Source organism: Citrobacter cronae, assembly GCF_016893685.1.
In the GTDB taxonomy this organism is placed as follows: Bacteria; Pseudomonadota; Gammaproteobacteria; order Enterobacterales; family Enterobacteriaceae; genus Citrobacter; species Citrobacter werkmanii.
On the sequence record NZ_CP069763.1, the window covers coordinates 3009642 to 3067312 of the forward strand.

Below are 57671 nucleotides of genomic sequence, written 5' to 3' on the forward strand. Positions count from 1 at the left end.
ATGCAACATGCGAAAAAAAAGCCCGTACTTGCGTACGAGCTCTTCTTAAAATATGGCGGTGAGGGGGGGATTCGAACCCCCGATACGTTGCCGTATACACACTTTCCAGGCGTGCTCCTTCAGCCACTCGGACACCTCACCATATTGTATTGCTGCCTGACCGCTTGGGGGGCAACGGGGCGCTACTATAGGGAGTTGCGCTAAAACGGTCAAGCAGAATTTACAGGTTCACTGTTGTTTGGTTACGCAGTGTACATATTCCTCCGCCCGGACTGGCGCGGAGGATATAATTAACGCTGAGAGTCCAGTTTTTCGCCGTTGGTCACGACTTCCTGGGCTTTGCTGTAGCTTTCTATCAGCAACTGATACGCCGGGAAGACTTTGGTATACACTTCAGCCCATTCAGCGGCGTCTTCACGGTTCCATGTCCCCTGAATTTCAGAAGCGACGGCAGCGGTATCCATCGGCACGACGCCAGCCTGAACCACGCGTGCCAGGGTAATTTCCTGCGCCATTTTGCTGTAGGTGCCGGAGGCGTCGATTACGGCGAAGACCTTATAACCTTCAGCCACTGCGCTGATGGCCGGGAAAGCCATGCAGACGCTGGTGATCGTACCGGCGATAATCAGCGTCTTACGACCTGTTGCTTTTACCGCTTTAACGAAGTCTTCGTTATCCCAGGCGTTGATTTCGCCTTTACGCGCCACGTATTGGGCGTGGGGCGCATTGGCATGGATCTCAGGGATCAGCGGGCCATTAGGTCCCTGCGGTACAGACGCCGTGGTAATCACCGGCATTTTCGCCAGGGTGGCCATTTTAGCCAGCGCAGCAGCACGCGCACGCAGCTCTGGCATTGGCATATCGCCGACGGTCTGGAAAAGCCCGCTCTGATGGTCGATAAGCAGCATGACGGAATCATTCACATCGATGACCGGACGTGAACCATTAAAGTTTGCAGGACTGGACATATTCTTCTCCTTCGATTCAGATTTGGCCAAAACGGCCGGAGTTAAAATCGCGTACGGCTTCAGCGATTTCTTGTTTCGTGTTCATGACAAACGGGCCGTAACCTACAATTGGCTCGTTCAACGGTTCACCAGACAGCAGCAGCACGATGGCATCGCTGGTGGCTTCAATGTGCAGCGTTTTCCCCTGCTGGCTTAGCACCACCAGTTGCGCTTCGCTGGCTGGCGTGGCGCCGTTTACGGTGATATTGCCTTTCAATACCACCAGCGCGGTGCTCCATCCTTCAGGCTGAGACAACGCGAGCTGATGATTACGTTGCAGTCGCATATCCCAGACGTTCAGCGGCGAAAAGGTATGTGCAGGCCCTTTGGTTTCCTCGTAGCTACCCGCAATAACGCGAACGCTTCCTGCTTCATCAGGCAGAGCAACCGTTGGGATAACATCGCTGGTGATGCTCTGATAACCCGGCGTGGCCATTTTGTCTTTTGCCGGCAGGTTGACCCACAGCTGTACCATTTCCAGTTCGCCGCCCCGACGGGTAAATTCCGGTGAATGGAACTCTTCGTGCAAAATTCCTGCACCTGCGGTCATCCACTGCACGTCGCCGGGACCGATAATGCCGCCGCGACCGGTTGAATCACGATGTTCAACTTCACCGCTGTAAACGATGGTCACCGTTTCAAAACCACGGTGAGGGTGTTCGCCGACGCCGCGCTTTTCGTTACCCGGTGTGAACGTATGCGGACCGGCGTAATCCAGCAGCAGGAATGGACTTAACTGCTCTGCATGAGACTGGTAAGAGAACATTGAGCGAACCGGAAATCCATCGCCAACCCAGTGCGGGCGAGGTGCGGTGTAGACGCCTGTTACTTGTTTCATTTGTGTCTCCTCAGTGGCGTTATCTTGATGTGAATAAGCTTATATTCATGACAGCGAATTGAGTAGTCGCTAAAATGGTCTTCACTGTCTCATTAATAGGACAATAAAATGACAAAGCCGGATCTCAATGATTTTGCCTGGTTTGTACATGTCGTAGAGGAAGGTGGATTCGCCGCGGCGGGGCGTGCGCTTGATGAACCGAAATCAAAACTGAGCCGACGTATTGCGCAACTTGAAGAGAGGTTGGGGGTTCGACTTATTCAGCGAACCACCCGGCAGTTTAACGTGACTGAAGTCGGACAAACCTTTTACGAGCACTGTAAGGCGATGCTGGTGGAAGCGCAGGCGGCGCAGGATGCCATTGCGGCTTTACAGGTTGAGCCGCGTGGCGTTGTGAAGCTGACTTGTCCGGTCACCTTGTTGCATGTGCATATTGGGCCAATGCTTGCCCGATTTATGGCGCGTTATCCCGATGTATCCGTGCAGCTTGAGGCGACGAACCGTCGCGTTGATGTTATCGGTGAAGGTCTGGACGTGGCGATTCGCGTCAGACCTCGTCCATTTGAGGATAGCGACCTGGTGATGCGGGTACTTGCAGACAGGGGACACCGGTTATATGCCAGCCCGCGATTAATTGAACAAATGGGCGCGGTTAACTCCCCGGCGGAATTGACCCGTTGGCCGGGCCTGAGTCTGGCATCGGGTAAACATGTGCATCGCTGGGAGCTATTCGGCCCACAGGGCGCACGGGCGGAGGTGCATTTCACGCCGCGAATGATCACCACTGATATGCTGGCGTTACGTGAAGCCGCGATTGCCGGCGTGGGGGTTGTACAACTTCCGCAACTGATGGTGAAAGAGCAATTAGCGGCGGGTGAACTGGTGGCATTGCTCGACGGTTGGGAGCCCAAGCGGGAAATTATTCACGCAGTCTTTCCGTCTCGTCGGGGATTACTGCCCTCGGTACGCGCCCTGGTGGATTTCTTAACAGAAGAATATGCGCGGATGATTGAGGATTAAATACAGATCCTCAGCCTATAAAAAAGGCCGGTTAAACCGACCTTTTATTATCTGGACGCCATCATGGTGGCGTGAAAACAATCAGCGACTACGGAAGACAATGCGGCCTTTGCTCAGGTCGTACGGGGTCAGCTCAACAGTCACTTTGTCGCCCGTCAGGATGCGGATATAGTTTTTGCGCATTTTACCGGAGATGTGTGCAGTAACCACGTGACCGTTTTCTAACTCTACGCGGAACATGGTATTAGGTAACGTATCGAGAACGGTACCCTGCATTTCAATATTGTCTTCTTTGGCCATCTAATCCTCTGGGGTATCACTACCGTAATTTGAACCGGCAAGATAATGCCGAAGTTCTTTTAATAAGTAAAGATTTGTGCGTTTAAAACACAGCAAATCGGGTTTGGCGCATTACTCTGACCACCCACGGCAAAGCTGCACGTAAAGCGCAACGTATAAGGGAACGAGGAGATAAACGATAGGCGTTGCCTGGCGCGAACTGTTCCTTAACGGCGGCGGGGTAATGGGCTAAACCAACTCTGCGGCACAATTATAACACCCCGACAAAAAATGTGCCGAAAACATTCACCCCTGAGGCGAAAATAACGTCCTTGGTATCCAGAAATGGCTCGGTAGCCGCTGCTGACGCAGTCTGCTCAGCTGCTCAAGGTACTCCCGTCGCGGGGTTTCGATGGCGCCCAGGGATGCTGTGTGGCTATTTAACACCTGGCAGTCGATTAATTTTCCGCCCTGACGGATAAATTCCGCGCAAAAAACAAGTAGTGCGGTCTTGGACGCATTTTCCTGACGACTGAACATTGATTCGCCACAAAACAGCGTACCTTGCGCTACGCCATACATGCCGCCGACTAATTCATTTTGTCGCCATACTTCAATTGAGTGCGCATGTCCCAGTTCGTGCAGCCGATGGTAAGCGTCCACCACATCGTGTGTGATCCAGGTGCCTTCTTCCCGATCGTTCGCACAGCCTTCAATCACCTGACCGAACGCGTAGTTGAGCGTCACACGATAAGGCGAATTTTTATGAAAGCGTTTCATGCTGCGACTGAGGTGAAAGTTCTCAGGCCAAAGAATGGCGCGCGGATCGGGTGACCACCAGAGAATAGGGTCACCGGGAGAAAACCACGGGAAAATACCGCGCTGGTAGGCCATCAACAGGCGGGCAGGGCTAAGATCGCCTCCCAGCGCCAGTAAACCGTTAGGCTCGCGTAAAGCGCCTTCCGGTGATGGGAAGGCTATAGAATGGCGGGACAGTTGCACCAGGCGCATGACAGTGAAACTCCACTACGCGAGTTTGATCGTTCAATAATAGCTTACAGACGTTGCTTAAACTGGTAATAACGCCCCTGCCTGGCTAACAGATCTGCGTGATTACCTTGCTCAATAATTTGTCCGTTGTCCATCACTATTATTTGATCGAAACGCGACAATCCGCGCAGACGATGTGTGACCATCAGCACTGTTTTATCCCGCATCACATCGCCAATTAATTCAAGCATTTGGCTTTCTGTTGTGGCATCAAGCCCTTCGGTAGGCTCATCCAGCAGCATCAGCGGGGCATCATGCAGCAAGGCGCGGGCGATAGCCAGACGGCGGAGCTCGCCGCCGGAAAGCTGACGACCGCCTTCGCCCAACCAGGCGTTGAGCCCATCGTCTTCAAGCAGTTTTTCCAGACCGACGCGGCGCAGGATCGCGGATAATGCTTCATCGCCGGCGTGCGGAGCTGCCAGCAGCAGGTTATCGCGAAGCGTAGCGCTAAACAGATGTACGCGCTGTGGCACGACGCTGATGATGTGGCGCAACGTGGCTTCATTCAGGGCTGAAAGCGGTCGATCGTTAATCAGGATTTCGCCACTCTGCGGATCCCATGCGCGGGTCAGCAATTGCAGCAACGTTGACTTTCCGCAGCCGGTGCGACCTAAAATAGCGATGTGCTCACCGGGTTTTGCCAGTAAAGAAAGGGTGTCGAGTGCTTTTTGCGTCTGCCCCGGATAGCTGAATGAGACCTCACGCAGGGTAAGAGTGAGCTGCTCAGAAACCGGAGATTCGGTATCCGGGAAGGTGACTTCTGGCTGCTGTTCGGTCAGTTCGGTGATGCGTAATGCAGAGGCGATAACCTGGCCGAGATGCTGAAACGCGCCGGTGACAGGCGCTAATGCCTCAAACGCAGCCAGCGCACAGAAGACAAACAGCGCGATTAGCGCGCCTGGCTGGGTATTTCCGCCCACGTCGCCTGAGGCCATCCATAACATCATAATCACCGCCAGCGCGCCGATTAACAGCATGATCGCCTGCGACAGTGCCGTTAATTCGGACTGACGTCGCTGCGCTTCATGCCACTGCAATTCGGTGGCTTCCATTTGAGCCCGGTAGCGTTCACTGGCGCCGAAGATAGTTAATTCAGCCTGGCCCTGCAGCCAGGAGGTTAATTGCTGACGATATTGCCCACGCAAATGCGTCAGGTTTTGCCCGGTACTTTTGCCGGCCTGATAAAAAAGTGGGGGCAGAATGAATAAGGTCAGCAGCATAATACCGCCGAGGGTGACAGCCAGCGTGAAATCGAGAACGCTCAGTCCCAGCGTGACCACCATGATGACGACAAACGCCCCCACCAGCGGAGACAGAACGCGTAAATAAAGATGATCGAGCGTGTCGACATCAGCGACGACGCGGTTAAGTAATTCACCTTGTCTATAGCGGGACAGGCCAGCAGGGGAGAGCGGTAGCAGCTTGCTGAAGGTATAAATACGCAGGTGTTGCAGCACTCGGAACGTGGCGTCGTGACTGACCAGGCGCTCGAAATAACGGCCTGCGGTTCGGGTGATTGCCGCACCACGTACGCCCGCGGCGGGGAGCATATAGTTAAAACTGTAAATTCCAGTGACGCCCACCACCGCAGAAGCAGACAGGAACCAACCTGAGAGCGTCAGCAAGCCAATACTGGCCAGCAGCGTAACGATTGCCAGAACGATGCCCAGCGTTAACATCCATTTGTGACGTTTATACAGCGTCAGATAGGGTAGCAAAGCGCGCATTTAGATATCCTCCTGACGATGAGCCAGTAGTGTTGCAAAAGCACCGTCGGCAGCGCTAAGTTCAGCCCAGCTACCTTGTTCAACGATCTGACCATCCTGCATGACCCAGATAGCATCCCAGTCGGCAAGATCTTCAAGCTGGTGCGTCACCATCAGCGTGGTCTGGCGGCGCGATGCTGCGTTCAATGCCTGCATCACGCGTTGTTCACTGTGGGCATCAAGGCTGGCTGCGGGTTCGTCCAGCAGAAGCAACTGACACGGATTAAGTAACGCGCGCGCCACGGCCACGCGCTGCGCTTGACCAACAGAAAGTCGGGCTGCCTGATCGCCGACTGGCGTATCTACGCCCTGCGGCAGCAGCGGTAAAAACTCGCTCACCCAGGCGCTGTCGAGTGCGGCCTGAAGCTGTTCTTCACTGGCATCGGGCCGTGCCAGCAGTACGTTTTCTCGTAACGTGGCGGCAGGAAGCTGCGGGTTTTGCCCAACCCACGATAGCTGTTTGCGCCAGGAATCAGGCGACAGGTCGCGTAGTTCAAAACCGTTAATCCGCAGCGACCCTTGATAAGAAAGAAAGCCGGACAGAACATTCAGCAGCGAACTTTTTCCGGAGCCGCTACGACCCACTACCACCGCACGTTGGCCTGCTGCCAGGGTAAAGTTGAGCGGTCCCGCAAGCACTTTGCCTTCCGGTGAGGTGATGACCAGACCTGCAGCCTCAATTGAAACGGCATCTTTCGTCGCCAACTCAATCTCACCACGCTCAGGGTGCGCCAGCGGGGTTTCCATAAAGGTTTTCAGACTGTCTGCTGCTCCAACGGCTTGCGCTTTGGCGTGATAAAACGTCCCGAGATCGCGCAGGGGTTGGAAAAACTCTGGTGCCAGAATGAGCGCCAGGAAACCGGACGCCAGCGTGACGCCCATACCGTAGTGGCCGAAGTCGAGCTCGCCGAGGTAGGAAAAACCGAAGTAAACCGCGACCAGAGCGATAGACAACGACGTAAAGAACTCGAGGACCCCGGATGACAGGAATGCCAGGCGCAGGACTTCCATCGTGCGCTGGCGGAAATCCTGTGATGCTGCGCGAATACTTTCTGTTTCGGCTTCACCGCGGCCAAATATTCTCAGCGTTTCCATACCCCGGAGGCGATCGAGAAAATGACCGCTTAGTCGGGCAAGCGCCTGAAAGTTGCGGCGGTTAGCGTCGGCTGCGCCCATACCGACCATCGCCATAAACAGAGGGATTAGCGGGGCGGTTCCGAGCAGAATAAGAGCGGCTACCCAGTTTGACGGAAAAACGGCCGCCACAATCAACAGGGGAACGCATACGGCCAGCGCCATTTGCGGCAGATAACGCGCATAGTAGTCATGCATATCGTCAATCTGCTCGAGGATCAGGGTCGCCCAGCTCCCGGCTGGTTTACCCTGTATCCAGGCCGGACCCGCCTGTTGCAGGCGATCGAGAACCTGGCGACGAATCTCAAAGCGAATATGTTGCCCGGCGTGAAACCCGACGCGTTCGCGCAACCAGACGACCCATGCGCGCAGGATGAAAACCAAAATCAGCACGATGAAAGGGAGCAGAAGCGCTTCCCGGGGGATATTGCCCATGATCATATGGTCCAGAATTCGGGCCATGAGCCAGGCCTGAGCGACAATTAACAGGCCGCTCACGAATCCCAGCAGGCGTGAAATGTTCAGCCATCGTTGGGATATTACACTTTGCTGTTTTAACCAGCGGGTCAGCTCTTTTTGACGGGTTTTATTCATTGCACGCTTAGCAGGTGAGTTATTGGAATTTTTGGGCAGGACAATGTTACAACGAGGCAAAAATAAAGGCGACTTATAGTCGCCTTTTTTACTTTTGTTACTGATTTGTAAAACTTATTTGCAAGCGTCTGCCAGACCGTCGAGATAACGTTCTGCGTCAAGCGCAGCCATACAACCCGTGCCAGCAGAAGTGATCGCCTGGCGATAAATATGGTCCATCACGTCACCCGCTGCGAAGACGCCTGGAATGCTGGTTTGCGTCGCATTGCCGTGAATACCGGACTGAACTTTGATGTAGCCGTTTTCCAGTTCGAGCTGGCCGTCGAAAATGGCGGTATTCGGGCTGTGGCCGATGGCGACAAACAATCCCGCAACGTCAAGTGATTCAACGTTGTCAGTATTTTGCGTATCGCGCAGGCGCAGTCCGGTTACGCCCATTTGATCGCCAGTCACTTCTTCCAGCGTACGGTGCGTATGCAGCACGATGTTGCCGTTTTCCACTTTATCCATCAACCGCTTGATAAGAATTTTCTCAGCACGGAAGCTGTCGCGACGGTGAATCAAATGTACTTCAGACGCGATATTTGCCAGATACAACGCTTCTTCAACAGCGGTATTGCCACCGCCGATCACCGCAACTTTTTGGTTACGGTAGAAGAAACCGTCGCAGGTGGCGCAAGCGGAAACGCCGCGGCCTTTAAATGCTTCCTCTGAAGGCAAACCCAGGTAGCGTGCGGACGCGCCAGTGGCGATGATCAATGCGTCACAGGTGTATTCACCGCTGTCGCCGGTCAGACGGAAAGGGCGGTTTTGCAGATCAACTTTGCTGATGTGATCAAAAATGATTTCTGTCTCAAATTTGGTCGCATGTTCGTGCATACGTTCCATCAGCAATGGGCCAGTAAGATCGTGCGGATCGCCAGGCCAGTTTTCCACTTCTGTTGTTGTGGTCAGCTGACCTCCTTTTTCCATACCGGTAATCAGTACCGGTTGCAGGTTAGCGCGTGCAGCGTAGACCGCAGCGGTATATCCCGCAGGGCCTGAGCCCAGAATAAGAAGTTTACTGTGTTTGGTTGCGCCCATGAGATCCCCATAGTTGTTGGCAGGCAATGAGCAGGATTGTAGGGAATTTACAGGCGTAAAAAAAGAGTATGGCGATTTTGTTAACAATATGTGTAATAGTGGAAACCGATGAACGACAGATTGAGTCGTAATACTATAACGATTTCTACTTAAAATCGGTCAGTTATAAGGTGATAAAATGACGAATTTCCATCACTGCGACTGAATAACTGGCATGTTGTACTAAAAATCGATGTTTTGCTTTGACAATCCCCTGCTGTTTTGCGAAAACATTCAAGGAAGAAAAAAACTGTGTCATGTATGTGCTGCATAATCATGCATGTAGATACCATGTTTACCGTGTTAGCGAAATCTACGCATGGTGTGGACAGATGCCATTCGTGATGTCGATAGCCGCCGACAGGCAACGGTCTTCTCACCATAAACCCAGACATTGCAAGCCGTAAATCCCTCTGGGCTGCGGTTTATTTTGATGGGGAGCGACTCTGAACAGTGATGTTAGTAGAGTCAGGCAGGAGTAGGGAAGGAATACAGAGAGACAATAATAATGGTAGATAGTAAGAAGCGCCCTGGCAAAGATCTCGACCGTATTGATCGTAACATTCTTAATGAGCTGCAAAAGGATGGGCGTATTTCTAACGTCGAGCTTTCTAAACGTGTGGGACTTTCACCGACGCCCTGCCTTGAGCGTGTGCGTCGGTTGGAAAGGCAGGGTTTCATTCAGGGCTATACAGCGCTGTTAAACCCACATTATCTGGATGCATCACTTCTGGTTTTTGTTGAGATAACTCTGAATCGTGGCGCCCCGGATGTGTTTGAACAATTTAACTCTGCAGTACAAAAACTTGAAGAAATTCAAGAGTGTCATTTAGTTTCCGGTGATTTCGACTATTTGCTGAAAACACGCGTACCGGATATGTCAGCATACCGTAAGCTGCTGGGGGAAACCCTGCTGCGTCTGCCTGGCGTAAATGACACACGTACTTATGTAGTAATGGAAGAAGTCAAACAGAGCAATCGTCTGGTAATTAAGACGCGCTAACACGGAACAGGTGCAAAATCGACGCAGTTTGATTACACTCCTGTTAATCCATACAGCAACAGTGCCGGGGCAACCCGGTGCTGTTGTCCGTTTTAGCATCGGGCAGGAAAAGCCTGAAACCTGGAGAGCCGTTTTTGAGCCAGGAATACACTGAAGACAAAGACGTCACATTGACGAAGTTAAGCAGCGGGCGCCGACTTCTGGAAGCGCTACTGATCCTTATTGCCCTTTTTGCCGTCTGGTTGATGGCTGCCTTACTCAGCTTTAACCCTTCGGATCCCAGTTGGTCGCAAACCGCATGGCATGAACCTATCCATAACCTGGGAGGCATTCCCGGTGCATGGCTGGCGGACACGCTGTTCTTTATTTTTGGCGTCATGGCCTACACCATTCCGGTCATTATTGTCGGCGGCTGCTGGTTTGCCTGGCGACACCAGGCCAGCGACGAATACGTCGATTATTTTGCTGTTTCATTGCGCATTATTGGCGTTCTGGCCCTGATCCTCACCTCCTGCGGGCTGGCCGCAATTAACGCCGATGACATTTGGTATTTCGCCTCTGGCGGGGTGATTGGCAGCCTGCTCAGCACTACGCTGCAGCCATTACTGCACAGTAGCGGCGGTACGCTTACGCTTTTGTGCATCTGGGCTGCGGGATTAACGCTGTTTACCGGCTGGTCATGGGTGAGCATTGCGGAAAAACTGGGTGGCTGGTTACTTAATATCCTGACATTTGCCAGCAACCGTACCCGCCGCGACGATACCTGGGTCGATGACGAAGAATATGAAGATGAAGAAGAGTTTGTCGACGCCGCTGATGGTAAACCCCATGAATCGCGTCGGGCTCGAATTCTGCGCGGTGCGTTAGCGCGCCGTAAACGCCTGGCTCAGAAATTTACCAATCCGCTGGGCCGTCATACTGATGCTGCGCTGTTCTCCGGCAAACGCATGGATGATGAAGACGACATTGAATACAGCGCCCGTGGCGTGGTCGCCGATCCGAACGATGTGCTGTTTTCCGGTAATCGGGCAACATTGCCTGAATACGACGAACTCGATCCACTGCTGAACGGTCATTCGGTGACAGAGCCGGTAGCTGCCGCAGCAGCAGCCACAACGGCATCTCAGGCCTGGAGCGCGCCGGTTGATCCGCTGTTGCAAACGTCGCCAGTTACCAGCACCGTTATGGAACAATCGACGCCAGCCGTTGCCTGGCAATCCGCGCCTGGCCCGCAAACCGGTGATGCGGTGATTGCGCCTGCGCCTGAAGGTTATCCGCAGTCAGCCGAATATGCTCAGCCTGCGGTGCAGCAGACGTATGAGCCATGGCAACAGCCGGTTGCACAGGAGAATCCTCAGCCGGAATATTACGCACCGCAAACGTCTGAACCGGTGTATGCGCAACCCGCCGCGCCGCAGCCGCAGGAATTCACCTCGCAGCAAAACGGGCAGCCGGAACCGGTTTATCAGCCGGAGCCTGAGCCGCAACCGGTCTATCAGCAGGAGCCTGGCTTCCAACAACCTTCTGCGTTCCAGCAACCGATGGTTGAACAACCTTCTGTAGTGGAACCTGAGCCAGTTGTTGAGGAGACGAAACCCTCTCGTCCACCGCTCTACTATTTTGAAGAAGTCGAAGAGAAACGAGCGCGCGAGCGTGAGCAGTTGGCCGCCTGGTATCAGCCTATTCCAGAACCCGCTCAGGAGCCTGAGCGTGTTAAGCCGTCTATGCCATCTATGCCGACGGCTGCCTCCATTCCGCCCGTTGAGTCTGTTGCTGCCGTTGCGCCGCTGGCTGCCGGGGTGAAAAGCGCCGCTTCTGGGGCAAGTGCCGCTGCCGCAGCACCTGTGTTTAGCCTTGCGGGTAGCGGTGCGCCGCGTCCGCAGGTGAAAGAAGGAATTGGCCCGCAACTGCCGCGCCCGAATCGTGTGCGCGTGCCTACTCGTCGGGAGTTAGCATCGTATGGCATAAAACTGCCGTCACAGCGTATGGCTGAAGAGAAAGCTCGCGAAGAGCAGCTTGATACCAATGCGTACAGCGATGATGAAATTGATGCAATGCAGCAGGATGAGCTGGCACGTCAGTTTGCCCAGTCTCAGCAGCACCGTTATGGCGATGATTATCAGGACGATACCCATCAGACTGATGACGAAGATTTGGCCGCAGAAGCGGAACTGGCTCGCCAGTTTGCCTCGTCCCAGCAGCAGCGCTATTCCGGCGAACAGCCTGCCGGGGCCAATCCGTTCTCGCTTGATGACTTTGAATTTTCGCCAATGAAAACGCTGGTGGATGACGGTCCGCATGAGCCGCTGTTTACGCCAGGCGTGATGCCAGAGCCTGCGCCGCAGCACCAGGAACCAGTCGCACCGCAGCAGCATTATCAGCAGCCGGCACAGCCTGCCGCACCGCAGCAGCATTATCAGCAGCCGGCACAGCCTGTCGCWCCGCAGCAGCATTAYCAGCAGCCGGCACAGCCTGCCGCACCGCAGCAGCATTATCAGCAGCCGGCACAGCCTGTCGCTCCGCAGCAGCATTACCAGCAGCCGGCACAGCCTGTTACACCGCCGCCGCAGGATAGCCTGATCCATCCACTCTTGATGCGTAACGGCGACAGTCGTCCGGTTCAGCGTCCGAGTACGCCGCTGCCATCGTTAGATCTGCTCACGCCGCCGCCGAGTGAAGTTGAGCCGATTGATACTTTTGCACTGGAACAAATGGCGCGTCTGGTGGAAGCGCGTCTGGCGGACTTCCGTATTAAAGCTGATGTAGTGAACTACTCTCCAGGGCCGGTCATTACCCGTTTTGAACTAAACCTGGCACCAGGGGTTAAAGCGGCGCGCATTTCCAACCTGTCACGAGATCTGGCGCGTTCGTTGTCGACCGCTGCGGTCCGCGTGGTCGAGGTCATTCCTGGCAAACCGTATGTCGGACTGGAATTACCGAATAAAAAACGTCAAACCGTTTATCTGCGCGAAGTGTTAGATAACGCGAAATTCCGTGATAACTCGTCCCCGTTGACTGTGGTACTGGGTAAAGATATTGCGGGCGAACCGGTTGTTGCCGATCTGGCGAAAATGCCGCACCTGCTGGTGGCAGGGACTACCGGTTCCGGTAAGTCTGTTGGGGTGAACGCCATGATCCTCAGCATGTTGTATAAGGCGCAGCCAGAAGACGTTCGCTTTATCATGATTGACCCTAAAATGCTGGAGCTGTCGGTTTATGAAGGCATTCCGCATCTGCTGACTGAAGTTGTGACCGACATGAAAGATGCTGCCAACGCTTTGCGCTGGAGCGTCAATGAAATGGAACGTCGCTACAAACTGATGTCGGCGCTCGGCGTACGTAACCTTGCCGGTTATAACGAGAAAATCGCTGAAGCAGCTCGTATGGGACGTCCGATCCCGGACCCGTACTGGAAGCCGGGCGACAGCATGGACGTTCAGCATCCAGTGCTGGAAAAACTGCCGTATATCGTTGTTCTGGTGGATGAATTCGCCGATCTGATGATGACCGTAGGTAAGAAAGTGGAAGAACTGATTGCACGTCTGGCGCAAAAAGCGCGTGCGGCGGGGATCCACCTGGTGCTGGCAACCCAGCGACCATCCGTTGACGTCATTACCGGTCTGATTAAAGCGAATATCCCGACGCGTATTGCCTTTACCGTGTCCAGCAAAATTGACTCGCGTACTATCCTTGATCAGGGCGGCGCGGAATCGCTGCTGGGGATGGGCGATATGCTCTATTCGGCGCCGAACTCGACGATTCCTGTGCGTGTACACGGTGCCTTTGTTCGTGACGAAGAAGTTCATGCGGTGGTTCAGGACTGGAAAGCGCGCGGTCGTCCACAATATGTTGATGGCATTACCTCAGACAGCGAAAGCGAAGGTGGCGCTGGCGGCTTTGATGGTGGCGAAGAGTTAGATCCGTTGTTCGATCAGGCGGTGAACTTTGTTACCCAAAAACGCAAAGCTTCCATCTCCGGTGTTCAACGACAGTTCCGTATCGGCTACAACCGAGCGGCGCGCATCATCGAACAGATGGAAGCGCAGGGAATTGTCAGTGAGCAAGGGCATAATGGTAATCGTGAAGTGTTGGCTCCGCCGCCCTTCGATTGATTGCAAAGTTAAGTAATTCAGTATTATCTACTTTCCTCATGCTGTTTTTTGGCCTGAAATGGATAGCAGAGGGATCTCCCCGTTGGGAGTGACGTATTTTGAGGAATAACGATGAAAAGAATCGCAATCACCTGTGCATTACTGTCGAGCTTTGTAGTGAGCAGCGTCTGGGCTGATGCTGCCAGCGACCTGAAAAGCCGCCTGGATAAAGTCAGTAGCTTCCATGCCAGCTTTACGCAAAAGGTTACGGACGGTAGCGGTGCGGCAGTGCAGGAGGGGCAGGGTGATTTATGGGTTAAACGTCCTAATCTGTTTAACTGGCACATGACGCAGCCTGACGAGAGCATCCTGGTCTCCGATGGTAAAACGCTGTGGTTCTTTAACCCGTTTGTTGAACAAGCTACTGCAACCTGGCTGAAAGACGCCACCGGCAACACGCCGTTCATGTTGATTGCGCGTAACCAGGCCAGCGACTGGCAGCAGTACAACATTAAGCAAAACGGCGATGATTTCGTGCTGACGCCGAAAACCAGCAACGGAAACCTGAAACAGTTTACGATCAATGTTGGGCGTGACGGGACGATCCATCAGTTTAGCGCCGTTGAGCAAGACGATCAGCGCAGCAGCTATCAACTGAAATCGCAGCAGAATGGCGCGATTGAACCATCTAAATTCACCTTTACCCCGCCACAAGGTGTAACGGTTGACGATCAACGTAAGTAGAGGCGTGTGAGTGAGCAATCTGTCGCTCGACTTTTCTGATAATACCTTTCAGCCACTGGCCGCGCGTATGCGGCCAGAAAATTTAGCGCAGTATATCGGCCAGCAGCATCTGCTGGCTACGGGTAAGCCTTTGCCCCGCGCCATTGAGGCCGGGCACCTGCACTCTATGATTTTATGGGGACCGCCGGGAACGGGTAAAACCACCCTTGCTGAAGTTATTGCCCGTTACGCTAACGCCGATGTTGAACGAATTTCGGCGGTCACCTCTGGCGTAAAAGAAATTCGTGAAGCGATTGAGCGTGCGCGTCAGAACCGTAACGCTGGCCGACGCACAATACTGTTTGTGGACGAAGTCCATCGATTTAATAAAAGCCAGCAGGATGCGTTTTTACCGCATATTGAAGACGGTACAATTACGTTTATTGGCGCTACCACCGAAAACCCCTCGTTTGAATTGAATTCGGCGCTGCTGTCGCGGGCACGCGTTTATTTGCTGAAATCGTTAACCACCGATGATATTGAACAGGTGCTTGACCAGGCGATGTCTGACAAAGCGCGTGGCTACGGCGATCAGGATATTGTTCTGCCACAAGAGACGCGTCGGGCGATTGCTGAACTGGTTAATGGTGATGCGCGGCGGGCGCTGAATACGCTGGAAATGATGGCCGATATGGCCGAAGTTGATGATTCCGGCAAGCGCGTATTGAAAGCGGAATTGCTGACCGAAATTGCCGGTGAACGCAGCGCGCGCTTTGATAATAAAGGCGATCGCTTTTACGATCTCATCTCCGCCTTACACAAGTCGGTACGTGGTAGCGCGCCGGATGCGGCGCTCTACTGGTATGCGCGAATCATTTCCGCTGGTGGCGATCCGCTGTACGTTGCCCGTCGCTGCCTGGCGATTGCCTCTGAAGATGTGGGCAACGCAGATCCTCGCGCTATGCAGGTGGCGATTTCCGCGTGGGATTGTTTCACTCGCGTGGGACCCGCGGAAGGCGAGCGGGCAATCGCTCAGGCGATCGTCTATCTGGCCTGTGCGCCGAAGAGTAACGCGGTTTACACCGCCTTTAAAGCCGCGCTGGCCGACGCCCGTGAACGTCCGGATTACGACGTTCCCGTTCACCTGCGCAATGCGCCGACTAAGCTGATGAAAGAGATGGGCTACGGTCAGGAGTATCGTTACGCGCATGATGAACCAAATGCCTATGCCGCCGGAGAAGAGTACTTCCCCCAGGAAATGGCACAAACGCGCTATTATCGCCCCACAAACAGAGGTCTTGAAGGCAAGATTGGCGAAAAGCTCGCCTGGCTCGCCGGACAGGATCAAAATAGCCCTATAAAACGCTACCGTTAGTGTTATCGTTGCGGTAATGTTGTCTCTGTATCCCTGTGACCGCAGGCTGTGGTCACTTTTCCCATTTTAATTCGATAAGCACAGGATAAGCATGCTCGATCCCAATCTGCTGCGTAATGAGCCAGACGCAGTCGCAGAAAAACTGGCAAGCCGGGGCTTTAAGCTGGATGTAGATAAGCTGCGCGCTCTTGAAGAGCGTCGTAAAGTTCTGCAGGTACAAACTGAAAACCTGCAGGCAGAGCGTAACTCTCGATCGAAATCCATTGGCCAGGCAAAAGCGCGCGGGGAAGATATCGAGTCTTTACGTCTGGAAGTGAACAAACTGGGCGAAGAGCTGGATGCCGCGAAAGCTGAACTTGATACCTTACAGGCCGAGATCCGCGACATTGCGCTGACCATTCCTAACCTGCCAGCGGATGAAGTTCCGGTGGGTAAAGATGAAAATGACAACGTCGAAGTCAGCCGCTGGGGTACACCGCGTGAGTTTGATTTCGAAGTCCGCGATCATGTTACCCTGGGTGAAATGCACACGGGTCTTGATTTCGCCGCTGCGGTGAAGCTTACCGGCTCTCGTTTCGTGGTCATGAAAGGGCAGATCGCACGTATGCATCGTGCGCTGTCTCAGTTCATGCTGGATCTGCATACCGAACAGCATGGTTACAGCGAAAACTATGTTCCGTATCTGGTTAACCATGACACGCTGTACGGTACCGGGCAACTGCCGAAATTCGCTGGCGATCTGTTCCATACCCGTCCGTTGGACGAAGAAGCTGACAGCAGCAACTACGCGCTGATCCCAACGGCCGAAGTTCCGCTGACTAACCTGGTGCGTGACGAAATCATTGACGAAGATGTGCTGCCGATCAAAATGACCGCGCATACGCCGTGCTTCCGTTCTGAAGCAGGCTCTTACGGTCGTGATACCCGTGGTCTGATCCGTATGCACCAGTTCGATAAAGTTGAGATGGTGCAGATTGTTCGTCCGGAAGATTCAATGGACGCACTGGAAGAGATGACCGGCCACGCCGAGAAGGTTCTTCAACTGCTGGGTCTGCCGTACCGTAAGATCATTTTGTGCACAGGCGACATGGGCTTCGGCGCATGCAAAACCTACGATCTGGAAGTGTGGATCCCAGCGCAGAATACCTATCGCGAAATCTCATCCTGCTCCAACGTGTGGGATTTCCAGGCGCGTCGCATGCAAGCGCGTTGCCGCAGCAAATCCGACAAAAAGACCCGTCTGGTGCATACCCTGAACGGTTCCGGTCTGGCAGTTGGACGTACGCTGGTGGCGGTAATGGAAAACTATCAGCAGGCAGATGGCCGCATTCAGGTTCCGGAAGTATTACGTCCGTACATGAATGGCCTGGAATTCATCGGCTAACCTATCTTTCTATGCTAAAAAGCGCCTCAGGGCGCTTTTTTTATGCCCGTTTGACGTCGGACAATAACCCTTACCTACATAGGAGTAATACTGCCTTCGAATGAAAGTCAGTATCTACCAGTCTGTATAGTGATACTAGCGATATATAAAAATATATACAACGAGTATTTATTTTTTGTTTATTGTGAGCAGCAGAGTGAGCCCCTATGAAAACTAAGATCCCCGATGCCGTGCTGGCCGCTGAGGTTAGTCGCCGCGGTTTGGTAAAAACGACGGCGATAGGCGGGCTGGCGGTGGCCAGTAGCGCGTTTACCCTGCCATTTACCCGTATTGCAAACGCTGCAGAAGCCATTAATCCCACGCAGCGCAATGAGAAAGTCATCTGGAGCGCGTGTACGGTGAACTGCGGTAGCCGCTGTCCACTGCGGATGCATGTGGTAGACGGTGAAATAAAATATGTCGAAACCGACAACACAGGTGATGATAACTATGATGGCCTGCACCAGGTGCGTGCTTGTCTGCGTGGTCGCTCCATGCGTCGTCGCGTTTATAATCCCGACCGTCTTAAATACCCGATGAAACGTGTCGGTAAGCGCGGCGAAGGTAAATTTGAGCGCATCAGTTGGGATGAGGCGTACGAGATTATTGCCAGCAACATGCAGCGTCTGATTAAAGACTATGGTAACGAATCTATCTACCTGAACTACGGCACCGGCACGCTAGGTGGCACCCTGACACGCTCCTGGCCGCCGGGTAAAACCCTGGTGGCACGTCTGATGAACTGCTGTGGTGGGTACCTGAATCACTACGGGGACTACTCTTCGGCACAAATCGCTGCCGGGTTGAACTACACCTACGGCGGCTGGGCCGACGGTAACAGCCCGTCCGATATAGAAAACAGCAAGCTGGTGGTGCTGTTCGGTAATAACCCTGGTGAAACCCGTATGAGCGGGGGCGGGGTAACCTACTACCTTGAACAGGCGCGCCAGAAATCCAATGCCCGGATGATTATTATCGATCCCCGCTATACCGACACCGGCGCGGGGCGTGAAGATGAATGGATCCCGATCCGTCCTGGTACAGATGCGGCGCTGGTTAATGGTCTGGCGTATGTTCTGATCACCGAAAACCTGGTGGACCAGGCGTTCCTCGACAAATACTGCGTGGGTTACGACGAGAAAACCTTACCGGCCGACGCGCCGAAGAATGGCCACTATAAGGCGTATATTCTTGGGCAGGGGACAGACGGTATTGCCAAGACCCCGGAATGGGCGGCGCAGATTACCGGTATTCCCGCTGACCGTATCATCAAACTGGCGCGTGAAATTGGCAGCGCTAAACCGGCATACATCAGCCAGGGTTGGGGGCCGCAGCGTCATGCTAACGGTGAAATAGCGACCCGCGCTATTTCTATGCTGGCCATTCTGACCGGTAATGTTGGTATCAACGGCGGCAACAGCGGTGCGCGTGAGGGTTCATACAGTCTGCCGTTTGAGCGTATGCCTACGCTGGAAAACCCTGTTGAAACCAGCATCTCAATGTTTATGTGGACGGACGCTATTGAGCGTGGCCCGGAGATGACGGCGCTGCGTGACGGCGTTCGCGGCAAAGATAAGCTTGATGTTCCGATTAAAATGATCTGGAACTATGCTGGTAACTGCCTGATTAACCAGCACTCTGATATTAACCGTACGCACGAAATCCTGCAGGATGAGAAAAAGTGCGAGATGATCGTGGTCATCGACTGCCATATGACCTCCTCGGCGAAATATGCGGATATTTTGCTGCCAGACTGTACTGCTTCCGAACAGATGGACTTCGCGCTGGATGCGTCCTGCGGAAACATGTCCTATGTGATTTTCACCGATCAGGCGATCAAACCACGTTTCGAATGCAAGACTATCTACCAGATGACCAGCGAGCTGGCGAAACGCCTTGGCGTTGAGCAGCAGTTTACCGAAGGTCGTACTCAGGAAGAGTGGATGCGTCATCTGTATGAGCAGTCGCGTAAAGCCATTCCTGAACTGCCTGGGTTTGAAGAGTTTCGCAAACAAGGCATCTTTAAGCAGCGAGATCCTGAAGGGCACCACGTGGCGTACAAAGCGTTCCGTGAGGCTCCCAAAGCCAATCCGCTCACCACGCCGTCGGGTAAGATCGAAATTTATTCGCAGCAGCTTGCCGAGATCGCGGCAACCTGGGAACTGCCGGAAGGGGATGTGATCGATCCATTGCCGATTTATACCCCTGGCTTTGAAAGTTTAGACGATCCGCTGGTGGAGAAATTCCCGCTGCAACTGACCGGCTTCCACTACAAATCTCGCGTTCACTCGACCTATGGCAACGTAGATGTTCTGAAAGCATCCTGCCGCCAGGAAATGTGGATCAATCCGTTGGATGCGCAGCGACGTGGCATTAACAACGGCGACAAAGTACGCATCTTTAACGATCGTGGCGAGGTGCATATCGAAGCGAAAGTGACCCCGCGAATGATGCCCGGCGTGGTGGCATTAGGCGAAGGGGCCTGGTACGACCCGGACACGAAGCGTGTGGATCAGGGCGGCTGTATTAACGTCCTGACGACTCAGCGTCCTTCTCCTCTCGCGAAGGGGAATCCGTCACATACGAACCTTGTTCAGGTTGAAAAGGTGTAAGGAGTAACCGATGACAACCCAGTATGGATTTTTTATTGATTCCAGCCGTTGCACCGGTTGCAAAACCTGCGAACTGGCTTGCAAAGACTTCAAAAATTTAACCCCGGATGTCAGTTTCCGCCGCATTTACGAGTACGCGGGTGGCGACTGGCAAGAAGACAATGGCGTCTGGCATCAAAACGTCTTTGCCTATTACCTCTCTATTGCCTGTAACCACTGTGAAGACCCGGCCTGCACCAAGGTGTGTCCGAGCGGCGCGATGCACAAACGTGAAGATGGCTTTGTCGTCGTGGATGAAGATGTGTGCATTGGCTGTCGGTATTGCCACATGGCCTGTCCTTACGGTGCGCCCCAGTACAATGCTGAAAAAGGACATATGACCAAATGCGATGGCTGCCATGAGCGCGTCGCTGAAGGTAAGAAACCTATCTGCGTTGAGTCCTGCCCACTGCGTGCGCTGGATTTCGGTCCGATTGACGAACTGCGCAAAAAACACGGTACTCTGGCCGCGGTTGCGCCACTACCGGGCGCGCACTTCACCAAACCGAGCATTGTTATCAAACCTAACGCCAATAGCCGCCCGACCGGGGATACCACGGGTTATCTGGCCAATCCGAAGGAGGTGTAAGATGGGAAGTGGATGGCATGAATGGCCGCTGATGATCTTCACGGTCTTCGGACAGTGTGTGGTTGGTGGCTTTATCGTTCTGGCGTTGGCGTTAATGAAAGGGGACTTACGTCCTGAATCACAGCAGCGGGTAATCGCCTGCATGTTCGGGCTGTGGGTACTGATGGGTATTGGCTTTATTGCTTCTATGCTCCATCTGGGCTCGCCGATGCGTGCCTTTAACTCGCTCAATCGCGTAGGCGCTTCTGCGCTGAGCAATGAAATCGCCAGTGGTTCAGTGTTCTTTGCCATTGGCGGCATCGGCTGGCTGCTGGCGATGTTGAAAAAAATGCCGCCCGCACTACGCAATCTGTGGTTAGTTGTCACCATGGTGCTGGGCGTCGTTTTTGTCTGGATGATGGTACGTGTGTATAACACCATTGATACCGTGCCGACCTGGTACAGCGTCTGGACGCCGCTGGGTTTCTTCCTGACGCTGTTTATGGGCGGTCCGCTGTTGGGATATCTGCTATTGAGAATTGCCGGTATTGACGGTTGGGCGATGCGTCTGCTGCCTGCCATTTCGGTTCTTGCTCTGGTCATAAGCGCCATTATGTCTGTAATGCAGGGGGCCGAACTGGCGACGATCCACAGTTCGATTCAACAGGCGTCTGCGCTGGTTCCGGATTATGGCTCACTGATGGCCTGGCGGATCGTGGCACTGGCGTTAGCGTTGTGCTGCTGGATTGTACCGCAAGTCAAAGGTTACCAACCCGCAATACCACTGCTTTCCGTCGCGTTTATTCTGTTGATAGTCGGCGAGCTGATTGGTCGTGGCGTGTTCTATGGCCTGCATATGACTGTCGGTATGGCGGTTGCAAGCTAATTCATAATATGCCGGATGGCGGCTCGTGCCTTCTCCGGCCTACAGATCCGTAGGCCTTAACGCGCGCGCCATCAGGCATTATGTTACGCCAGGTTATTCCCCGGTTTTTTATTTCTGTTTCGTTAACGTATCGTAGCTGGTCATCAGATTGCGATAATCCGGAATGTGATTAGAGAACAACGTCGCCAGCCCTTCGATATCGTTACGCCAGTCACGGTGTAGTTCACACGCGACGCCGAACCATGTCATCAATTGCGCGCCAGCCTGCGACATCCGATCCCATGCTGAATGGCGGGTGATTTCGTTAAATGTACCTGAAGCATCAGTGACGACAAAAACGTCAAATCCTTCTTCTATCGCGGAGAGCGCAGGGAAGGCGACACAAACTTCCGTCACGACCCCAGCAATGATCAACTGCTTTTTACCAGTCGCTTTCACCGCCTTCACAAAATCTTCGTTATCCCACGCGTTGATGTTTCCCGGGCGAGCAATATAAGGCGCATCGGGGAATTGAGCTTTTAGTTCCGGTACCAGCGGTCCGTTCGGTCCTGTTTCAAAACTGGTGGTCAGAATAGTCGGGAGCTTGAAGTATTTTGCCAGATCACCCAGGGCAAGCACGTTATTCTTGAATTTATCGGGATCGATATCCCGAACCAGAGAGAGCAAGCCAGCCTGATGATCGACCAGCAATACAGCCGCATTATCTTTATCAAGTCTTACGTAAGGTTTCGTCATGATATTTCTCCTGTTCGGCATCGGTGCGGGAAATTTGATGAGTTTAAGTCTGGAGAAAGAACGGTATCCGGACTGGAAATATAAATAAGAACTGACTGTTCTATTTCGAAGACAATACCGCTCTGCATCTCGCATAGAGTTTAGTAAGAAATAAAAGTAAGGGGAGTCCATGAAATTTTTCGACTGAACGTAACGTGAGATTTTTGTTTTAGATCAATAAAAACAAGCAGATGTGTTTTTGTATTTTTTATCTATTCACATTAAGAATCAGTAATGCAAATCGATCGTCAGAAAAGCGCCTCAGCCCTTTGATTACGCCGATTGACAATGTTTTTGGCAGTGGCATGATGCGCATGAAATTTGAACTTCCTCACGGTTTTTATTCATGTCCATCTATACCCGTCCCGTCATGCTTCTGCTGTGCGGGCTGCTTCTGTTGACCCTGGCGATCGCCGTGTTAAACACGCTCGTCCCGCTTTGGCTCGCCCATGAAAATCTGCCAACCTGGCAGGTCGGTATGGTGAGCTCGTCCTACTTTACCGGTAATTTGGTAGGGACGTTGCTGACCGGGTATTTAATTAAACGCCTTGGATTTAACCGCAGCTATTACATCGCCTCGTTTATTTTTGCCGCGGGCTGTGTTGGGCTGGGGGTTATGGTTGGATTCTGGAGCTGGATGAGCTGGCGCTTTATTGCCGGCGTTGGCTGCGCCATGATTTGGGTGGTAGTGGAAAGTGCGCTGATGTGCAGCGGGACTTCGCGCAATCGCGGACGTTTGCTTGCCGCCTATATGATGATCTATTACGTGGGGACGTTCTTAGGACAATTGCTGGTCAGTAAGGTATCAACAGAATTGATGAACGTGCTGCCGTGGGTGACGGGAACCATCCTGGCTGGGGTTTTACCGCTGCTCTTTGCGCGCATCGCCAATCAGCAGGGTGATGAACAGCACTCAACCCCTATTGTATCGATGCTGAAGCTGCGACAGGCGCGTCTGGGCGTTAATGGCTGCATTATTTCCGGGATTGTGCTGGGCTCTTTGTACGGCCTGATGCCGCTGTATCTGAACCATCAGGGAGTAAGCAATGCCAGCATTGGTTTCTGGATGGCGGTTCTGGTTAGCGCCGGTATTCTGGGGCAATGGCCGATTGGCCGCCTGGCGGACAAGCTGGGACGCCTGCTGGTCTTACGCGTCCAGGTGTTTGTGGTGATCGTCGGAAGTATTGCTATGCTGAATCAGGCGGCGATGGCCCCCGCATTATTTATGTTGGGTGCGGCAGGTTTTACTCTCTATCCGGTCGCGATGGCCTGGGCCTGTGAAAAGGTGGAACATCATCAACTGGTGGCCATGAATCAGGCTTTGCTATTAAGCTATACCGTTGGCAGTCTGCTTGGCCCTTCGTTTACCGCAATGCTGATGCAGAATTACTCAGATAGCTTGCTGTTTATCATGATTGCCAGCGTATCGTTTATTTATCTACTGATGCTGCTGCGCAAGACGGGCCATACGCCCAATTCTATCGCGCATATTTGACCTGTTTTAACAGAATGCGAACAGGTGTACTTGTTGAGCTGGGATTGATTTTCCCGCTGCTGGCGAGAAGAGGGCGTTAAGAAGGCATGAGGTGGGTAACTGGTTTGTTACCCACCTTAAGACTTAATACATCACTTTATGGCCATACTGCTCAAGGATGCCTTTCACTCGCTCCATGGTCTCTTTCTTCGGCGGCTTCACACCATCGAGTTTGTACTCTTCGCCCATCGCTACCCATTTGTGTTTGCCCAGTTCGTGGTAAGGTAGCAGCTCGATTTTTTCAACGTTGCCCATATCGCGGGTAAATTCGCCCAGACGGTGCGCGGAGTCGTCATCGTCAGACCAGCCTGGCACTACCACGTAACGGATCCACACTTTAATGTCTTTGTTCGACAGGTAACGAGCAAATTCCAGCGTGCGATGGTTAGACACGCCGACCAGATTCTGGTGGATTTCGTCGTTCATCTGTTTGAGATCGAGCATCACCAGGTCGGTGACTTCCAGCAGTTCATCAATTACCGGATCGTAGCGGCGAACAAAACCGTTGGTGTCCAGGCAGGTGTGAATGCCTTCTTTTTTACAGGCGCGGAACCAGTCACGTACGAACTCAGCCTGCAGGATGGCTTCACCGCCGGATGCCGTCACGCCGCCACCGGAGGCGTTCATAAAGTGGCGATAAGTCACCACCTCTTTCATTAATTCGTCGACAGTGACTTCTTTACCGCCGTGCGTATCCCATGTGTCACGGTTATGGCAATACAGGCAGCGCATCAGGCAGCCCTGGAAGAAGGTAATAAAACGGATGCCCGGGCCGTCTACAGTGCCACAGGATTCAAAGGAGTGAATGCGACCAATAACTGACATTGCGGTGTTTCTCCAGATGTGGCCCATCCGGGGCCTGTGTTAGTGCACAGTTATTAACTGTGTCGAGTCTGTTTTGGCTGCTATCCATAAGTATAGATAGCTGACAAAGCAGGCTATTAAAAAGGCCCCACTTACGTGGAGCCTTTATTGTACGCTTTTTAAAGTACGATTTCAGTCAAAACCAATTACATGGTCTGAGTGAAGGTACGAGTAATAACGTCCTGCTGCTGTTCTTTAGTCAGGGAGTTAAAACGTACTGCGTAGCCAGAAACGCGGATGGTCAGCTGCGGATATTTTTCCGGATGTTCCATCGCATCCAGCAGCATTTCACGGTTCATGACGTTCACGTTCAGGTGCTGACCACCTTCGATGGACGCTTCGTGGTGGAAGTAACCATCCATCAGACCAGCCAGGTTAGTCTTACGAACTTCGTCGTCTTTACCCAGTGCGTTCGGAACGATAGAGAAGGTATAAGAGATACCATCTTTAGCGTAAGCAAACGGCAGTTTAGCAACGGAGGTCAGAGAGGCAACAGCACCTTTCTGGTCACGACCGTGCATTGGGTTAGCACCCGGTCCGAACGGCGCGCCAGCACGACGACCGTCTGGGGTGTTACCCGTTTTCTTACCATAAACCACGTTAGAGGTGATGGTCAGAACAGACTGAGTCGGGATAGCGTTACGGTAAGTAGTCAGTTTCTGAATTTTCTTCATGAAACGTTCTACCAGGTCAACCGCCATGTCATCTACACGAGAGTCGTTGTTACCAAACTGCGGGTATTCGCCTTCGATTTCGAAGTCGATAGCCAGACCGTCTTCGTCACGAATCGGTTTAACTTTCGCATATTTGATTGCAGACAGGGAGTCAGCAGCAACGGACAGACCAGCGATACCACACGCCATGGTGCGGATAACGTCACGGTCGTGCAGCGCCATCAGAGAGGCTTCGTAGCTGTACTTGTCGTGCATGTAGTGGATTACGTTCAGCGCGGTGACGTACTGCTTCGCCAGCCAGTCCATGAAGTGATCCATGCGGTCCATCACTTCGTCGAAGTTCAGAACGTCGCCTTTGATCGGTTCAGATTTAGGACCAACCTGCATTTTCAGTTTTTCATCAACGCCGCCGTTGATTGCGTACAGCATGGTTTTCGCCAGGTTTGCACGCGCACCGAAGAACTGCATTTGTTTACCAACAACCATCGGGCTTACGCAGCAAGCGATAGCGTAGTCGTCGTTGTTGAAGTCCGGACGCATCAGGTCATCGTTCTCGTACTGCAGAGAAGAGGTGTCGATAGACACTTTAGCGGCGAATTTCTTGAAGTTCAGAGGCAGTTTTTCAGACCACAGAACGGTGATGTTCGGCTCCGGAGAAGGACCCATGGTGTACAGGGTGTTCAGGAAGCGGAAGCTGTTTTTGGTAACCAGAGTACGGCCATCAACGCCCATACCACCGATAGATTCAGTTGCCCAAATCGGGTCACCGGAGAACAGTTCATCATATTCCGGAGTACGCAGGAAGCGAACCATACGCAGTTTCATGACCAGGTGGTCAATCATTTCCTGAGCGTCTTGTTCAGTGATTTTGCCTGCTTTGATATCACGTTCGATGTATGCATCCAGGAAGGTGGATACGCGACCGAAGGACATTGCTGCGCCGTTCTGAGATTTAACCGCGGCCAGGTAGCCGAAGTAAGTCCACTGGATAGCTTCCTGAGCGTTGGTAGCCGGACCAGAGATATCGCAGCCATATTTCGCTGCCATTTCTTTGATCTGACCCAGCGCGCGGTGCTGTTCAGCGATTTCTTCACGCAGACGGATAGTCGCTTCCAGGTTTACGCCGTTTTCCAGGTCAGACTGCAGGGAAACAAACTGCGCGTATTTGTCTTTCATCAGGAAGTCGATACCGTACAGCGCAACGCGACGGTAGTCACCGATGATACGGCCACGGCCATACGCATCTGGCAGACCAGTCAGAACACCGGATTTACGGCAGTTCAGAATGTCTTTGGTATAAACATCGAATACGCCCTGGTTGTGGGTTTTACGGTATTCGGTGAAGATTTTTTTCAGCATCGGGTCCAGTTCGCGATTGTACGCTTTGCAGGAACCTTCAACCATTTTGATGCCGCCGAACGGAATGATCGCACGTTTCAGCGGAGCTTCAGTCTGCAGACCAACAATTTTCTCCAGCGCTTTGTTGATGTAACCAGCGTCGTGAGAAGTGATGGTAGAAGCAACGGAGGTGTCAAAGTCAACAGGCGCGTGAGTGCGGTTTTCCTGTTTAACGCCTTCCATTACGCTGTCCCACAGCTTGGTGGTCGCGTCAGTAGCGCCAGCCAGGAAGGACTCGTCACCCTCATACGGAGTGTAGTTTTTCTGAATGAAGTCACGTACGTTTACTTCATTCTGCCAGTCACCTTTGGTAAAACCTTCCCAGGCTGTGGCTAACTTTTCATTAAGCTCGGACATGTAACACCTACCTTCTTAAGTGGATTTTTTATTTACTGCGTGTAATGGGCATCAACAGATTAATGATGATCGTTACCACGCAGGTAAATGACCCAGTATGTCAACCCGACCAACAAACCGCCGCCGATAATATTACCGATCGTAACCGGAATCAGGTTATCGGTGATGAAATTCATCACGGTCAGGTGAGAAAAATTCTCCGGAGAAGAACCGACAGCGGTCCAAAATTCCGGGGTGGCGAAATCGCGTATTACAATACCCATAGGGATCATAAACATGTTTGCGATACTGTGCTCAAAACCGCTGGCAACAAACATTGCGACCGGTAATACCATGATAAACGCTTTGTCCATCAGGCTGCGACCTGAGTAGCTCATCCATACGGCCAGACACACCATCAGGTTAGCCAGGATACCGAGGCTCACCGCTTCAACAAAAGTATGGTGTACTTTGTGGTCGGCTGTTTGCAGGACGTTGAGTCCCCACGCGCCGTTGGCGGTCATATACTCGCCGGAAAGCCACATAAGTAACACGAAGATCAGGGCGCCAATCAGGTTGCCGACATAAACGTTAAGCCAGTTTTTAGCCAACTGTCCCCAGGTAATACGACCACTGGCTTTAGCAACAACAATCAGTACAGTTGAAGTGAAGAGGTCTGCACCGCAGATAACACAAAGGATCAGCCCCAGGGAAAAGCAGATACCACCTATTAATTTTGCCATGCCGAAGGGCATAGTACCGGTACCGGTTGTGGCGGTGATATAGAAAACAAAGGCAATTGAAATGAATACACCGGCAGTAATTGCCAGATAGAACGTCTTAAGCGGATGTTTCGTTGCTTTATAGACGCCTGCTTCTTCGGCCACTTTGGCCATTGCAGCAGGAAGTAAAAGATCAAAAGGGTTGTCAGCTTTCACACTAACTCTCTCTTTATTAAGTCGGCGACGAGATACTAACAAAGCATTATAGATGAGAATTTGATATAGATCATATCTCGCCTGGCTTATAGGCCCGCAAGACGCATGGTTTTTATGCAAGTGCGGAGTAACTTATTGATTATCCATGTAAAAATAAATTTTAAAAATTATAAAGTGAGTTGAATTTTTTCTTTCAGCCTCCTGCTGGACAGTTAATTAATATGGAGTAATTGAGATAAAAAGCCACATTAATAAGCTAATTTTTTTAATATCAACTACTAATATTTAACTTTGCTTTTACATTTATTTTTTGATTTGACCAAAATAAAAAACAGGGCGCTTAAAGCGCCCCGTAATATAGCCCAGACAATACATTTAGCCTACTTAACGCAGGCTGTTTGGTACTATTTTGACCAGTGCGCCGCTTTCGCGCGCTGCAGTTTTTCATAGGCTTTCAGCAGAGACTGATGCGCCGGGAATGCGTGCAGATCGTTGTCTACTGGCTGAAGGCCATAAAAAGCGGCTTCACCACTCAATGCCGCACTTGCCGCTTCAACCGCATCGGCGCCGTACATGCGGACAAAGGCGTTCAGATATTGCAGCGGCTGACGCTCCTCTTCCTGCGACAATAGCAGCAGCGTTTGCAGGCAACGGTAGTAGTTTGCACGTTCAGCGCTAAAGACGGAGGCGTTGAATTCCATCGTCCATTCTGTCCATACCAGCGCTTGCTCCAGGTCACCACCGGCCAGCGCCAGCATTACTTTGAGCTCGCCAATGCGCAGGGTATACCAACCGTTATCTGCGCCGGTCGCCAGACCAAGCAGTTCGCGTACGCGGGTGAAGTCGTCAAAACCTTCTTCATCCAGTTGTTCGAGCAGATTGAGATAGTCTTCTTTATCCCACTCACTGCCTGGCAGAGAGAGGATCGTTTCGCGCAGATGCGTACCCATTGCGTTGTTGGCTAACCACAGATCTTCAGCCGGGTAGATGTCAGACATCCCCGGAACGATAATGCGGCAGGCGTATACCCCCAGATGTTCGTAGTCGGCGATATACACTTCTTTATCTTCTGCGTTGAAGATGGTCATCAGGGTGGCGAACTCTTCTTCCGTAGTGCCGGAGAAATTCCAGTCAACGAACGGATAATCAGCATCCTGCTTGAACAGATCCCAGGAGATCAGACCGCTGGAATCAATGAAGTGGGTTTCAAGGTTAGTGTGTTCAGCCACTTCTTCATCGTCGAAGGTTGGCGGGGTGAAGACATCAAGATCTTTCAGACCACGACCCTGCAGCAGTTCGGTAACGGTACGCTCCAGCGCAACGCCGAAATCCGGGTGCGCGCCGAAGGACGCAAAGCAGGTACCGTTGGCCGGGTTGAAGAGGACAACGCAAATCACTGGGTATTTGCCGCCCAGCGAGCCATCGTAGGCGAAAATCGGGAAACCTTCCGCTTCCAGTGTGGCGATGGACTCCACTACCGCCGGGTAACGCGCCATCACCTCGGCCGGGATTTCCGGCAGGCTGATGCTTTCCGCGATAATGCGGTTCTTCACATAACGTTCAAAGACTTCAGACAGGCCCTGAACGCGCGCTTCGTTAGGCGTGTTACCCGCAGACATACCGTTAGAAACGTACAGATTGCCGATAATATTCATCGGAATATAGACAGTCTGGTTATCAGACTGACGGGTAAACGGCAGGCCGCAGACGCCACGATCTTCATTTCCGGATTGCAGGTCGATAAGCATGCTTCCGGTCAATTCGTTTTCTGGATCGTAAAACGCGCGCAGACGCGCATCCAGCAGACCTTCCGGCACGTCATCGTCTTCCGTCAGCGGGAACCATTTTTCGTTCGGATAATGCACGAACGGGCCGTTGGCGATGGTTTCGCCCAGCCAGAAATCCGCAAAGAAGTAGTTCGTAGACAGACGCTCAAAATATTCGCCCAGCGCGGAGGCCAGCGCCGCTTTTTTCGTCGCACCTTTACCGTTGGTAAAGCACAGCGCGCATTCTTTGTCGCGAATATGCACAGACCAAACGTTAGGCACAGGGTTCAACCAGGAGGCTTCTTCAATCTGAAAACCAAGGTCGAGTAATTTTTGCTGGAAGCGAGCGATGGAGTCTTCCAGAGCGGCATCTTTGCCGGGAATAAATGTTTGCGTCATGAAAATCACTTTTGTCGTACGGAAAGCGCGCAATGATACGGGTTTTCAATGAACGGCGCTATCGCCGCCGGAGCCCAGGCGTAAATAAAACTATTGGCTATGCTTTCACACAGTCAACAATGTTAAGAGCACAAAATGAAAGCATTCGATTTACAGCGTATGGCACTGGATAAGGTGCCAATGGAGTTTCTTGGCGAGGTTGCGCTGCGCAGTCTCTATACCTTTATATTGGTTTTTCTGTTTTTAAAGCTTACAGGGCGGCGTGGCGTACGGCAGATGTCGCTTTTTGAAGTGCTGATTATTCTTACGCTGGGCTCAGCGGCGGGCGATGTGGCGTTTTATGACGATGTGCCGATGATTCCGGTGCTGGTGGTTTTTATTACCCTGGCGCTGCTTTATCGTCTTGTCATGTGGCTGATGTCACACAGCGAAAAGCTGGAAGATCTACTGGAAGGTAAGCCAGTGGTCATCATTGAAGACGGTGAATTGTCATGGTCAAAGCTTAATCGCGCCAATATGACGGAATTCGAATTCTTTATGGAGCTGCGTTTGAACGGCGTAGAGCAACTGGGGCAGGTGAAACTCGCTATTCTGGAGACGAATGGGCAGATCAGCGTTTACTTCTTTGCCGATGAAGACGTAAAACCGGGACTCAGCATTCTGCCTAAACACTGTACACAGCGATTTAAGGTGGTGCCTGAAACAGGCGACTATGCATGTGTACGGTGTAGTGAAGTGGTGCAAATGAGCGCGGGGGATCATCAATTATGTCCGCGCTGCGCAAATCCAGAATGGTCGAAGGCCAGTCGGGCAAAACGGGTCACCTGACAGCGAAAATCTCGGTTTTTACCCGTCAATCCGATAGATTCTGTTGTGTGACCTATGACTCATTTTTACCCCGCTCAGTTTTACCCATTGCGGCGCGTGTCACTGAATGATAAAACCGATATCCACAGGAATAACTTATACCCAATGTCTGTCACAGGATTATCGTCAATGACAGGATGTTGATTGGATAACAACACAACGTGGTGAGGGGAAATGGCTCAGGTCTTCAATTTTAGTTCAGGTCCGGCAATGCTACCGGCGGAAGTACTTAAACTGGCTCAACAGGATCTTCGCGACTGGAACGGTCTTGGCACGTCGGTCATGGAAATTAGCCACCGGGGCAAAGAGTTTATCCAGGTGGCAGAGGAAGCAGAGCAGGATTTTCGCGATCTCCTCAGCATCCCCTCTAACTATAAAGTGTTGTTCTGTCATGGCGGTGGCCGTGGGCAATTCGCCGGTATCCCGTTAAATATTCTCGGTGATAAAACGACAGCGGATTACGTCGATGCCGGTTACTGGGCCGCCAGTGCGATTAAAGAAGCGAAAAAGTACTGCACGCCAAACGTTATCGATGCCAAAGTCACCGTTGACGGTCTGCGCGCTGTTAAGCCAATGAGCGAATGGCAGCTTTCTGACAACGCCGCGTACCTGCACTATTGCCCGAATGAAACCATCGATGGCATTGCGATTGATGAAACGCCGAACTTTGCCAGCAATGTGGTGGTTACGGCGGATCTCTCTTCTACCATCCTCTCCGCGCCGCTTGATGTTAGCCGCTATGGCGTAATCTATGCCGGGGCGCAGAAAAACATTGGTCCTGCGGGACTGACGATTGTCATTGTACGCGAAGATCTGCTGGGTAAAGCGCATGTTTCATGCCCGTCAATCCTTGACTATACCGTGCTAAATGACAACGACTCCATGTTCAACACGCCGCCAACCTTTGCCTGGTATCTGTCTGGCCTGGTCTTTAAGTGGCTCAAAGAGCAGGGCGGTGTTAATGCGATGAATAAAATTAACCAGCAAAAAGCAGAGCTGTTGTATGGCGTGATCGACAACAGCGACTTCTATCGTAACGATGTCGCGAAGTCGAACCGTTCACGTATGAACGTCCCGTTCCAACTGGCTGACAGCGCCCTGGATAAACTCTTCCTGGAGGAGTCTTTCGCTGCGGGTCTGCATGCGCTGAAAGGGCACCGTGTGGTCGGCGGTATGCGTGCGTCTATCTATAATGCGATGCCGCTCGAAGGCGTAAAAGCACTGACCGATTTCATGGTCGATTTCGAACGCCGCCGCGGTTAATCTGCTGTACTTTTCATCCCCACAGTCCGCCTGTGGGGTTTTTATATCTGTTTTGAGAGTTGAGTTTCATGGAATCCCTGACGTTACAACCCATTGCGCGGGTGGATGGCACCATCAATCTGCCTGGATCCAAAAGTGTTTCTAACCGCGCTTTGCTGCTGGCCGCATTAGCAAATGGCACCACTGTCCTGACCAACCTGCTGGACAGCGACGATGTCCGTCATATGCTCAATGCACTCAATGCGTTAGGGATTAGCTATACCCTTTCCGCCGATCGTACCCGCTGCGAGATTATCGGCAACGGCGGTGCATTACATGCCGAAAGGGCAGTGGAACTGTTTCTTGGCAATGCCGGAACCGCAATGCGTCCGCTGGCCGCTGCGCTGTGCCTTGGCAGCAATGACATCGTGTTGACAGGCGAACCGCGCATGAAGGAGCGCCCGATTGGCCATCTGGTTGATGCGCTGCGCCAGGGGGGAGCCAACATTGAGTACCTGGAACAGGAAAACTATCCGCCGCTTCGTTTGCGCGGGGGCTTCTCCGGCGGGCAAGTTGAGGTAGACGGCAGCGTATCCAGCCAGTTCCTCACTGCGCTACTGATGACTGCACCGCTGGCGCCGCAGGATACAACGATCGCCATTAAAGGCGAGCTGGTATCTAAACCTTATATTGATATCACCTTGAATCTGATGAAGACGTTTGGTGTTGAAATTGAGAATCAGAACTACCAGCGCTTTGTCGTGCAGGGGCAGCAGCAGTATCAGTCTCCGGGCGCCTATCTGGTTGAGGGCGATGCTTCTTCTGCTTCATACTTCCTCGCGGCGGGCGCCATTAAAGGCGGCACGGTTAAAGTCACCGGGATTGGCCGCAACAGTATGCAGGGCGATATTCGCTTTGCTGATGTACTGGAGAAAATGGGCGCGACCATTACCTGGGGTGATGATTTTATTGCCTGTACTCACGGCGAACTGAACGCAGTGGATATGGATATGAACCATATTCCCGACGCGGCGATGACTATTGCCACGGCCGCGCTGTTTGCTAAAGGCACCACGACCCTACGCAACATCTACAACTGGCGCGTCAAAGAGACCGACCGTCTGTTTGCGATGGCGACGGAATTACGCAAAGTGGGCGCGGAAGTTGAAGAGGGGCATGACTTCATCCGCATCACACCACCAGCGACGCTGAAGTTTGCGGATATCGCAACCTATAACGATCACCGTATGGCGATGTGTTTCTCGCTGGTGGCGCTGTCTGATACCCCTGTGACCATTCTTGACCCCAAATGTACCGCCAAAACTTTCCCGGATTATTTCGAACAGTTGGCGCGTATTAGTACACCTGCCTGATTTTATTGCCGCACTACCCAGTGCGGCACATTCTGCCATCTCCGATTGTCTATTTCTTCTACACTCAGCTTCAATGATTCTGCATTTTTCACACAAAGATAACGATCGTTGTCGTTGGCGCGTATAATGCGCGGCGTTCACGTTAACGTATGCCCGTTTAAGGAGAAAAAGATGACGGCAATTGCCCCGGTTATTACCATTGATGGCCCAAGCGGTGCAGGTAAAGGCACCTTGTGCAAGGCAATGGCGGAAGCATTGCAGTGGCATCTGTTAGATTCAGGCGCGATCTATCGCGTACTGGCGCTCGCAGCGTTACATCACCATGTCGATGTCACCTCTGAAGATGCTCTGGTACCGCTTGCCTCACACCTGGATGTGCGTTTTATCTCAACGGACGGCAACCTGGAAGTCATTCTGGAAGGTGAAGATGTTAGTGGCGAAATCCGCACTCAGGAAGTGGCGAATGCCGCATCCCAGGTGGCTGCTTTTCCCCGCGTGCGCGAAGCGCTTTTACGTCGTCAACGCGCGTTTCGCGAAGCGCCTGGACTGATTGCCGACGGACGCGATATGGGAACCGTCGTGTTCCCGGATGCGCCGGTGAAAATTTTTCTGGACGCCTCCTCGCACGAACGTGCGCATAGACGTATGCTACAGTTGCAGGAGAAGGGCTTTAGTGTTAACTTTGAACGCCTTTTGGCCGAGATCGAGGAACGCGATTACCGCGATCGTAACCGTGCTGTAGCGCCGCTGGTTCCCGCTGCTGATGCTTTAGTTTTGGATTCAACCCGATTAAGCATTGAGCAAGTGATTGAAAAAGCGTTACAATATGCGCGCCAAAAACTGGCACTCGCTTAAGTGCGACCGAATTTGCAGTACCCCCGTTGCAATGGACTGACAGCGGGTATGTTAAACAACCCCATCCGGCATGGAGCCAGGTGGACGTTAAATATGAAACCTGAAGATTAAACATGACTGAATCTTTTGCTCAACTGTTTGAAGAATCCTTAAAAGAAATCGAAACCCGTCCGGGTTCCATCGTTCGTGGTGTTGTTGTTGCTATCGACAAAGACGTAGTACTGGTTGACGCTGGTCTGAAATCTGAGTCCGCCATTCCGGCAGAGCAGTTCAAAAACGCCCAGGGCGAGCTGGAAATCCAGGTTGGTGACGAAGTTGACGTTGCTCTGGATGCAGTAGAAGACGGCTTCGGTGAAACCCTGCTGTCCCGTGAGAAAGCTAAACGTCACGAAGCTTGGATCACGCTGGAAAAAGCTTACGAAGAAGCTGCAACCGTTACTGGTGTTATCAATGGCAAAGTCAAGGGTGGCTTCACTGTTGAGCTGAATGGTATTCGCGCGTTCCTGCCGGGTTCCCTGGTAGACGTTCGTCCGGTCCGCGACACGCTGCACCTGGAAGGCAAAGAGCTTGAGTTCAAAGTCATCAAGCTGGATCAGAAGCGTAACAACGTTGTTGTTTCCCGTCGTGCCGTTATCGAATCCGAAAACAGCGCAGAACGCGATCAGCTGCTGGAAAACCTGCAGGAAGGCATGGAAGTTAAAGGTATCGTTAAGAACCTCACTGACTACGGTGCATTCGTTGATCTGGGTGGCGTTGACGGCCTGCTGCACATCACCGACATGGCATGGAAACGCGTTAAGCATCCGAGCGAAATCGTAAACGTTGGCGACGAAATCACTGTTAAAGTGCTGAAGTTCGACCGCGAGCGTACTCGTGTATCTCTGGGCCTGAAACAGCTGGGCGAAGATCCATGGGTAGCTATCGCTAAGCGTTATCCGGAAGGTACCAAACTGACTGGTCGCGTGACCAACCTGACCGACTACGGCTGCTTCGTTGAAATCGAAGAAGGCGTTGAAGGCCTGGTTCACGTTTCCGAAATGGATTGGACCAACAAAAACATCCACCCGTCCAAAGTTGTTAACGTTGGCGATGTAGTGGAAGTTATGGTTCTGGATATCGACGAAGAACGTCGTCGTATCTCCCTGGGTCTGAAGCAGTGCAAAAACAACCCATGGCAGCAGTTCGCGGAAACCCACAACAAGGGCGACCGTGTTGAAGGTAAAATCAAGTCTATCACTGACTTCGGTATCTTCATCGGCCTGGACGGCGGCATCGACGGCCTGGTTCACCTGTCTGACATCTCCTGGAACGTTGCAGGCGAAGAAGCAGTTCGTGAATACAAAAAAGGCGACGAAATCGCAGCAGTTGTTCTGCAGGTTGACGCAGAGCGTGAGCGTATCTCTCTGGGCGTTAAACAGCTCGCAGAAGATCCGTTCAACAACTGGGTTGCACTGAACAAGAAAGGCGCAATCGTAAACGGTAAAGTCACTGCAGTTGACGCTAAAGGCGCAACCGTAGAACTGGCTGACGGCGTTGAAGGTTACCTGCGCGCTTCTGAAGCTTCCCGTGACCGCGTTGAAGATGCAACTCTGGTTCTGAGCGTAGGCGACGACGTTGAAGCTAAATTCACCGGCGTTGATCGTAAGAACCGTGCAATCAGCCTGTCTGTTCGTGCTAAAGACGAAGCTGATGAGAAAGATGCAATCGCAACTGTTAACAAACAGGAAGATGCAAACTTCTCTAACAACGCAATGGCTGAAGCTTTCAAAGCAGCTAAAGGCGAGTAATATCAAGTTCTCTAAATCCTTTGTGCCGTTAACAGCACAAAGGGTGACGAGTAGCTTGACAGATTACAGGATTCGTCCTGTAATCAATGACAAAGGGCGGCTACGGCCGCCCTTAATCAATGCAGCAGCTAATTATGCCTTTAAGGAACCGGAGGAATCATGACCAAGTCAGAATTGATTGAAAGACTTGCAACCCAGCAACCTCATATTCCCGCGAAAGCGGTTGAAGATGCAGTAAAAGAGATGCTGGAACATATGGCCTCGACTCTTGCGCAGGGCGAGCGTATTGAAATCCGCGGTTTCGGCAGCTTCTCTTTGCATTACCGCGCACCTCGCACCGGACGTAATCCGAAGACCGGCGATAAAGTGGATCTGGAAGGGAAATACGTTCCGCACTTTAAACCAGGTAAAGAACTGCGCGATCGCGCCAATATTTACGGTTAAGTTTTTAGCGAGACTTAACGCCGAGGAAAGCACCTGCATGGGTGCTTTTTTCATTTCTGCAGGCCCATACTGGAATCCCCATCCCAATTAATTCGCATGTTACATCCGCCGCCAAAGATCAGCGGAACGCGTGCCGTATAACAGTAAATTGTCGCCAGACAACCGTTGAGTATTACTACACACTCCCCGCAACAGGGAGGTATTGATGAAAATAACAACGGTGAGTACGTGTGCATTGTGCGGCATTCTTCCTCTGATGCTATTACCCGCGCTACCTGAGATGCTGAGCATCAGCGTTGTATTTTGTCTGGCATGTCTGCTCTGCCTTTTTCCCCACAAACATATGCGTTTCGCCGGATTGACCCTGCTGTTTTTTCTTTGGGGAATAATGGCGGCGAAAGATGCACTTTGGGCGGGTAATACGCTTCCTGCTAAAAACCAGCAGGCAATTGTGCGCATAACCGGAACCGACAATATGACCACGCACTATGGTCAGATCACGCACCTGCAGGGGCGGCGAATCTTTCCTGCGCAAGGAATTGTGCTGTATGGACAGTACCTGCCCGGCGACGTTTGCGCGGGCCAGACATGGGCGATGACGCTGAAAGTTCGCGCCGTACACGGTCAATTAAATGAGGGAGGATTTGACAGTCAACGTCACGCGTTAGCACAGCATCGGCCGCTGACGGGACGGTTCTTACAGGCTTCAGTCATTGCGCCACACTGTAGTTTACGTTCGCGATATCTTGCCTCGCTGAAAATGGCACTTGCCAACTATCCCTGGCAGCAGGTCATACTAGGGCTGGGAATGGGAGAGCGCTTGTCCGTGTCACAAGAGGTAAAAGCCATTATGCGTGATACCGGCACGGCGCATTTGATGGCTATCTCCGGGCTGCATATTGCGTTTGCCGCACTTTTGGCGGGAGGACTGATTCGCGGTGGACAATTTTTTATGCCAACCAGATGGATTTGCTGGCAGGTTCCATTGATTGGCGGGATTATCTGCGCGACATTTTATGCATGGTTAACGGGGCTTCAGCCTCCTGCATTGCGCACGATTGTCGCGCTGATGGTCTGGGGGGCGCTGAAGCTAAGCGGCAGGCAGTGGAGCGGATGGTCGGTCTGGGTCTGTTGTCTCGCAGCCATCGTGGTGGCTGATCCTCTCGCTATTCTGTCACAAAGTCTGTGGTTGTCTGCTTTTGCCGTCGCGGCGCTGATATTCTGGTATCAGTGGGTACCTTTACCTGCCTGGTCGCTCTCTCGCATTGGACGCATACTGCTGGCGCTCGCTCATCTGCAACTGGGTATCACGATTCTGCTTTTGCCTGTGCAAATTTCGATGTTTCACGGCATAAGCCTGACTTCATTGGTGGCTAATATATTTGCCGTACCGCTGGTCACGTTTATTTCCGTACCGCTGATACTAGCCGGCATGCTCGTACATTTAACCGGTCTGGGAGGGCTGGAGTCGGGACTGTGGTATTTAGCCGATCGGTCTCTGGCGCTGTTATTTGGGGGACTTAATGCTCTGCCTCAAGGCTGGATTAACATAGATGCCCGCTGGCAATGGCTTGCATTGGCACCTGGGCTGATGCTCATCGCATGGCGACTGAATGCCTGGCGTACTCTACCGATGCTTTGTTTCACGGCGCTATTTTTGCTGAGTGAACCGCTCTGGCGAGCGCCACGCACGGACGCATGGCAAGTGCATATGCTGGACGTCGGGCAGGGACTGGCGATGGTGATCGCCCGCAATGGAAAAGCGATTCTTTATGATACGGGTCTGGCATGGCCTGAGGGCGATAGCGCGCAGCAACTGATCATTCCCTGGTTACGCTGGCACAACCTCGAGCCTGAAGGGGTTATTTTAAGTCACGAGCATATGGATCATCGGGGAGGGTTGCGCTCGCTGCAACAAGCATGGCCATTGTTATGGATAAGAAGCCCACTAGGCTGGAAAGGTCATCTCCCGTGTTTTCGCGAGGAACGCTGGCAATGGCAAGGATTAACGTTCAGTGCGCATTGGCCGGTGCGCGGAAATACAGCGCAAGGGAATAACCAATCCTGCGTGGTTAAAGTCGATGACGGACATCAGAGTATTCTTCTGACCGGGGATATTGAGTCTCCCGCTGAACAAAAAATGCTAAGTCACTACTGGTCGCATCTGCAGGCTACTGTTATGCAGGTTCCACACCATGGCAGCAATACATCATCATCACTGGCGCTGATTCAGCGAGTTGGCGGACAGGCGGCATTAGCCTCGGCATCCCGTTATAATGCATGGCGACTGCCTTCCTGGAAGGTGAAGCGGCGCTATCGGCAACAAGATTATCAATGGCTGGATACGCCACATCAGGGGCAGATTACGCTGGATTTTTACCCGAAAACCTGGCAAATACGCAGCATGCGGGATCAGATTTTACCCCGTTGGTATCATCAGTGGTTTGGCGTGTCGGAGGATAACGGGTAGAATATGCGGCTATTCTAACAAATGCTGGTTTTTTGAATGCATAACGATAAAGATCTCTCTACGTGGCAGACGTTTCGCCGACTATGGCCAACCATAGCGCCTTTTAAATCGGGTCTGATCGTGGCGGGTATAGCGTTAATCCTTAACGCGGCCAGCGATACCTTCATGTTATCGCTCCTTAAGCCATTACTGGATGATGGTTTTGGTAAAACTGACCGCTCGGTGCTGTTGTGGATGCCGCTGGTGGTCATTGGGCTGATGATAGTTCGTGGCTTAACCAGCTATGTCTCCAGCTACTGTATCTCATGGGTGTCAGGCAAAGTGGTTATGACCATGCGCCGCCGCCTGTTTGGTCACATGATGGGCATGCCAGTCTCCTTTTTTGATAAACAGTCTACAGGTACGTTGCTGTCACGTATTACCTATGATTCAGAACAGGTTGCGTCATCGTCTTCCGGTGCGCTGATCACCGTGGTACGTGAAGGGGCGTCAATTATTGGCCTGTTCATCATGATGTTCTATTACAGCTGGCAGCTGTCATTGATCCTGATAGTACTGGCGCCAATTGTGTCAGTGGCGATTCGTGTGGTTTCTAAGCGCTTTCGTAGCATCAGTAAAAATATGCAAAACACCATGGGGCAGGTTACGACCAGTGCGGAGCAGATGCTGAAAGGCCACAAGGAAGTTCTGATTTTTGGTGGTCAGGAAGTCGAAACCAAACGCTTTGATAAAGTCAGCAACAAGATGCGTTTACAGGGGATGAAGATGGTTTCCGCCTCTTCTATCTCCGATCCTATCATCCAGTTGATTGCGTCTCTGGCTCTGGCCTTTGTGTTATATGCAGCCAGTTTCCCAAGCGTCATGGAAAACCTGACGGCAGGGACCATTACCGTTGTTTTCTCGTCAATGATCGCGCTGATGCGTCCGTTGAAATCGCTGACTAACGTCAACGCGCAGTTCCAGCGTGGTATGGCGGCATGCCAGACCTTATTTACGATTCTGGATAGCGAACAGGAGAAAGACGAAGGTAAACGCGTTATCGAACGCGCTACCGGCGATCTGGAATTCCGCAATGTGACCTTTACTTATCCAGGACGTGAAGCCCCTGCGCTGCGTAACATCAACCTGAATATTCCGGCGGGCAAAACTGTCGCTCTGGTGGGGCGTTCAGGTTCAGGTAAATCCACTATCGCCAGCCTGATCACGCGCTTCTACGATATCGATGAAGGGCAGATTCTGATGGACGGACACGATCTGCGCGAATATACCCTCGCATCCCTGCGCGATCAGGTTGCTTTGGTTTCGCAGAATGTGCACCTGTTTAACGATACGGTAGCCAATAACATCGCCTACGCGCGTACCGATTTATACAGTCGCGAACAGATTGAAAAAGCGGCGCAGATGGCCTATGCCATGGATTTCATCAATAAGATGGATAATGGTCTGGATACGGTGATTGGCGAAAACGGCGTACTGCTTTCCGGTGGACAGCGCCAACGTATCGCTATCGCCCGTGCCTTACTGCGTGACAGTCCGATCCTGATCCTTGATGAAGCTACGTCGGCTCTCGATACTGAATCCGAACGCGCGATTCAGGCGGCACTGGATGAGCTACAGAAAAACCGTACTTCTCTGGTCATTGCACACCGTCTTTCTACCATTGAGCAGGCGGATGAAATCATCGTGGTGGAAGACGGGGTGATTGTTGAGCGCGGAACCCATAACGAGCTGATTGAGCAACGCGGCGTGTATGCGCAATTACACAAAATGCAATTTGGTCAATGATCGCACGTATCTGGTCTGGTGAATCGCCGCTGTGGCGCTTATTACTTCCACTCTCCTGGCTGTATGGCCTGGTGAGTGGGGGGATCCGCTTATGCTACAAACTTGGGCTCAAGCGCGCATGGCACGCGCCGGTACCAGTTGTCGTAGTGGGAAACCTTACCGCAGGCGGGAACGGTAAAACGCCGGTGGTGATTTGGCTGGTTGAACGACTACAGCAACGTGGTATCCGCGTGGGCGTGGTTTCTCGTGGTTATGGCGGAAAAGCCGCGGCTTACCCGCTGTTGCTGACAACGGATACCACGACTGCAGAAGCGGGCGATGAACCGGTGCTCATCTACCAGCGCACCGGCGTGCCTGTAGCGGTCTCTCCGAACAGAGCGGATGCGGTAAAAGCTATTTTGGCGCATCATGATGTGCAGATTATTGTGACGGACGATGGTCTACAGCACTATCGTCTGGCGCGAGATGTTGAAATCGTGGTGATTGACGGCGAGCGTCGATTTGGCAATGGCTGGTGGCTTCCTGCCGGTCCAATGCGGGAACGCGCAGGTCGGCTTAAATCGGTGGATGCGACAATCGTTAACGGCGGCAGTCCACAGCCGGGGGAGATTCCCATGCGACTTGAACCAGGGCTGGCCGTTAATTTACGCACGGGTGAACGCCGTGATGTGGCACAGCTAACCAATATTGTCGCCATGGCGGGTATTGGTCATCCGCCACGTTTTTTTGCCACGCTTGAAGCGTGCGGAGCCAAACCACAAAAATGTATTGCGCTGGCAGATCATCAATCTCTGACCTACAGTGACGTCAGTGCGTTTTCAGACGCAGGGCAAACGCTGGTGATGACGGAAAAAGATGCGGTTAAATGCCGCGCATTTGCTGATGATAACTGGTGGTATTTACCTGTGGACGCACATTTGTCAGGCGAACGGCCTGATGTGTTGCTGGATAGCTTAATCTCGCTGACTCGCTAACGGATTCAAGCTGCGGCAGCGAATCATTTATGAGGTCATAAATGTCGTTGCCGCACCTTTCTCTGACGGATGCTCGTCATCTTCACCTTGCCGCTCAAGGTCTGCTGAAAAAAACACGCCGCCGGGCATCTCCTGCCGATATTCTTGCCACCATTTCGCGCATGTCTTTATTGCAAATCGATACCATCAATATTGTGGCGCGCAGTCCTTACCTGGTGCTGTTCAGTCGTTTAGGTGATTATTCCCCGCAATGGCTGGATGACTCGCTACGGCAGGGTGAACTGATGGAGTACTGGGCGCACGAGGCCTGCTTTATGCCGCGCAGTGACTTTATGCTGATACGCCACCGCATGCTGGCACCGGAGAAAATGGGCTGGAAATATAAAGCGGCGTGGATGGCAGAACATGCCCATGAGATTGAGCAGTTACTCCAGCATATCCATCATAACGGACCGGTACGCTCAGCCGATTTTGAACATCCCCGTAAGGGGGCTAACGGTTGGTGGGAATGGAAGCCGCATAAGCGACACCTTGAAGGACTGTTTACTGCCGGGAAAGTCATGGTGGTGGAGCGGCGTAATTTCCAGCGAGTCTATGATTTAACCCATCGCGTCATGCCGCATTGGGATGATGAACGTGACAGGCTTTCACAAGAGGAAGCCGAAATTGTCATGCTGGACAACAGCGCCCGTAGTCTGGGGATTTTTCGCGAACAGTGGTTGGCAGACTACTATCGTTTGAAGCGTCCGGGATTAAAAAACTGGTGTGATGTGCGCAAGGAACAGCAACAAATTATTCCGGTCGACGTTGAAGGGCTGGGAACCCTGTGGTTGCATAGCGATCTTCAACCGCTGCTTGAGCAGGCATTGGCGGGTAAATTAACAGCAACGCATAGCACGGTTTTATCGCCGTTTGATCCGGTGGTCTGGGATCGTAAACGGGCAGAGCAGTTATTCGATTTTAGCTATCGGCTGGAATGTTATACGCCAGCAGCGAAACGACAATACGGTTATTTTGTCCTGCCTTTACTGCATCATGGCCAGTTAGTGGGGCGGATGGATGCCAAAATGCACCGTAAAACAGGTGTACTGGAGGTGATTTCGCTGTGGTTACAGGATGGGGTCAAACCTGGCGTTACTCTGCAAAAAGGGTTGTTCCAGGCGATTGATGATTTTGCCCGCTGGCAGCAGGCAACGCGCGTGACGCTGGGGCGCTGCCCTGAAGGTATATTTGCTGGTGTACGTCATGGCTGGGAAATAGCCCCAGCCCGTTAAGCGATTATGTTAATATTTACGGATTCACAATCCGGTCCATCTGGAGGAACTATGGATCATCGTCTGCTTGAAATCATTGCCTGCCCGGTATGCAATGGCAAACTCTGGTTTAACCAGGAAAAACAGGAACTAATTTGTAAACCGGATAACCTTGCTTTCCCACTGCGTGATGGCATTCCCGTTTTACTGGAAACCGAAGCTCGTGTTCTGACTGCGGATGAGAGTAAATCATGAGTTTTGTGGTCATTATTCCTGCGCGTTATGCGTCCACCCGTTTGCCGGGCAAGCCGCTGCTGGATATCAACGGCAAGCCGATGATCGTGCATGTGCTGGAGCGTGCGCGTGAATCTGGCGCTGAGCGCATTATCGTTGCCACCGATCATGAAGATGTCGCTCGTGCGGTAGAAGCGGTGGGAGGGGAAGTTTGCATGACCCGGGCCGATCACCAGTCTGGTACCGAGCGTCTGGCGGAAGTCGTCGAGAAATGTGGCTTTAGCGATGATACCGTTATTGTGAACGTTCAGGGTGATGAGCCGATGATCCCAGCGGTCATTATTCGTCAGGTGGCCGAAAATCTGGCGCAACGCCAGGTTGGCATGGCGACCCTTGCGGCTCCCATTCATAGTGCGGAAGAAGCATTCAATCCGAATGCGGTTAAAGTCGTTCTGGACAGCGAAGGCTATGCGCTCTATTTTTCGCGCGCAACGATTCCCTGGGATCGCGACCGTTTTGCCAAAAGCCTGGAAACGGTAGGCGATACCTTCCTGCGTCACCTCGGTATTTACGGTTATCGCGCCGGTTTTATTCGCCGCTATGTTAACTGGCAGCCCAGCCCGCTTGAGCATATTGAAATGCTGGAGCAACTGCGTGTGCTGTGGTACGGCGAAAAAATTCACGTGGCCGTCGCTAAAGAAGTACCGGGTACTGGCGTAGACACTGCTGAGGATCTTGAGCGCGTTCGCGCTGAAATGCGTTAGTTTTTCTCATGGCACTCCACCCATAATACCGCCTATTTTTGGGAGGAGTGTCGTATCGTTACGTTTTCCCTGTGCTTTTCTTTTCATCAATTGATCTCATCCGGGTGACATCTGTCTGCGCGACGCTCATTATGAAAGCAGTAGCTTTTATGAGGGCAATCTGAAATGGAACAGTTGCGTGCCGAACTCAGCCATCTGCTGGGTGAAAAACTCAGTCGTATTGAATGCGTGAATGAAAAAGTGGATACCGCCCTGTGGTCACTGTACGACAGTCAGGGTAATCCGATGCCGCTGATGGCGAGAAGTTTCACCACGCCGGGGATGGCGCAGCAGCTGGCATGGAAAACCTCCATGCTGGCGCGCAGTGGCACGGTACGTATGCCGGTCATTTATGGCGTCTTAACGCATGAGGAGCATCCCGGTCCTGATGTGCTCCTGCTTGAGCGTCTACGCGGCGTGCCGGTGGAAGCGCCTGCCCGAACGCCCGAGCGCTGGGAACATTTAAAAGATCAAATCGTAGAAGGTTTGCTGTCATGGCATCGGCAGGACAGCCGCGGCTGCGTGGGAGCGGTGGATAACACGCAAGAGAACATCTGGCCGTCCTGGTATCGCCAGCGTGTCGAGGTATTGTGGAGCACGTTGAATCAGTTCAACAATACTGGGCTGACGATGCAGGACAAGCGGATTCTGTTCCGCACCCGTGAATGTTTACCCGACTTATTTGCCGGATTTAATGATAACTGCGTGCTGATCCACGGCAATTTCAGTTTACGCAGCATGCTCAAAGATGCTCGTAGCGATCAGCTCCTGGCGATGGTGGGACCGGGCTTGATGCTATGGGCGCCAAGAGAATATGAATTGTTCCGCTTAATGGATAATGCGCTGGCGGAAAGCCTGCTTTGGCAATATCTGCAACGCGCGCCAGTGGCGGAGTCATTCATCTGGCGGCGCTGGTTGTATGTGTTATGGGATGAGGTGGCGCAACTGGTCAATACCGGACGCTTTAATCGTTCCAACTTTGATCTGGCGACAAAATCCCTGCTGCCGTGGCTCGCCTGATCAACACGTGCACACCGTATCCGGCCTGGAATTCTGCGCTGACCCGTAGGCCTGATAAGACGCGATAGCGTCGCCATCAGGCAATATTTCGGTCAATGTCCCGCTCCCTTCAGCCACTGCCAGATGCGCCCCAGCGTTTCGTATCCGGCACGATCGCTGTGCATCAGCCAGACCGGCGAGGGAATTGCCCGCTCCCATGGATTAAGCGGGGAATCAATCGCTAACTGATTGGCAGGTGCTGGCAGCGGATGTAGCCCGGCCTGCTGGAAGAAAATCATGGCACGCGGTAAGTGCGATGCGGAGGTCACCAGCAGAAACGGCGCGTTGCCGATGGCCTGCTTTACTGCCGCTGCTTCTTCTTCAGTATCTTTGGGTTGATCCAGCGTGATGATGTCACCCGCCGGCACCCCCAGCGACTTTGCTACGCGGGCGCCAGCTTCCGCGGTACTAACGTTATTCGTTTTTGCGGCGGCACCGGTAAAGATAAGCTTCGATCCTGGATTCGCGCGCCATAGGCGAATACCTTCATTCAGGCGTGGAAGGCTATTGTTAATCAGGTTTGAACTCGGCGCCCACTGAGGGTTCCAGGTATATCCCCCGCCCAGCACCACAATGTATTCCACTTTTTGCGTATCCTGCCAGGTGGGATAGCTGTCCTCAATGGGCTTGAGCAGACTGTCGGCGACGGGTTGTAAACTCAGGAGTAATAGCGCCAGCCAACTCAGGCTGATACACACTTTCCCTGTTTTTTGAAAGCGGCTAAACCAGACCAGCGCCAGGCCAATACCCATCATTGTTAGCATCAGCGGAAGCGGCAGCATCATACCGCCAATCACTTTCTTCAGCGTAAAAAGCATCCTTTTTGGTTCCTTTTTTAACCATACAGCAGGGGATCTGCAGGGATATTACACCAGGAAGGTTCATTCTCGGCGCGGGTGTGACAAAATAGCGGTTTTACTTAGTCACCCTAAAGCCAGTATGTGGAGAGCCCGATGCGGGATCGCAATTTTGATGACATTGCAGAGAAGTTTTCCCGTAACATTTACGGCACCACCAAAGGCCAATTAAGACAGGCTATTCTTTGGCAGGATTTGGATCGATTATTGGCGACATTCGGCGAGCAGCAATTGCATATTCTGGATGCCGGCGGCGGTGAAGGGCAAACGGCCATCAAGATGGCGGAACGTGGGCACTTCGTGACATTATGCGATCTGTCAGGCGAAATGATCGCCCGTGCGCGACAGGCGGCAGAGGCAAAAGGTGTGAGCGGAAACATGCATTTCATACAATGCGCCGCTCAGGACGTTACTGCGCATTTGGAAACCCCGGTTGATCTGATATTGTTTCATGCTGTGCTGGAATGGGTGACGGATCCCGTCAGCGTGTTGCAGACGTTGTGGTCAGTATTGCGTCCCGGCGGCGCGCTGTCGTTAATGTTCTACAATGCTAACGGTCTGTTGATGCATAACATGGTCGCAGGGAACTTTGACTATGTGCAGGTGGGGATGCCGAAACGTAAAAAGCGTACGCTTTCACCGGACTATCCACGCGATCCGGGGCAGGTTTACCAGTGGCTGGAACAGATCGGTTGGCAGATAACAAGTAAAACGGGCGTCCGAGTGTTTCATGACTATCTGCGGGATAAGCATAAACAACATGACGACTATGAAATGTTACTTGAGTTAGAAACGCGCTATTGCCGCCAGGAACCGTATATCAGCCTTGGGCGCTATATTCATGTCACCGCGATTAAAAGTCCGGCCCGAGCCGCAGATGCAAGGATAACCTATGAGTGAATTTTCCCAGACAGTCCCCGAACTGGTTGCCTGGGCCAGAAAAAATGACTTCTCCATCTCTCTGCCGGTAGACAGACTTTCGTTCCTGCTGGCGGTCGCCACTCTGAACGGCGAGCGACTTGACGGCGAGATGAGTGAAGGTGAGCTGGTGGATGCGTTCCGCCATGTGAGTGATGCGTTTGAGCAAACCAGCGAAACCATTGGCGTACGTGCTAACAACGCGATTAACGATATGGTGCGTCAACGTCTGCTGAACCGCTTTACCAGCGAGCAGGCGGAAGGCAATGCCATATATCGTTTAACGCCGCTCGGGATTGGCATCACGGATTACTACATACGTCAGCGCGAATTCTCTACGCTGCGTCTTTCAATGCAACTGTCGATTGTTGCAGGCGAACTGAAGCGCGCGGCGGATGCGGCAGCGGAAGGCGGCGATGAGTTCCACTGGCATCGCAATGTTTACGCGCCATTGAAATATTCGGTGGCGGAGATTTTCGACAGTATCGATCTCACCCAGCGCATCATGGATGAACAGCAGCAGCAGGTGAAAGACGATATCGCGCAGTTGCTGAACAAAGACTGGCGGGCGGCGATTTCCAGCTGTGAACTGCTGCTTTCTGAAACTTCCGGGACGCTGCGCGAACTGCAGGATACGTTGGAAGCGGCGGGGGATAAGCTACAGGCAAACCTGCTACGAATCCAGGATGCCACGATGGCGCATGACGATTTGCATTTTGTCGACAGGCTGGTGTTTGACTTACAAAGTAAGCTCGACCGTATTATCAGTTGGGGCCAGCAGTCTATTGATTTGTGGATCGGTTACGATCGCCATGTGCATAAGTTTATCCGTACCGCGATTGATATGGATAAAAACCGCGTCTTTGCCCAGCGTTTGCGCCAGTCCGTGCAGACTTATTTTGACGATCCATGGGCGCTGACTTATGCCAACGCCGACCGTCTGCTGGATATGCGTGATGAAGAGATGGTCCTGCGTGACGAAGAGGTCACCGGTGAGCTTCCGACAGATCTGGAATATGAAGAATTTAACGAGATCCGTGAGCAACTGGCGGCGATCATCGAAGAACAGTTGGCTATCTACAAATCCAGACAAACGCCACTGGATCTCGGTTTGGTAGTGCGCGAGTATCTGGCGCAATATCCACGTGCGCGTCACTTCGACGTCGCGCGTATTGTTATCGATCAGGCGGTACGTCTTGGCGTAGCGCAAGCAGATTTCACCGGACTGCCAGCCAAATGGCAGCCGATTAATGATTACGGAGCCAAGGTACAGGCGCATGTCATTGACAAATATTGAACAAGTGATGCCGGTAAAGCTGGCGCAGGCGCTGGCGAATCCGTTATTTCCGGCGCTGGATAGCGCCTTACGTTCGGGCCGACATATCGGCCTGGATGAACTGGATAATCATGCCTTCCTGATGGATTTTCAGGAATATTTTGAGGAATTTTACAGCCGCTATAACGTGGAACTGATCCGCGCGCCGGAAGGATTCTTCTACCTTCGTCCGCGTTCAACGACGCTCATTCCGCGTTCGGTTCTGTCCGAACTGGACATGATGGTGGGTAAAATTCTTTGCTATCTCTATCTCAGCCCGGAACGCCTGGCGAATGAAGGGATTTTTACCCAGCAAGAGTTATACGACGAGTTGTTGACGCTGGCGGATGAAGCGAAACTGCTGAAGCTGGTGAACAATCGTTCAACCGGTTCGGACGTTGACCGTCAGAAGCTACAGGAAAAGGTACGTTCTTCGCTAAACCGTCTGCGTCGCTTAGGCATGGTGTGGTTTCTGGGTCACGACAGCAGCAAATTCCGTATTACGGAATCGGTCTTCCGCTTTGGCGCGGACGTACGCACCGGTGACGATCCGCGTGAAGCCCAGCGTCGATTAATTCGTGATGGCGAAGCGATGCCGGTCGAGAACCGCCTGCAGCTTAACGATGAGCCCGAAGAGAATCAGCCGGACAGTGGAGAAGAAGAATAATGATTGAACGCGGTAAATTTCGCTCACTTACGCTGATTAACTGGAATGGCTTTTTTGCCCGTACGTTCGACCTGGATGAATTGGTCACCACGCTGTCCGGTGGTAACGGTGCGGGTAAATCCACGACCATGGCGGCATTTGTTACGGCGCTCATCCCGGATTTAACCCTGCTGCATTTCCGTAATACCACCGAAGCCGGTGCGACCAGCGGTTCACGTGACAAAGGTCTGCACGGTAAGCTGAAGGCGGGGGTCTGTTACTCAATGCTCGACGTCCTCAACTCCCGCCATCAGCGCGTGGTTGTCGGCGTTCGTCTGCAACAGGTTGCCGGTCGCGATCGTAAAGTGGATATCAAGCCGTTTGCCATTCAGGGGCTGCCGATGTCGGTGCAGCCCACTCAGTTGGTTACGGAAACGCTGAACGAACGCCAGGCGCGCGTCCTGTCTCTCCCTGAGCTGAAAGAAAAGCTTGATGAGATGGAAGGCGTGCAGTTTAAGCAGTTCAACTCGATAACGGATTATCACTCGCTGATGTTCGATCTGGGCATCATTGCCCGTCGTCTGCGCTCTGCGTCCGATCGTAGTAAATTCTATCGTCTGATTGAAGCCTCGCTGTATGGCGGTATCTCCAGCGCTATTACTCGCTCGCTGCGTGATTACCTGCTGCCAGAAAACAGCGGCGTACGCAAAGCGTTCCAGGATATGGAAGCCGCGCTGCGTGAAAACCGCATGACCCTGGAAGCGATTCGCGTAACCCAGTCTGACCGCGATCTGTTTAAGCATTTGATCAGCGAAGCGACCAACTACGTGGCAGCGGATTATATGCGCCATGCCAACGAGCGCCGTATTCATCTGGATAAAGCGCTGGAATATCGTCGTGAACTGCATACCTCACGCAAGCAGTTGGCTGCTGAGCAGTATAAGCACGTGGATATGGCGCGCGAACTGGGCGAGCACAACGGCGCGGAAGGCGATCTGGAAGCTGATTACCAGGCGGCGAGCGATCACCTCAATCTGGTGCAAACCGCGCTGCGTCAGCAGGAAAAAATTGAACGCTATGAAGCGGATCTCGAGGAATTACAGATCCGTCTCGAAGAACAAAATGAGGTCGTCGCGGAAGCCGTTGACCGCCAGGATGAAAACGAAGCCCGCGCGGAAGCCGCTGAGCTGGAAGTGGATGAGCTGAAAAGTCAGCTTGCCGATTATCAGCAGGCGCTGGATGTTCAGCAAACGCGAGCTATCCAGTATACCCAGGCGATTCAGGCGTTAAGCCGGGCCAAAGAGTTGTGCCACTTACCGGATCTGACAGCCGACAGCGCTGCCGAATGGCTGGAAACCTTCCAGGCCAAAGAGCAGGAAGCCACAGAAAAACTGTTGACGCTGGAACAAAAAATGAGCGTGGCGCAAACCGCGCACAGCCAGTTCGAACAGGCTTATCAGTTGGTGGCGGCGATTAACGGCCCACTGGCGCGTGGTGAGGCCTGGAGCGTGGCGCGTGAACTGCTGCGGGAAGGCGTTGAGCAGCGTCACCTGGCGGAACAGGTTCAGCCGTTGCGTATGCGTCTTAGCGAACTGGAGCAGCGTCTGCGCGAGCAGCAGGACGCCGAGCGGCTGCTGGCTGAATTCTGCAAACGCCAGGGCAAACAGTTCGATATCGATGAACTGGAAGCGCTGCATCAGGAGCTGGAAGCGCGCATCGCCGCCTTGTCGGACAGCGTATCGTCAGCCAGTGAACAGCGAATGACGCTGCGTCAGGAACAGGAACAACTGCAGTCGCGTATCCAGCATTTGATGAAACGCGCGCCGGTCTGGCTGGCCGCGCAAAATAGCCTGAATCAACTTAGCGAACAGTGCGGCGAAGAGTTTACCTCCAGCCAGGACGTGACCGAGTATTTGCAGCAATTGCTGGAGCGCGAGCGTGAAGCCATTGTTGAGCGCGATGAAGTTGGCGCGCGCAAAAACGCGGTTGATGAAGAAATTGAACGTTTAAGTCAGCCGGGCGGGGCGGAAGATCAGCGTCTGAACGCGTTGGCGGAACGCTTCGGCGGCGTGCTGCTGTCTGAAATTTATGACGACGTTAGCCTTGAAGATGCGCCGTACTTCTCCGCGCTGTACGGTCCGTCGCGCCATGCTATCGTGGTGCCGGATCTGTCGCTGATTACCGAACAGCTTGAAGGACTGACGGATTGTCCGGAAGATCTCTATTTTATCGAAGGGGATCCGCAGTCGTTTGATGACAGCGTTTTCAGCGTTGATGAGCTGGAAAAAGCGGTGGTGGTGAAAACCGCCGAACGTCAGTGGCGTTATTCCCGCTTCCCGACGGTGCCGATTTTTGGCCGCGCCGCGCGAGAAAGCCGTATCGAAACCCTGCATGCCGAGCGTGAAGGGCTGTCTGAACGTTTCGCCACGCTCTCTTTTGACGTCCAGAAAACCCAGCGTCTGCATCAGGCATTCAGCCGCTTTATCGGCAGCCATTTGTCGGTGGCGTTTGAAGCCGATCCAGAAGCGGAAATTCGTCAGTTGAACAGCCGCCGCGTTGAGCTGGAGCGTGCGCTGACCAATCATGAAAATGATAATCAGCAAAGCCGTATGCAGTTTGAACAGGCGAAAGAGGGGGTTTCCGCGCTGAACCGCCTGCTGCCGCGTTTGAATCTGCTGGCCGATGAAACGCTTGCCGATCGCGTGGACGAAATTCGCGAGCGTCTGGATGAAGCTCAGGAAGCGGCGCGTTTTGTGCAGCAGCACGGCAATCAGTTAGCCAAACTGGAACCGATGGTTTCGGTTCTGCAAAATGACCCTGAGCAGTTTGAACAACTGAAGGAAGATTACGCCTATTCCCAGCAGATGCAGCGTGATGCGCGTCAGCAGGCGTTTGCGCTGACAGAGGTCGTACAACGTCGGGCGCACTTTAGCTATTCCGATTCAGCCGAAATGCTGAGCGGCAACAGCGATCTGAACGAAAAACTGCGCCAACGCCTGGAACAGGCGGAAGCTGAACGTACCCGCGCTCGTGAAGCGCTGCGCAGCCACGCCGCGCAGTTAAGCCAGTACAACCAGGTCATGGCGTCGCTGAAAAGCTCCTATGACACTAAAAAAGAACTGCTCAACGATTTACAACGTGAACTGCAGGATATCGGCGTTCGTGCTGACAGCGGTGCGGAAGAGCGTGCCCGTATTCGTCGGGATGAACTGCACGCGCAGCTCAGTAACAACCGTGCGCGCCGTAACCAGCTGGAAAAAGCGCTGACCTTCTGCGAAGCGGAGATGGACAACCTGATCCGCAAACTGCGCAAACTGGAACGCGATTATTTTGAGATGCGCGAACAGGTAGTGATGGCGAAAGCCGGCTGGTGTGCCGTGATGCGCATGGTGAAAGACAACGGCGTTGAACGCCGTCTGCACCGTCGCGAGCTGGCATATCTTTCTGGTGATGAACTGCGTTCGATGTCGGATAAGGCGCTCGGTGCGTTGCGTCTGGCGGTGGCGGATAACGAACACCTGCGTGATGTGTTGCGCATGTCTGAAGATCCGAAGCGCCCGGAGCGTAAAATTCAGTTCTTTGTCGCGGTTTATCAGCATCTGCGTGAACGTATTCGTCAGGATATTATTCGTACCGACGATCCGGTGGAAGCGATCGAACAGATGGAGATCGAACTGAGCCGTCTGACGGAAGAATTAACCTCGCGTGAACAGAAGCTGGCGATCAGCTCCCGCAGCGTGGCAAACATCATTCGTAAGACGATTCAGCGCGAACAAAACCGTATTCGTATGCTGAACCAGGGGCTGCAAAACGTGTCGTTTGGCCAAGTCAACAGCGTGCGTCTGAACGTCAACGTGCGTGAAACGCATGCCACCTTGCTGGACGTACTTTCCGAGCAGCATGAACAGCACCAGGATCTGTTTAACAGCAACCGTCTGACCTTCTCTGAAGCACTGGCGAAGCTGTATCAGCGACTGAATCCGCAGATTGATATGGGGCAACGCACGCCGCAAACCATTGGCGAAGAGCTGCTGGACTACCGTAACTATCTGGAAATGGAAGTCGAGGTTAACCGTGGATCTGACGGTTGGCTGCGTGCTGAATCTGGCGCACTGTCCACCGGTGAAGCGATCGGGACCGGGATGTCTATTCTGGTGATGGTTGTGCAAAGCTGGGAAGACGAAGGTCGCAGACTGCGTGGGAAAGATATCTCGCCATGCCGACTGTTGTTCCTTGATGAAGCCGCACGACTTGATGCCCGCTCCATCGCGACTCTGTTTGAACTGTGCGAGCGTTTGCAGATGCAACTGATTATCGCGGCACCGGAAAACATCAGCCCGGAGAAAGGCACCACCTACAAACTGGTGCGTAAAGTCTTCCAGAACACCGAGCACGTTCACGTGGTGGGGCTACGCGGGTTTGCCCCGCAGTTACCTGAACCACTGCCGGGAACTGAAGACGCTTCCTCACAGGCAAGCTAACGAAGAAGGCGGCTAAATAGCCGCCTTCTGCTTTTCTGAAAAGCACGTAATGCCTGGTGTGATTTCTTTAGACTTCTTTACATTAGGTTAGGCAAAAACTATTTGATGTTTATATACTAAAGGTAAGCCTAACGCATCGCAGGCTTGCTCGTCATACTTCAGCGTGTATTGGCGTTTTACAGGTCCGACCCCAACTAACTTAGGGGGAATGCATACGGCCTGGCTATCCAAAGTATGATAAAGAAAACAGGGGGCAAGGGATGTTGCTTAATAAAATGTGTGGTCGTCGGCTCTCGGCAATCAGTTTGTGCCTGGCCGTAACATTCGCTCCACTGTTCAATGCGCAGGCCGATGAGCCTGAAATGATCCCTGGCGATAGCTCAGCGTCCGTCAGTGAACAGCCTACGGCGTTATCGCAACCGCAGGTTCAATCTTCCGCCACTGCTATTATGGCGGGTATTCAACCGCTGCCAGAGGGCATGTCTGTCGATAAGGCGCGCGCCGACTTACAATCTCAACTTCCAGCGGGCTTCACGCCGGTATACATGAGTCAGTTGGAGTTGCTGTACGCTGCGCGCGATATGAAACCGATGTGGGAAAATCGTGATGCGGTAAAAGCATTTCAGCAACAGTTAGCCGAGGTGGCGATTGCTGGTTTCCAGCCGCAATTTACCACTTGGGTCGCATTGCTGACTGATCCGGCGGTAACCGGTCAGGCGCGAGACATCGTGCTGTCTGATGCTCTGATGGGGTATCTGCACTTTATCGCTAACATCCCCGTCAAAGGTAATCACTGGCTCTACAGCAATAAGCCCTATGTGCTGGCGACTCCGCCGATTTCCGTAATCAACCAGTGGCAGGTGGCGCTGGATAATGGTCAACTGACGTCGTTTATTGCCGGTCTGGCGCCTCAGCATCCGCAGTACGCAGCGATGCATGAATCGCTGCTGAAGCTGGTGAGCGATACCCGTCCCTGGCCGCAGTTAACCAGTACCGCGACGCTGCGTCCTGGCGAGTGGAGTAACGACATCCCCGCGTTGCGTGAAATTTTACGCCGTACCGGGATGCTCGAATCAGTCGTCAGTACGGCAGCTAAAGAAGGGCGTAGCGCTTACGGCAGTGAACTGGTCGAGGCGGTGAAGCGGTTTCAGACCTGGCAGGGGCTGGGGGCTGATGGCGCAATTGGACCCGCGACACGTGACTGGCTGAACGTAACGCCCGCGCAGCGTGCGGGGGTGCTGGCGTTGAATATTCAGCGTTTGCGCCTGCTGCCGAGTGACTTATCTACCGGTATCATGGTCAATATTCCTGCCTACTCGCTGGTCTATTACCAGAACGGTAATCAGGTGCTGGCCTCCCGCGTCATCGTCGGGCGTCCCGATCGTAAAACGCCGATGATGAGCAGTGCGCTGAATAATGTGGTCGTGAACCCGCCGTGGAACGTCCCGCCGACGCTGGCACGAAAAGATATTCTGCCTAAGTTGTGGAATGATCCGGGATACCTTGAGCGTCACGGCTATACCGTAATGCGCGGCTGGAATAGCAAAGAGACAATAGATCCGTGGCAGGTTGACTGGGCGACCATCACCGCATCCAATCTGCCGTTCCGCTTCCAGCAGGCGCCGGGCGCGCGTAACTCACTCGGACGTTATAAATTTAATATGCCGAGTTCAGATGCTATTTATTTGCACGATACGCCGAATCACAATCTGTTCCAGAAAGATACGCGGGCGCTTAGTTCAGGCTGCGTGCGTGTGAATAAGGCATCTGAGCTGGCGAATATGCTGTTACAGGATGCGGGATGGAATGATTCGCGCATCTCGGACGCCCTGAAGCAAGGGGATACACGGTACGTGAATATTCGCCAGAATATTCCGGTCAATCTCTACTACCTGACCGCGTTTGTGGGAGCGGATGGTCGGACGCAGTATCGTACAGATATTTACAATTACGATCTGACAGCGCGATCCAGCGCACAAATTGTGTCAAAAGCCGAACAATTAATCAGATAAATGAAGCAGTTCGAGGAAAATGATTGTCGTAAGTTATGTCGGAAACGGGGCAAAATGGCTGTAAGCCCCGTATTTCCTGGGGTTGGGAGCCTTGACGTAGACTACTTAGCCAGATAAGGTTTCCCGCGTGCGCTAGAGCATACATACGATAACATTGACCTTGTAGATCTTAATACCATGGACAAATTTGACGCTAATCGCCGCAAACTGCTGGCGCTTGGTGGCATTGCCCTCGGCGCTGCCATCCTGCCTACGCCCGCGTTTGCCACACTCTCTACCCCACGTCCGCGTATCTTGACTCTGAATAACCTGCATACCGGTGAGTCAATAAAAGCAGAGTTTTTTGATGGCAGGGGCTATATTCAGGACGAATTAGCAAAACTTAACCACTTTTTCCGTGATTTTCGGGCCAATAAAGTGAAATCCATTGACCCGGGATTGTTTGACCAACTCTTCCGTCTGCAGGGCCTGCTGGGCACGCGTAAACCCGTACAGCTGATCTCTGGCTATCGCTCAATCGATACCAATAATGAACTCCGTGCGCGCAGCCGTGGTGTCGCTAAGAAAAGCTACCACACGAAAGGCCAGGCTATGGATTTCCATATTGAAGGCATCGCATTAAGTAATATTCGCAAAGCTGCGTTATCTATGCGCGCAGGTGGTGTAGGATACTACCCCAGCAGTAACTTTGTGCATATTGACACCGGACCTGCACGGCACTGGTGATCCGTAAGCTTAATGAAACAGGAGCTGTATGAACTATCGTATTATTCCGGTCACTGCATTTGCCCAGAACTGCTCGTTAATCTGGTGTGAGCAGACTCGTCTGGCCGCGCTGGTCGATCCCGGCGGCGATGCCGGGAAAATCAAACAGGAAGTGGATGCCAGCGGTCTGACGCTTATGCAGATCCTGCTCACTCATGGTCATCTTGACCACGTTGGGGCGGCGGCTGAACTGGCACAGCATTATGGTGTCCCGGTTATTGGCCCGGAAAAAGAAGATGAGTTCTGGCTACAGGGGCTGCCTGCTCAGAGCAGGATGTTTGGCCTGGGAGATTGTGAGCCGCTGACGCCCGATCGCTGGTTGAATGAAGGCGACCGGATAAGCGTGGGCAATGTGACGTTACACGTACTGCATTGTCCGGGCCACACGCCGGGGCATGTGGTCTTCTTTGATGAGCAGTCAAAATTACTGATTTCGGGTGACGTGATTTTCAAAGGCGGCGTAGGACGCAGCGACTTCCCGCGCGGCGATCACAGCCAATTGATTGATTCGATTAAACGTAAACTGTTGCCGTTGGGCGATGACGTGACGTTTATTCCGGGCCACGGTCCACTTTCTACGCTGGGTCACGAACGGTTGCATAACCCGTTCCTGCAGGATGAAATGCCTGTCTGGTAAAAGCGCAGATAAATAAAAAGGCCGCGATTGCGGCCTTTTTTGTGCGCTATTGATTACAGTACTGCGACAATCGCTTCGCACAGCGGCGCCATGTTATCTGGCGTCATTCCGGCTACGTTTACACGTCCGGAAGCGACGGCATAGACACCAAACTCTTCACGCAGACGCAGAACCTGCTCTTTAGTCAGGCCGCTGAATGAGAACATGCCGTTCTGTTTGATGATAAAGCTGAAGTCGCGGCTTGCACCTTTCTCCTGCAGCGTATTCACGAACAGTAAACGCATGCGCTGAATGCGTTGGCGCATATCAGTCAGCTCTTGTTCCCAGATGGCGCGCAGCGCGTCGTTGCTCAGAATCGTAGCGACTACGGATGCGCCGTGTGCCGGCGGGTTGGAATAGTTAGCACGAATGGCTGATTTCATCTGGCTAAACGCGCGGTCAACGGTTTCAGCATCGGCTGCAACCAGCGTACAGGCGCCTACGCGCTCATTGTACAGACCAAAGTTCTTGGAGTAGGAGCTGGCGACGATCAGCTCTTTGTGCAGCGCCGCGAATGCGCGCAGACCTTCCGCATCTTCTTCCAGACCACGGGCAAAACCTTGGTAGGCGAAGTCAAACAGCGGCAACCAACCTTTATCGACGGAAAGCTGAGCCAGCGTTTGCCACTGCTCCAGTGTTGGA

The 57671-nt window shown here is 52.7% G+C and carries 44 protein-coding genes and 1 tRNA gene (1 of these 45 only partly in view); 30 read left to right on the plus strand and 15 right to left on the minus strand.

The genetic code is table 11. From position 1 onward, the window contains the following. Window positions 1-53: 53 nt before the first annotated feature. The 3 genes from JSN25_RS12935 to JSN25_RS12945 form a co-directional block, all read right to left on the minus strand. Window positions 54-141: transfer RNA gene (locus JSN25_RS12935), tRNA-Ser, on the minus strand. Between the two features lie 149 nt (window positions 142-290). Further along, on the minus strand, window positions 291-968 hold the full coding sequence (locus JSN25_RS12940; protein WP_032939929.1) for an isochorismatase family protein: 678 nt from the start codon (window positions 966-968) through the stop codon (window positions 291-293). Window positions 969-984: 16 nt separating this feature from the next. Beyond that, window positions 985-1845 carry a pirin family protein gene (locus tag JSN25_RS12945; protein ID WP_137347945.1) on the minus strand — a complete coding sequence of 287 codons (861 nt, stop codon included), beginning with the start codon at window positions 1843-1845 and terminating at the stop codon, window positions 985-987. Between the two features lie 108 nt (window positions 1846-1953). Here JSN25_RS12945 and JSN25_RS12950 point away from each other — a divergent pair, with 108 nt between their 5' ends. Continuing rightward, entirely contained in the window at window positions 1954-2865 is a 912-nt protein-coding gene (locus JSN25_RS12950; RefSeq protein ID WP_069323241.1) for a LysR family transcriptional regulator, read from the plus strand. Window positions 2866-2946: 81 nt separating this feature from the next. Here the strand turns inward: JSN25_RS12950 and infA are convergent, their stop codons facing one another. From infA to trxB, 5 genes are all read right to left on the minus strand, one after another. After that, window positions 2947-3165 (minus strand): translation initiation factor IF-1, encoded by a 219-nt coding sequence (infA, locus tag JSN25_RS12955; protein WP_002211347.1) that lies wholly within the window; start codon window positions 3163-3165, stop codon window positions 2947-2949. Window positions 3166-3450: 285 nt separating this feature from the next. After that, window positions 3451-4155, minus strand: coding sequence for a leucyl/phenylalanyl-tRNA--protein transferase (aat, locus tag JSN25_RS12965; RefSeq protein WP_038639268.1), 705 nt, complete (start codon window positions 4153-4155; stop codon window positions 3451-3453). Between the two features lie 44 nt (window positions 4156-4199). Continuing rightward, the gene (gene cydC, locus JSN25_RS12970; protein ID WP_204525003.1) at window positions 4200-5921 is read right to left on the minus strand and encodes a heme ABC transporter ATP-binding protein/permease CydC; all 1722 of its coding nucleotides are present in this window, start codon (window positions 5919-5921) and stop codon (window positions 4200-4202) included. Next, on the minus strand, window positions 5922-7688 hold the full coding sequence (gene cydD / locus JSN25_RS12975; RefSeq protein ID WP_085049189.1) for a heme ABC transporter permease/ATP-binding protein CydD: 1767 nt from the start codon (window positions 7686-7688) through the stop codon (window positions 5922-5924). A gap of 114 nt (window positions 7689-7802) precedes the next feature. After that, window positions 7803-8771 (minus strand): thioredoxin-disulfide reductase, encoded by a 969-nt coding sequence (trxB, locus tag JSN25_RS12980; protein WP_003831889.1) that lies wholly within the window; start codon window positions 8769-8771, stop codon window positions 7803-7805. A 547-nt stretch (window positions 8772-9318) separates the two neighbouring features. Between trxB and lrp the strand changes: the two genes are divergently transcribed. From lrp to JSN25_RS13020, 8 genes are all read left to right on the plus strand, one after another. Then, the gene (gene lrp / locus JSN25_RS12985; protein WP_002439523.1) at window positions 9319-9813 is read left to right on the plus strand and encodes a leucine-responsive transcriptional regulator Lrp; all 495 of its coding nucleotides are present in this window, start codon (window positions 9319-9321) and stop codon (window positions 9811-9813) included. Window positions 9814-9947: 134 nt separating this feature from the next. Further along, window positions 9948-13925, plus strand: coding sequence for a DNA translocase FtsK (ftsK, locus tag JSN25_RS12990; RefSeq protein WP_204525004.1), 3978 nt, complete (start codon window positions 9948-9950; stop codon window positions 13923-13925). Between the two features lie 111 nt (window positions 13926-14036). After that, the gene (lolA, locus tag JSN25_RS12995) at window positions 14037-14648 is read left to right on the plus strand and encodes an outer membrane lipoprotein periplasmic chaperone LolA (RefSeq protein WP_085049191.1); all 612 of its coding nucleotides are present in this window, start codon (window positions 14037-14039) and stop codon (window positions 14646-14648) included. A 10-nt stretch (window positions 14649-14658) separates the two neighbouring features. After that, complete coding sequence (gene rarA / locus JSN25_RS13000; RefSeq protein ID WP_137350464.1) at window positions 14659-16002, plus strand: replication-associated recombination protein RarA; 1344 nt, start codon at window positions 14659-14661, stop codon at window positions 16000-16002. A 91-nt stretch (window positions 16003-16093) separates the two neighbouring features. Next, window positions 16094-17386 carry a serine--tRNA ligase gene (gene serS, locus JSN25_RS13005; protein ID WP_003035737.1) on the plus strand — a complete coding sequence of 431 codons (1293 nt, stop codon included), beginning with the start codon at window positions 16094-16096 and terminating at the stop codon, window positions 17384-17386. A 206-nt stretch (window positions 17387-17592) separates the two neighbouring features. After that, window positions 17593-20037 carry a dimethylsulfoxide reductase subunit A gene (dmsA, locus tag JSN25_RS13010; protein ID WP_204525005.1) on the plus strand — a complete coding sequence of 815 codons (2445 nt, stop codon included), beginning with the start codon at window positions 17593-17595 and terminating at the stop codon, window positions 20035-20037. 10 nt (window positions 20038-20047) lie between these two features. Beyond that, entirely contained in the window at window positions 20048-20665 is a 618-nt protein-coding gene (locus tag JSN25_RS13015) for a DMSO/selenate family reductase complex B subunit (RefSeq protein ID WP_038639290.1), read from the plus strand. A gap of 1 nt (window position 20666) precedes the next feature. Further along, complete coding sequence (locus JSN25_RS13020; RefSeq protein ID WP_038639293.1) at window positions 20667-21530, plus strand: dimethyl sulfoxide reductase anchor subunit family protein; 864 nt, start codon at window positions 20667-20669, stop codon at window positions 21528-21530. 108 nt (window positions 21531-21638) lie between these two features. Here JSN25_RS13020 and ycaC read toward each other — a convergent pair whose 3' ends face one another. Further along, the gene (gene ycaC / locus JSN25_RS13025; protein ID WP_016152433.1) at window positions 21639-22265 is read right to left on the minus strand and encodes an isochorismate family cysteine hydrolase YcaC; all 627 of its coding nucleotides are present in this window, start codon (window positions 22263-22265) and stop codon (window positions 21639-21641) included. Window positions 22266-22650: 385 nt separating this feature from the next. On the opposite strand from ycaC, the gene JSN25_RS13030 reads away from it, so the two are divergent. Further along, window positions 22651-23799, plus strand: a complete 1149-nt coding sequence (locus JSN25_RS13030) for an MFS transporter (protein WP_085049194.1) — start codon at window positions 22651-22653, stop codon at window positions 23797-23799. 123 nt (window positions 23800-23922) lie between these two features. On the opposite strand, the gene pflA is transcribed toward JSN25_RS13030, so the two are convergent. The 4 genes from pflA to ycaO form a co-directional block, all read right to left on the minus strand. After that, the gene (gene pflA, locus JSN25_RS13035) at window positions 23923-24663 is read right to left on the minus strand and encodes a pyruvate formate lyase 1-activating protein (RefSeq protein WP_003035751.1); all 741 of its coding nucleotides are present in this window, start codon (window positions 24661-24663) and stop codon (window positions 23923-23925) included. Between the two features lie 185 nt (window positions 24664-24848). Further along, window positions 24849-27131 (minus strand): formate C-acetyltransferase, encoded by a 2283-nt coding sequence (gene pflB / locus JSN25_RS13040; RefSeq protein ID WP_006685273.1) that lies wholly within the window; start codon window positions 27129-27131, stop codon window positions 24849-24851. A 59-nt stretch (window positions 27132-27190) separates the two neighbouring features. Continuing rightward, window positions 27191-28048 carry a formate transporter FocA gene (gene focA / locus JSN25_RS13045; RefSeq protein ID WP_032939923.1) on the minus strand — a complete coding sequence of 286 codons (858 nt, stop codon included), beginning with the start codon at window positions 28046-28048 and terminating at the stop codon, window positions 27191-27193. Window positions 28049-28452: 404 nt separating this feature from the next. Then, window positions 28453-30213, minus strand: a complete 1761-nt coding sequence (ycaO, locus tag JSN25_RS13050; protein WP_199952878.1) for a 30S ribosomal protein S12 methylthiotransferase accessory factor YcaO — start codon at window positions 30211-30213, stop codon at window positions 28453-28455. A gap of 135 nt (window positions 30214-30348) precedes the next feature. On the opposite strand from ycaO, the gene JSN25_RS13055 reads away from it, so the two are divergent. The 13 genes from JSN25_RS13055 (at window position 30349) to JSN25_RS13115 (ending at window position 45320) form a co-directional block, all read left to right on the plus strand. Beyond that, window positions 30349-31041 carry a DUF421 domain-containing protein gene (locus JSN25_RS13055; RefSeq protein WP_038639302.1) on the plus strand — a complete coding sequence of 231 codons (693 nt, stop codon included), beginning with the start codon at window positions 30349-30351 and terminating at the stop codon, window positions 31039-31041. A 213-nt stretch (window positions 31042-31254) separates the two neighbouring features. Continuing rightward, on the plus strand, window positions 31255-32343 hold the full coding sequence (serC, locus tag JSN25_RS13060; protein ID WP_061381866.1) for a 3-phosphoserine/phosphohydroxythreonine transaminase: 1089 nt from the start codon (window positions 31255-31257) through the stop codon (window positions 32341-32343). A 68-nt stretch (window positions 32344-32411) separates the two neighbouring features. After that, entirely contained in the window at window positions 32412-33695 is a 1284-nt protein-coding gene (gene aroA / locus JSN25_RS13065; RefSeq protein WP_085049195.1) for a 3-phosphoshikimate 1-carboxyvinyltransferase, read from the plus strand. A 171-nt stretch (window positions 33696-33866) separates the two neighbouring features. Beyond that, window positions 33867-34550, plus strand: a complete 684-nt coding sequence (gene cmk, locus JSN25_RS13070; RefSeq protein WP_032939922.1) for a (d)CMP kinase — start codon at window positions 33867-33869, stop codon at window positions 34548-34550. A 113-nt stretch (window positions 34551-34663) separates the two neighbouring features. Next, window positions 34664-36337, plus strand: a complete 1674-nt coding sequence (gene rpsA, locus JSN25_RS13075; RefSeq protein WP_003035776.1) for a 30S ribosomal protein S1 — start codon at window positions 34664-34666, stop codon at window positions 36335-36337. A 159-nt stretch (window positions 36338-36496) separates the two neighbouring features. After that, window positions 36497-36781: an integration host factor subunit beta gene (ihfB, locus tag JSN25_RS13080; protein WP_003035780.1), complete on the plus strand. Its 285-nt coding sequence runs from the start codon at window positions 36497-36499 to the stop codon at window positions 36779-36781. A 205-nt stretch (window positions 36782-36986) separates the two neighbouring features. Next, window positions 36987-39251, plus strand: coding sequence for a ComEC family protein (locus tag JSN25_RS13085; RefSeq protein ID WP_204525006.1), 2265 nt, complete (start codon window positions 36987-36989; stop codon window positions 39249-39251). 36 nt (window positions 39252-39287) lie between these two features. Continuing rightward, entirely contained in the window at window positions 39288-41036 is a 1749-nt protein-coding gene (gene msbA, locus JSN25_RS13090) for a lipid A ABC transporter ATP-binding protein/permease MsbA (RefSeq protein WP_038639312.1), read from the plus strand. Continuing rightward, window positions 41033-42010, plus strand: coding sequence for a tetraacyldisaccharide 4'-kinase (gene lpxK / locus JSN25_RS13095; RefSeq protein ID WP_150344861.1), 978 nt, complete (start codon window positions 41033-41035; stop codon window positions 42008-42010). The genes msbA and lpxK overlap by 4 nt, the downstream gene beginning before the upstream one ends. A gap of 41 nt (window positions 42011-42051) precedes the next feature. After that, the gene (locus JSN25_RS13100; protein ID WP_204525007.1) at window positions 42052-43284 is read left to right on the plus strand and encodes a winged helix-turn-helix domain-containing protein; all 1233 of its coding nucleotides are present in this window, start codon (window positions 42052-42054) and stop codon (window positions 43282-43284) included. A gap of 51 nt (window positions 43285-43335) precedes the next feature. Further along, window positions 43336-43518: a protein YcaR gene (gene ycaR / locus JSN25_RS13105; protein ID WP_038639323.1), complete on the plus strand. Its 183-nt coding sequence runs from the start codon at window positions 43336-43338 to the stop codon at window positions 43516-43518. Continuing rightward, window positions 43515-44261 carry a 3-deoxy-manno-octulosonate cytidylyltransferase gene (gene kdsB / locus JSN25_RS13110; RefSeq protein ID WP_038639327.1) on the plus strand — a complete coding sequence of 249 codons (747 nt, stop codon included), beginning with the start codon at window positions 43515-43517 and terminating at the stop codon, window positions 44259-44261. The genes ycaR and kdsB overlap by 4 nt, the downstream gene beginning before the upstream one ends. A gap of 165 nt (window positions 44262-44426) precedes the next feature. After that, a complete protein-coding gene (locus JSN25_RS13115; RefSeq protein ID WP_038639330.1) occupies window positions 44427-45320 on the plus strand; it encodes a YcbJ family phosphotransferase in 894 nt (297 codons plus the stop codon). Between the two features lie 92 nt (window positions 45321-45412). Here JSN25_RS13115 and elyC read toward each other — a convergent pair whose 3' ends face one another. Then, a complete protein-coding gene (gene elyC / locus JSN25_RS13120) occupies window positions 45413-46177 on the minus strand; it encodes an envelope biogenesis factor ElyC (RefSeq protein ID WP_087857557.1) in 765 nt (254 codons plus the stop codon). A 135-nt stretch (window positions 46178-46312) separates the two neighbouring features. Between elyC and cmoM the strand changes: the two genes are divergently transcribed. From cmoM to JSN25_RS13155, 7 genes are all read left to right on the plus strand, one after another. After that, a complete protein-coding gene (cmoM, locus tag JSN25_RS13125) occupies window positions 46313-47116 on the plus strand; it encodes a tRNA uridine 5-oxyacetic acid(34) methyltransferase CmoM (protein WP_069323253.1) in 804 nt (267 codons plus the stop codon). Continuing rightward, window positions 47109-48431, plus strand: a complete 1323-nt coding sequence (gene mukF / locus JSN25_RS13130; RefSeq protein ID WP_038639340.1) for a chromosome partition protein MukF — start codon at window positions 47109-47111, stop codon at window positions 48429-48431. The genes cmoM and mukF overlap by 8 nt, the downstream gene beginning before the upstream one ends. Beyond that, on the plus strand, window positions 48412-49116 hold the full coding sequence (mukE, locus tag JSN25_RS13135; RefSeq protein ID WP_038639343.1) for a chromosome partition protein MukE: 705 nt from the start codon (window positions 48412-48414) through the stop codon (window positions 49114-49116). Before mukF ends, mukE begins: the two co-directional genes overlap by 20 nt. Next, a complete protein-coding gene (gene mukB, locus JSN25_RS13140) occupies window positions 49116-53576 on the plus strand; it encodes a chromosome partition protein MukB (protein WP_204525008.1) in 4461 nt (1486 codons plus the stop codon). Before mukE ends, mukB begins: the two co-directional genes overlap by 1 nt. Before the next feature lie 260 nt (window positions 53577-53836). After that, window positions 53837-55588 carry a L,D-transpeptidase gene (gene ldtD, locus JSN25_RS13145; protein WP_204525009.1) on the plus strand — a complete coding sequence of 584 codons (1752 nt, stop codon included), beginning with the start codon at window positions 53837-53839 and terminating at the stop codon, window positions 55586-55588. 177 nt (window positions 55589-55765) lie between these two features. After that, on the plus strand, window positions 55766-56314 hold the full coding sequence (gene mepK / locus JSN25_RS13150) for a peptidoglycan L,D-endopeptidase MepK (protein WP_003831948.1): 549 nt from the start codon (window positions 55766-55768) through the stop codon (window positions 56312-56314). Window positions 56315-56342: 28 nt separating this feature from the next. Further along, window positions 56343-56990, plus strand: a complete 648-nt coding sequence (locus tag JSN25_RS13155) for an MBL fold metallo-hydrolase (RefSeq protein ID WP_038639351.1) — start codon at window positions 56343-56345, stop codon at window positions 56988-56990. Window positions 56991-57043: 53 nt separating this feature from the next. Here JSN25_RS13155 and aspC read toward each other — a convergent pair whose 3' ends face one another. Then, a protein-coding gene (gene aspC, locus JSN25_RS13160) for an aspartate transaminase (protein WP_042309427.1) crosses the window boundary here: on the minus strand, window positions 57044-57671 show its 3' portion. 563 nt of this gene lie beyond the right edge of the window; the window shows 628 of its 1191 coding nt (coding positions 564-1191); its start codon lies off the right edge, out of view; the stop codon is at window positions 57044-57046.

Excerpts from the sequence above, each read along its gene's own strand:
- JSN25_RS12940 (WP_032939929.1), bottom strand. The coding sequence starts at position 968 with ATGTCCAGTCCTGCAAACTTTAATGGTTCACGTCCGGTCATCGATGTG.
- JSN25_RS12945 (WP_137347945.1), bottom strand. The coding sequence starts at position 1,845 with ATGAAACAAGTAACAGGCGTCTACACCGCACCTCGCCCGCACTGGGTT.
- JSN25_RS12950 (WP_069323241.1), top strand. The coding sequence starts at position 1,954 with ATGACAAAGCCGGATCTCAATGATTTTGCCTGGTTTGTACATGTCGTA.
- infA (WP_002211347.1), bottom strand. The coding sequence starts at position 3,165 with ATGGCCAAAGAAGACAATATTGAAATGCAGGGTACCGTTCTCGATACG.
- aat (WP_038639268.1), bottom strand. The coding sequence starts at position 4,155 with ATGCGCCTGGTGCAACTGTCCCGCCATTCTATAGCCTTCCCATCACCG.
- cydC (WP_204525003.1), bottom strand. The coding sequence starts at position 5,921 with ATGCGCGCTTTGCTACCCTATCTGACGCTGTATAAACGTCACAAATGG.
- cydD (WP_085049189.1), bottom strand. The coding sequence starts at position 7,688 with ATGAATAAAACCCGTCAAAAAGAGCTGACCCGCTGGTTAAAACAGCAA.
- trxB (WP_003831889.1), bottom strand. The coding sequence starts at position 8,771 with ATGGGCGCAACCAAACACAGTAAACTTCTTATTCTGGGCTCAGGCCCT.
- lrp (WP_002439523.1), top strand. The coding sequence starts at position 9,319 with ATGGTAGATAGTAAGAAGCGCCCTGGCAAAGATCTCGACCGTATTGAT.
- lolA (WP_085049191.1), top strand. The coding sequence starts at position 14,037 with ATGAAAAGAATCGCAATCACCTGTGCATTACTGTCGAGCTTTGTAGTG.
- serS (WP_003035737.1), top strand. The coding sequence starts at position 16,094 with ATGCTCGATCCCAATCTGCTGCGTAATGAGCCAGACGCAGTCGCAGAA.
- dmsA (WP_204525005.1), top strand. The coding sequence starts at position 17,593 with ATGAAAACTAAGATCCCCGATGCCGTGCTGGCCGCTGAGGTTAGTCGC.
- JSN25_RS13015 (WP_038639290.1), top strand. The coding sequence starts at position 20,048 with ATGACAACCCAGTATGGATTTTTTATTGATTCCAGCCGTTGCACCGGT.
- JSN25_RS13020 (WP_038639293.1), top strand. The coding sequence starts at position 20,667 with ATGGGAAGTGGATGGCATGAATGGCCGCTGATGATCTTCACGGTCTTC.
- ycaC (WP_016152433.1), bottom strand. The coding sequence starts at position 22,265 with ATGACGAAACCTTACGTAAGACTTGATAAAGATAATGCGGCTGTATTG.
- JSN25_RS13030 (WP_085049194.1), top strand. The coding sequence starts at position 22,651 with ATGTCCATCTATACCCGTCCCGTCATGCTTCTGCTGTGCGGGCTGCTT.
- pflA (WP_003035751.1), bottom strand. The coding sequence starts at position 24,663 with ATGTCAGTTATTGGTCGCATTCACTCCTTTGAATCCTGTGGCACTGTA.
- pflB (WP_006685273.1), bottom strand. The coding sequence starts at position 27,131 with ATGTCCGAGCTTAATGAAAAGTTAGCCACAGCCTGGGAAGGTTTTACC.
- ycaO (WP_199952878.1), bottom strand. The coding sequence starts at position 30,213 with ATGACGCAAACATTTATTCCCGGCAAAGATGCCGCTCTGGAAGACTCC.
- JSN25_RS13055 (WP_038639302.1), top strand. The coding sequence starts at position 30,349 with ATGAAAGCATTCGATTTACAGCGTATGGCACTGGATAAGGTGCCAATG.
- serC (WP_061381866.1), top strand. The coding sequence starts at position 31,255 with ATGGCTCAGGTCTTCAATTTTAGTTCAGGTCCGGCAATGCTACCGGCG.
- aroA (WP_085049195.1), top strand. The coding sequence starts at position 32,412 with ATGGAATCCCTGACGTTACAACCCATTGCGCGGGTGGATGGCACCATC.
- cmk (WP_032939922.1), top strand. The coding sequence starts at position 33,867 with ATGACGGCAATTGCCCCGGTTATTACCATTGATGGCCCAAGCGGTGCA.
- rpsA (WP_003035776.1), top strand. The coding sequence starts at position 34,664 with ATGACTGAATCTTTTGCTCAACTGTTTGAAGAATCCTTAAAAGAAATC.
- ihfB (WP_003035780.1), top strand. The coding sequence starts at position 36,497 with ATGACCAAGTCAGAATTGATTGAAAGACTTGCAACCCAGCAACCTCAT.
- JSN25_RS13085 (WP_204525006.1), top strand. The coding sequence starts at position 36,987 with ATGAAAATAACAACGGTGAGTACGTGTGCATTGTGCGGCATTCTTCCT.
- msbA (WP_038639312.1), top strand. The coding sequence starts at position 39,288 with ATGCATAACGATAAAGATCTCTCTACGTGGCAGACGTTTCGCCGACTA.
- lpxK (WP_150344861.1), top strand. The coding sequence starts at position 41,033 with ATGATCGCACGTATCTGGTCTGGTGAATCGCCGCTGTGGCGCTTATTA.
- JSN25_RS13100 (WP_204525007.1), top strand. The coding sequence starts at position 42,052 with ATGTCGTTGCCGCACCTTTCTCTGACGGATGCTCGTCATCTTCACCTT.
- ycaR (WP_038639323.1), top strand. The coding sequence starts at position 43,336 with ATGGATCATCGTCTGCTTGAAATCATTGCCTGCCCGGTATGCAATGGC.
- kdsB (WP_038639327.1), top strand. The coding sequence starts at position 43,515 with ATGAGTTTTGTGGTCATTATTCCTGCGCGTTATGCGTCCACCCGTTTG.
- JSN25_RS13115 (WP_038639330.1), top strand. The coding sequence starts at position 44,427 with ATGGAACAGTTGCGTGCCGAACTCAGCCATCTGCTGGGTGAAAAACTC.
- elyC (WP_087857557.1), bottom strand. The coding sequence starts at position 46,177 with ATGCTTTTTACGCTGAAGAAAGTGATTGGCGGTATGATGCTGCCGCTT.
- cmoM (WP_069323253.1), top strand. The coding sequence starts at position 46,313 with ATGCGGGATCGCAATTTTGATGACATTGCAGAGAAGTTTTCCCGTAAC.
- mukF (WP_038639340.1), top strand. The coding sequence starts at position 47,109 with ATGAGTGAATTTTCCCAGACAGTCCCCGAACTGGTTGCCTGGGCCAGA.
- mukE (WP_038639343.1), top strand. The coding sequence starts at position 48,412 with ATGTCATTGACAAATATTGAACAAGTGATGCCGGTAAAGCTGGCGCAG.
- mukB (WP_204525008.1), top strand. The coding sequence starts at position 49,116 with ATGATTGAACGCGGTAAATTTCGCTCACTTACGCTGATTAACTGGAAT.
- ldtD (WP_204525009.1), top strand. The coding sequence starts at position 53,837 with ATGTTGCTTAATAAAATGTGTGGTCGTCGGCTCTCGGCAATCAGTTTG.
- mepK (WP_003831948.1), top strand. The coding sequence starts at position 55,766 with ATGGACAAATTTGACGCTAATCGCCGCAAACTGCTGGCGCTTGGTGGC.
- JSN25_RS13155 (WP_038639351.1), top strand. The coding sequence starts at position 56,343 with ATGAACTATCGTATTATTCCGGTCACTGCATTTGCCCAGAACTGCTCG.